The organism is Burkholderia sp. HAN2018 (assembly GCF_024704855.1).
Classification (GTDB): domain Bacteria; phylum Pseudomonadota; class Gammaproteobacteria; order Burkholderiales; family Burkholderiaceae; genus Burkholderia; species Burkholderia cepacia.
The window spans coordinates 1-42464 of record NZ_QOBB01000041.1 but is presented as its reverse complement, the minus strand read 5'-3'; the positions used below and the strand labels follow the sequence as shown (position 1 = coordinate 42464).

Genomic DNA, 42464 nt, shown 5'->3' with positions numbered 1-42464 from the left:
CGGCTGGCCGCGACGGCCGCCGAAGCCGCCCGGCGCGGCCTTCGCGCCGCGATGACCTACAGCCGGATGCCGAGCGGCGCCACGCTCGGCCGGATCGCGGCGCAACTCGAGCGGCGCGCACTGCGCGTGCCGCGCTTCGACCGATTTCCGCTCGAACAGGCGGCCCGTGCCCTCGATCTCGTTCAAACGGGCGAGGCGAAAACGAAGCTGGTGCTTCATGTTGCGGATATCGCCGGTTGAGCGGCCCGCACGTCCATCACAGGAGACAACGATGACCGATACCCGAACCGGCGTGCTGGCCGGCAAGTGCGCGCTCGTGACCGGCGCAAGCCGCGGCATTGGCCGTGCGATCGCACAGCGCCTGGCATCCGAAGGCGCGACCGTCGTCGTGACGGCGCGCAGCCTCGCGCGATCGGCCACGACCGCCGGCACGCTCGCCGAAACGGTCGCGCTGATCGAGCAGGCGGGCGGTCGCGCGATCGCGCTCGCGGCCGACCTGTCGAACGCGGCCGAGCGCGATGCGCTCGTCGGGCGCGCGGCGCAAGCGGCCGGCGGCCTCGACATCCTCGTCAACAACGCGGGCGTGGCCGACTATGCGTGCGTCGACGCGATGCCGATGACGATGTTCGACACGACGATCGAACACTATCTGCGGATTCCGTTCGCGCTGGCGCAGGCCGCGATTCCGCTGATGCGTGCGCGCGGCGCCGGCTGGATCGTGAACGTCGGCTCGGTGACGGCGCTGCCGCCGCTGCGCCCGTTCGACGATTTCTCGCGTGCGGGCGGCGCGACCGTCTACGCGGCGGCGAAGGCGGCGCTGTCGCGCTTCACGCAGGGGCTCGCGGCCGAACTCGAAGCCGACGGCATCGCGGTGAATCTCGTCGCGCCGAGCACGGCGATCCGCACGCCGGGCGCCGCGCGCTACATCCCCGAAGGCTATCCGACCGAGGATGTCGCGTATCTCGCGGAAACCGCGCTCGCGCTGTGCAGCCTGCCGGCGCGCGAACGCACCGGCCTCGTCACGCACAGCCTGCATTTCCCGCTCGCGCAGCAGCTCGCGGTGCATTCGCTCGACGGCCGCACGGTGCTGCCGCCGCCGGTGATTCCCGCGTATGCGCATCCCCACATCGACCCCACAGGACTCTGATTGACATGACGAACCCGATTCGCTTCGACGGCGGCACCGCCGTGATCACCGGCGCGGCCAGCGGCATCGGCAGCGGGCTTGCACGCCGTGCTGCCGGGCTCGGCATGCGCGTCGTGCTGGCCGATCTCGACCCGGCGAAGCTCGACGCATTCGCCGCGACGCTCGACACCGACGTGCTGTGCGTGCCGACCGACGTCAGCCGGCCGGAAGCCGTCGATGCGCTGGCGGAAGCCGCGTGGCAGCGCTTCGGCGGCGTCGACCTGCTGTTCAACAACGCGGGCGTGATGGCGACCGGCTTCAGCTGGGAAATCACGCCGGAGCGCTTCGAGCGCAGCTTCGCGATCAACGTGCACGGCGTGCTGAACGGAATCCGCAGCTTCGTGCCGCGGATGCTCGAACGCAACGTGTCGGCGCGCATCGTGAATACCGCGTCGGTGGGCGGGTTCCTGCCGAGCCCGCTGATGTCGCCTTATTCGGCGACGAAATTCGCAGTGGTCGCGCTGACCGAATCGCTGTACGGAGAACTGAAGATGCTCGGTGCGCCGGTCGGCGTGTCGTTGCTTGCGCCCGGCCCCGTGCAATCGGGCATCTTCAACGACCCGTTCGGCGCGGTGCACGACCGGCCCGAAGTACGCGGCTTCGTCGACACGATGCGCTCGATGCTGAACGCGCACGGGCTCACGCCCGACGCGTTCGCCGAGCGGGTGTTCGACGGCATCCGTGCCGGGCGCTACTGGCTGATTCCGCAACCGGAGACGATCGACGGCGCGCTGCAGCGGCGCACCGACGACATCCTGGCCGCGCGCGATCCGTCGTTGCCGTCGTTCTGAGGGCCGGGCGGCAGCGGCGCCCGGCGCGGGCCGTCACATGTGCGTGCCGGAATGCGTGCGGCCGCTCGGGTCGCCGCCGCGATCGGGGGGCGTATTGTTCTGGTCGATCTTCGCGAGCACGAAGCCGGCGTGCGGCAACGCGGCGGGCGAGCGGTGCGTCGCTTGCGCGATGGCGTCGTGCGGCGACGCGGCGGGAAAACCGGATGACGTGACGCCCGGTTGAGCGAACGCCGAAAGGGAAGCGGCCGTCAGGGCGGCGGCGACGATCGCGTGCGTTTTCATGGTGGCTCCTTCACGACTGACTGCGCGACGGATTGCGGGACAACGTAATCAGTCTAGGGCGCGAAACTTAACGCGGCGTGAAGGCGTGATGCGGCGCGGATGACGGAATGGTCATGCGCGCCGCGATGGTCAGGCCGACGCCGACACCAGCGTGCAGAAGTTCTCGAGATCGACGTTGCCGCCGCTGATCACCACGCCGACGCGCTTGCCCTGCAGCGCATCCTTCATCCGTCGCACGGCGGCGAACGACAGGCAGCCGGTCGGCTCGACCACAATCTTCATACGCGTGGCGAAGAAGCGCATGCAGTCGACCAGTTCTGCGTCCGTCGCGGTGAGGATGTCGTCGACGTCGCGGCGGATGATCGGGAACGTCAGGTTGCCGAGGTGCTGCGTTTGCGCGCCGTCGGCGATCGTGCGCGGCGTGTCGATATGCACGATCGCGCCGGAGCGGAACGATTGCTGGCCGTCGTTGCCGGCTTCCGGCTCGACGCCGTACAGCGTCGCGTGCGGCGACAGCGCGCGCGTGGCGAGCGCGGTGCCCGACAGCAACCCGCCGCCGCCGAGCGGCGTGAATACCGCGTCGAGCGGGCCGACTTCGTCGAACAGTTCCTTGGCCGCCGTGCCCTGGCCGGCGATCACGTCCGGGTGGTCGTAGGGCGGGATCAGCGTGAGCCCGTGCCGCGCGGCGAGATCGCGCCCGATCTGCTCGCGATCCTCGGTGTAGCGGTCGTAGGTCACGACCTTGCCGCCGTAGCCGCGCGTCGCGGCGATCTTCGCGGCCGGCGCGTCCTGCGGCATCACGATCGTCGCGGGAATGCCGAGGATGCGCGCCGACAGCGCGATCGCCTGCGCATGGTTGCCGGACGAGAACGCGACGACGCCGTTGCGGCGCTGCTCCGCGTCGAAGCGCGACAGCGCGTTGAACGCGCCGCGGAACTTGAACGCGCCCATGCGCTGCAGGTTCTCGCACTTGAAGAACACCTGCGCGCCGAGCGCTTCGTCGATCGTCCGCGACGTCATCACCGGCGTGCGGTGCGCATGGCCTTCGAGCCGGGCCGCGGCGCCGGCAACGTCGTCGTACGTGGGGAGAGTCGGAGCGTTCATGGTCGTTTGGGGTCGGAAAGGTCAGTCAACAGGGACGCCGCGCGCACGGCGCGCCGGAATCCGGAATCCGGAATCATTTCGCATCGTTGTAGACGGTCGCGCGCGAGACGCCGAGATGCTGCGACACGATTTCCATCGCGCGGCGCACTTCGAGGAAACCGTCGGCCTTCAGCGCCTGCATCAGCTCGCGGCGCTGGTCGGTCTTCAGTTCGCGCGGCGTCGTCGCGAGGCGCATCGCGAATGCGTCGATGCGTTGCCGGATCGCGTCGGCGCCGGCCGGGTCGAGCGTTTCGGCGACGGCTTCGCCGTCCGTGCTGCAGAACTGGTTCAGCATGCCCTGGAAGCCGCGGAACAGCGTGGTGTCGGCGTTCAGGCATAGCGCGGCCACGTAGCGGCCGGTCGAATCCTTGATGCCGATCGACGTGCTTTTCGCGGTGCGGCCGTCGGCGAAGCGGTTCGGGTAGTTCGCGAGCACTTGCGGGAAATCGTCGTCCGCGATGCGGGCGAGGCCGAGCTCGGTCGCGGGATCGCCGACTGCGCGTCCCGACAGGTTGTTGTGGATCGCGAGAATCGCGTGCTTCGGCGTGCGCAGGTCGTGAACCACGACCTCGGTGAACGGCGCGAACATCGCGCCGAGCCCTTCGGCAATGCGCTGCACCTGTTCGATCAGCGATGCCTGCTCAGACGGCGCCTTGTTCCGGGTGGTGGTCATGGTGGTTTCGCTTTCGGGGTTCTGATCGATGCGACGGCGTTGGGAAACGGGCGGCGGGCGGCGGGCTGCGGGCGGGTTACTCACCGTCCGCCGCTTGCGGCCGCGTGATGTCGGCGAGCAGCGGCTGCGCGATCCGCACGTAGTCGGCCGCGTCGAGTACGACGGAGCGGTCGAGGCGGCCCGCGTTGAATGCAATCTCGGTGTTGTGTTCGACCAGTGCGGGATCGACGACGAGCGTCACGCTGGCGTCGAACACGAACGGCGGCACGGCGCCCATCACGCAGCGCGTGACGGCGGCCGCGAGATCGGGCGGTGCGAGTGTCGCCTTGCGACGGCCGACCGCATCGGCGACCTTGCGGAAATCGATCTTCAGGTGGCCGGGAATCACCGCGAGCGCAGTGGAGTCGCCGCCGTCCTTGAACGTGCACAGCATCGCCTTCGCGCCCTGTTCGGGACGTGTGCCGCGCAGCGCGGCGATCGCGTCGGATTTTCCTTCGGCCGGATGTTCCAGCACGCGGAATCGTGCGCCGGACGTGTTCAGCAGATCGCAAAGCGTGTCGAAAACGGGGTAGTCGCTCATGTCGCTCCGGGCAGGCAGGGCCGGGGAATCGAGGCGCGCCAGGGGGCGAATGCTTTAGCGTGCCGGTCGATGGATTGTCCAATTATAGACGTTTTGTCATGGGCGTGGCAAAGATGCGTGTGGGCGAGGCGTGGAGGGCGCTACGGGTGGGAAGGGGATCGACAAACAGTGGCGTTGCGCAATGTTGATGAGCGTCGGGGAATGGTCGGCGCGCGGCCCGTCGAAGAATGAGGATTTCGGGCGACAGGAATCGCGACGGGGTTCCGGCGCCAGCGTCATGCCGCCGGCCAGGACGGGAACGCGCGATCCCCCGCCGTTACTTCGTCAATCCTCGCTCCTCCCATCGGTCCCAGGTCTTCAGCGCTTGACGCGCCGCCCTGCCGAACAGGAACGACAGCGTGTCGCTTTTCATCGACATCGATTTGCGGTTCACGATCCAGAAGTCCGTCAAGGCCGTTTGCTTCCCGCTCAGCATGTCCGCGATCGTCCGGCCGTTGAGGTGCGTCAGGGCGACGCCGTGACCGAAACATCCACCCGAGTAGATGATGCGTTCGTCGTCGATGAAACCGATTTTCCGCGACGATGGAGGCCTACGCTAATACGTACGACAGTGTCAGCGCGGACACGTCGCTGACAGCCGAGGGCCGCCTGGAGAAAGTGGTCAGGTTGTTGCTCGAGGACGGCAAGCAGCCCCGGACGCAAAGCCTGTTCGTGAACTTCTGGGCACTGGCGCAGACTCAGGAGTTCGCGCGGAAAATGCTCGAAGAGGGATACGGGTTTCAACGGCGCGTGATCGCTGGATTCATCGAGGCCGTGAACCCGGCGCTGTCGCAAGCCGCGCTCGCGAGGCGAGCCGCGCTGGTTACCGCGCAGATCGAGGGGCTCATCGTGTTGATACCGCAAAGAAACCGGTTCCCGTCGGATATCAAGGGAATCGAGGACGATGCGGTGATGGCCGTTCTGGCTTTGGCCAAGGCGCCATGAATTGAATCGCTGCGATGCGGTTCGACGTCTCCGGCATCGGCTCGAGCGGTCGAAGCCCGTCGAGTCACGCGCAGAGACGTTGACGCGACGAAACTTGCTTGCAACTGGCTGGAAACAGGATCTACGAGGAGAACACGGGCAATGTCGATCGGCATGCAGGAAGCGCGCGGAGATGATTCATCCTTTGGGCGGCGAGACTCACGCGCCCGAAGAAGCAGGAAACTCGACTTTTCCATCCAAACGGTGCTGACGCTCGTCCTGGCGCTGGTCGCGCACTGCGCGTTTGCGTCGAGCAACGTGACCGACGACGAGCAGCAACAAGCGGCGTTGCGCACCCTGATGGGCACGGACCCGGCCCCGGCAGACAGTGTCAAGGGTGTCGCGCTGTCACCATGGGCACATGGGCCGTCGGCTTCAGGGCCGCTTTGGGTCGTGGCCGCATTGGTACAGCGCCCGACCGAGACCGTCGACGCGGAGTTGTGGACAGGTGTGCTGACCCGCGACGGGCAAGGGTTCCGCCTGCTCGCGAGCGATCGGAGCGAGCGCGTCGATACGTCACCGATGTTATGGAGTGCATTCCTGGCCATGGACGTCATTCCCTACCGAATCAGCGCGCAGGAAACTGCCTTTGGCGTGCTCTTCGGCAATAACTACACGTCGACCGCGCATAGCGATTCGACCGGGATACTGAGCCTGTATCGTTATCGCGATGGTCGCGTGACGCCCGTCTTCTCCGCGCTAACCGACTGGTCGACCTATGACAAGGACGGGGCTGCGGAATGTGACGAGAAGAACGACGGAAAACGCGGGAAGCCGGGCGATGCCCGGCCGGATTCCTGTGATGCGGAAAATACGACGGAGACGCATTACGTGCTGTCGTTCAGTCCTCACATGACGAACGGGCACTACGACCTCCTTGTGCGTCCCAAGGGAAAGGCCGGGGCGGGCAAGTCCGCGCGTTTTACCTGGAACGGGAATACGTATCAGCCGCGCCGGTTCACGGGTGACTGACGGGCAAGAGCGGGGCGGCCTCGGTCAATTGCATCGGCCAGGTGTCGGCCAGGTACGACGGCTTGAACGAGCCGCTTCCGTCGCTGGCAATTGATCGCGGTGTTGCCAGGACGTCGTGGCCATCCCAGGAAGACGTCGAGGGTTTCAAGCGCGGCCAGGGCCGATGGCGACGGCGATGTTCGCGAGCATCACAATGGCTTTCGCCCTTCATTCGAGAGATCCTTTACAAACCATGCAGACGGAAATCGAAGCACCGGGCCCGGCCGGCCCGTTGAAAGGCACGCTGTTGTCCCCGGGTTCCGGCGACGCCCCGGTGGTGCTGATCGTGCCGGGCTCGGGCCCGGCCGACAGGAACGGTAACGCGCCGAACGGGGTTCAGGCGTCGACCTATCGATTGCTCGCGGAGGGATTGCGCGATGAAGGAATCGCGTCGGTTCGAATCGACAAGCGCGGCATGTACGGCAGCGCGTCGGCGATACCGGATGCCGATGACGTCACGATCGACGAGTACGCGGCCGACGTCCGTTCTTGGGTCACCGCCATTCGCGCGCGGATGGGCGCTTCCCGGGTGTGGCTGTTGGGCCATAGCGAGGGCGGATGGGTGGCGTTGTCGGCTGCCCGGCAAATGGACGACATCGGCGGCCTGATCCTGGTATCGACGGCAGGGCGCCCGCTAGGTCCCGTGTTGAGGCAACAACTGCAATCGAACCCGGCAAATGCTCCGATTCTTGCCAATGCAATGTCGATCCTCGAATCCCTGGAGGCAGGTGAACGGGTAGACGCAGCCAGGATCGACCCGGCACTCATGCCGTTGTTCAGGCCGCAAGTCCAGCGCTTCCTGATGAGCGAGTTGATCCTCGATCCGGCAGCGCTGCTGGCCGGTTACATGAAGCCCGTGCTCATCGTGCAGGGGGCGCGGGATATCCAGGTTGCCGTACAGGACGCGGAACTGCTGAAGCAGGCCAATCCGCGGGCCGAAATGGCGCTGATCGCCGACGCCAATCATGTGCTCAAGACGGTTCGCACGTCGGCGCTGCAGGAAAACCTCGCCGCTTATTCGAACCCGGATCTGCCGCTGGCGGACGGCGTGGTGGCGGCAATTTCGGCGTTCGTGCATGCGGCGACAGCGAATCGGCGCTAGTTCCAGTCGAATCCGGTCGATCCGTCAGGGCGGCCTTTATCGAAGCAGGCACCGGTCAAATGACGTCGAGTGTCTGCTGTCGGGATGCGGGCATGGTCACTTCAACCGCCTTCGGTCGAACGCATCGATCAGGCGTCGGCACAGTACGCGACATTCGAAGGACAAACGTCAATCGCCGGCAACCGTGCGCCGTCAACGATTCAGATAATCCGTCACGCGCGCCTGCAAATGCGTGATCGCATCAGTGAGCTGCAGATACGCGTCGACATCCATCAGCGTCCATTCCTGGCCTTCATTGCCGAAACGGATCGCGGCGATTTCCGCAGCGCTCAGCCAACCGGCGAAGAACCAGTGTGGCAGGCGGTCGGGCCGGCTCGACGGATAGACCCTGGACCAACCTATCCGGCTGCCCGGTATCGTCAGTCCGAATTCCTCATGGAGTTCACGCAACACGCACGCTTCGGGCGTCTCGTTACCTTCCCTGCCTCCGCCGGGCAGGTCCCACAGGCCGGGAAACGGGATGTCGGGCTTGTCGTCACGTCGATAGACGAGGATGTCCCGGTCCTTGAAGAGCGCAATCTTCGAACCACTGAAGGGGGCAGGCGATTCCATGCATGATCCATATCGTGGAAGCGGGGCTGTCAGTGTAGATTCTCGGGTATCGATGCGTACGCTCGATTTGAAATATGCATCCGCGTGGCACGACAGCGATGTCAGGGCGCGGTACAGCCGCTACCGCCGTTGAACGTTGAAAGCTGGAAATCGAACATGAAGACTTTTGCCATAAGGAACGGCCAATGGGGAATCCGGTATCACGATCTCCCCGGGCAAGGGATACCGACATTCTTCGTTCACGGATTGGGGTGCGCGTCCTCCTGCGATTATCCGGGCGTCATGGCACAGCCTGCTTTGTCGGGGCATCGGGCGGTGCTGGTCGATCTGCCTGGATTCGGGTTCAGCGATCGGCCCGTGGACTTTTCCTACACCATTCAAGAGCATGCCGGAACGATCGCGGCACTCGCCGATCATCTGGCGCTGTCGTCGCTCAACCTGTTCGGTCACAGCATGGGGGGCGCAGTGGCGATCGCCGCATCGATGCAGCTCGGTGAGCGGGTGCGGCATCTCGTGCTGGGCGAGCCCAATCTGGAGCCTGGAGGCGGCTTTTTCAGCAGAAAAATCGCGGCGATGACAGAGGTGGAATATGTGCAAGCCGGGCACGCCGCGCTGATCGCCGAATCCGCCGCCGGCGGCAGCGATATCTGGGCGGCTTCGATGTCGGCCAGTGCTCCGTACGCCGTTCATCGAAGTGCCGTGTCGCTCATCGAGGGCAGTCATCCAAGCTGGCGCGAGCAGCTCCATTCGATGAAGATGCCGAGAACCGTTTTGTTTGGTGCACGCTCGCTGCCCGATGTCGACACCGAACGTCTTCCCGCGGAAGGGGTGAACGTCGGCATCGTGGAAAACGCGGGCCATTCGATGGCCTGGGAGAATCCGGCCGGGCTCGCCTTGGCGATCCGGCAGGCGCTCGAGTAACCGGAAATCCGGCGTCGGCAAGTGTGCCGTCATCGACGCGACCAATGCCCGTTCGGCGTGTCCGCTTTCGTAACCGGCTGCGAGCCGTCGTTCGATACCGGGCCACGACAACAGAAAACGAGCCATGACAAACCTGATTCGATTCCGTGTTCGACCGGTATTTCACGGCAGTGATCTGCTGGTCGAGGTACTCGATGATCATCGTGCGGCGGATTTTCCGAGCATCGCCGCGATCCTGCAGGATGCGCTGCACGCTGTCGAGGTTCCGCATCCGCACGGCGTTGATGAACCCGTGGTCGCATTGTTTCACGACCGCTACTTCAGCTATTGGGCCTACGCCCGGGGCCACTATGAAATTGACGACGATATCTGGGGACTGTTCGTGACGGCGTCGATCGACAACTCATCCGTTATCGCGGACATCGAAAGCGCACTCCTGTCGACGGGGAAGTTCGTCAAGGAATACGTGGATTTCCGCAAGTTCGAGTGAGCTGAAGGGGCCGGGAAAGCCTGTGCGGCAATCTCGAACGACAACTCCCGGCGCCGGCAAGGATCGCCCCACGCGATCCCCCGAACTCACCCCCGCACGGCCTTCACCACATACTGGCTCGTCGGTAGCACATCGATCTTGTCGAAGTCGATGAAGCGTCCACAGCTGTCCATCATCTCGGCCACATTGCGCTGGAATTTTTCGTCATCGCCCACCGCATCGAAAAACGCATGCGGATCGGTCATCGCCGCGGCGGGAAAGCATTCCTCGACGATCGCGTCATAACCGGGCGCCGCATGCGTGAGCGCGCGCACGACGACGTTCTGCACGTACAGGAAATTGTCCTGCGTATCGATCGCGACGCGCGTGTGATGCCCGTGCCACACGTCGAGCCATGCTTCGTGCGTGAGGCGCGGCGGCCGCTTCAGGAACGCGAGCTGCGAGAAGCCCGTGGTGCGCTCGCCCGGCCGTGCCGGAAAGCGCGTATTCGGAATCGGCTGAGATTCGGTGACGAGATACGCAGCCATGTGCGGGACGATTGCACGCACCGCGTCGTCGAACGGCTGGCGGAACATCGCGTTTGCGCTATCGACCCACACCGCGACGATCCCGTCGATGCCCGGATGCGTGTTGGTCTGCTTCAGGCCGGCGGCCGGCGCGACGTCCGCATCCGCGACGTTCACCTGCACGCCGTGCGCACCGAGGGACAGCAGCTTGTCGGCGAGTGGCGCGCGCACCGTGCGGCTCCACTGATCGGGCGCAGCCTGCGCGTTGCGCCACAACACGTAAATGACTTTCTCCATTGCTCCGGCTCCAGAGGGGAATGACGGGATCGGCGGCGTTGCCGCCGGGGTTCAGGAAGCGGTTTCGGGCGATCCGGCCGACGGGTATGCGTCCGGCGCGAACCGGTTCGCGGTCAGCGTGAGCGACGGCGGAATCGGGGACGTGACGGTTTCGAACAGGCGCTCGTGGCGCGTCGCGTGAATGCACCACGCGCCGTCGCGTTTCACGTACTGGTCGTCGTAGAACGCAGTGCCGTGCAGCAGGTAGTTGTCCTCGATATTGATCGCGTGGTCCTCGAGAAACCACACGCCGCACGCATGATCGGCCGAGACCAGCGTGAGCTCGGGGTGATGGCCGTGATGCATCGTCAGGAAGGTCGGCTTGCCGATCAGCTCGCGCAGGCTCGACACGAACGCGTCGCGGCCGTCGTACACGTAGCGGCCGCCGTACAGGCGGGCCTCGCAGTCTTCGGTCAGGCAATCCGCGAGCAGCGCCCAGTCGTGCGTGTCGACCGCGCGGAAATACCGGTACTTCAACTGTCGGATCTGCTCGTACTCGTGGAGCGTGCGGGTCGTGTCGTCCATCGCCGGGTCTCGTGGTGGTGTCGTTCGATGGTAGGAACGAAGCCGCCTGCATCACATCGTCTGTTCGGACGAACGCGCCGTCCGCATGCGCCCGGCGCTGCGAGGACGAATCGCCGGTTTCATCCGAACGGGTGATGGCCGACGGATCGCGCGGCGGTAACGTGGCATCGACGCGGCCATCGAACCGCGCCGGCACCGAACAAGGAGACAGGATGACCCTCATCGAATCGCTGGAAGCGCGTGTGCGCCGGCTCGAGGATGCCGACGCGATCCGCCGGCTGAAGGCGCGCTACTTCACGTGCTGCGACCGCAAGGATCCGCAAGGGATGCGCGACTGCTTCGCGCCCGGCCACGTGTACATCGACTACGGCCGCATCGGCACGTTCGACACGCGCGACGCGCTCGTCGACGTATTCGTGCAACTCGGCTGCCATCCGCACATCGTCGAGATGCATCACGGCGTGAATCCCGAGATCGACGTGCTCGACGACGTGCATGCGCGCGGCACGTGGGGCCTGCACTACCAGATGATCGACACGAACGCGCGAACGCTCACGCAGCTCGGCGCGTACTACGACGACGAATACCGGAAGGTCGACGGCGAATGGAAGATCGCGGGCACGCGCTGCGTCGTCACGTCGACGCTGTCGGCCCGTTACGAAGGCGATGCGCCGGGCGTGCTGTTCGCCGGTGCGCAGCCGCCGGCCGCCTGACGCACGCCAGCGCCTTGCACATGACGCACATTCCACAGGAGACATCGAACATGACACAGAACCACGATGCGCCGGTCGCCGTCGTGACGGGCGCATCGCGCGGCGCGGGCAAGGGCATCGCGCGCGCGCTCGGTGCGGCCGGCATGACCGTCTACGTCACGGGCCGCTCGCAGAACGAAGGCGACGCGCCGCTGCCCGGCACGATCCACGAGACTGCGCGCGAGATCGATGCGCTCGGCGGCCGCGGGATCGCGGTGGCGTGCGACCACGCGGACGACGCGCAGGTGAAGGCGCTGTTCGAGCGTGTCGAACGTGAAAGCGGGCGGCTCGACATTCTCGTCAACAACGCGACCTACCTGCACGATCAACTGATCCTGCCGGGCCCGTTCTGGGAGAAGTCGCTCGACCTCGTCAACATCCTCGATGTCGGGCTGCGCTCCGCCTATGTCGCGAGCTGGCACGCGGCGGCGCTGATGGTGAAGCGTCGCAGCGGGCTGATCGCGTTCACGTCGTCGTTCGGCGCGAGCTGTTACATGCACGGGGCGGCCTACGGCGCGCAGAAATCCGGTGTCGACAAGTTCGCGAAGGACATGGCCGTCGACCTGAAGCCGTTCGACGTCGCGGCCGTGTCGATCTGGATGGGCCCGCTGCGCACCGAGCGCACGACGCGCGTGTGGGAAGAACACCCGGATCTGTACAAGGAATTCTCGCTCGTCGCGGAAAGCCCGGAATTCACGGGCCGCGTGATTCACGCGATCCATGGCGATCCGCAGCGCATGGCGTGGTCGGGGCAGGTGCTCGTCGGCGCGGAAGCCGCGTTGCGGTACGGCATCGCCGATCTCGACGGCAAGCAGCCGCCGTCGTACCGCGAACTGCTCGGCGGGCCCGTGCAGGCCCATCCCGCGATCGTCGCCTGAGGAGCGCACATGGGCATCCTGAAAGGCAAGGTCGCGCTCGTGACGGGCGCAGGGCAGGGCGTCGGCCAGGGCGTTGCGCAGGCGCTCGCGGCGGAAGGCGCGCACGTCGCGGTGGTCGGTCGTACCCGCGACAAGCTGCTCACGACCTGCGAGGCGATTCGCGCGCGTGGTGGCGTGGCCGAGCCGTTCGTGTGCGACGTGATGAACGCCGCGCAGATCGTGGTATGCGTCGACAGCGTCGTTGCGCGCTTCGGCGGCGTGCAGATCCTGATCAACAACGCGCAGGTCGTGCCGCTCGGCCGCCTGCTCGACATAACCGATGCGGATTTCCTCGCGGGGCTCGAGTCGGGGCCGATCGCGACGCTGCGCATGATGCGCGCGTGCCATCCGCATCTGAAGGGCGACGGCGTGATCGTCAATTTCGCTTCGTCGGCCGCGGTGCGCTGGGATGCGTCCGGCTACGGCGCGTACGCGGCGACCAAGGAGGCGATTCGTGCGCTGACGCGCGCGGCTGCCTGCGAGTGGGGCGTGGACGGGATCCGCGTGAACGCGGTCGCACCGCACGCGTTGTCGCCGGGCCTGAAAGGCTGGGTCGATGCGAACCCGCAGGAAGCCGCCGCGTTTTTCCGCACGATTCCGCTCGGCCGCGTAGGCGACTGCGAGCAGGACATCGGCCGCGCGATCGTGTTTCTGGCGAGCCGCGACGCTGCGTATCTGACGGGCGCGACGCTGCCGCTCGACGGCGGGCAGGCGTACTGGGGCTGACGACGGCGGCTGACGGCGGAGGCGCGCGGCACCGGCCGCGTGCCGATCATGATCCGGCAAGTGCGTGCACGCTTGCGCGCGGCGGCCGGCAAACCGGAATCGAAGAGAGGACGACATGGGTCGACTGGAAGGAAAGGTAGCGATCGTCACGGGCGGTGCGCGTGGCATGGGCGCGGCGACGTGCCGGCTGTTCGTCGCGGAGGGCGCGCGCGTCGTGATCGGCGACGTGCTCGATGCGGAAGGCGAAGCGCTCGCGCGCGAGCTCGGCGACGCGGCGCGCTTCATGCGGCTCGACGTCGCCGACGAAGCGAACTGGGTGCGCGTGACCGAAGCGACGGTCGAGCAGTTCGGCCGTATCGACGTGCTGGTCAACAATGCGGCCGTGCTGACGTTCGGCGGCATCACCGAGCTGTCGAAACGCGATTTCGAGCGTGCTGTGTCGATCAACCTCGTCGGCACGTTCGTCGGGATCCGGACGATCGCGCCGCGCATGATCGCGCAGAAGCGCGGGTCGATCGTCAACATCTCGTCGGTGGACGGGCTGCGCGGCGTGAACGCACTGGCCGCGTACGTGTCGAGCAAGTGGGGCGTACGCGGGCTGACGAAGGTCGCGGCGCTCGAACTCGGCCATCAGGGCGTGCGCGTGAATTCGATTCATCCGGGTGGCGTGAACACCGCGATGTCGAACCCGACCGGCGCGCCGCTCGAGGAAATCAACAAGCACTATGCGAACGTGCCGATGCAACGCGTCGGCCTGCCCGACGAAATCGCGCGCGCGACGCTGTTCCTCGCGAGCGACGAAGCGTCGTACTGCAACGGCGCCGAACTGGCCGTCGACGGCGGGATGGCGGCAGGCGCGTATTACCCCGGATTGCCGGGCGCGCCGTTTTGAGCGGGTGGGCCCGCCGCACGTTCTCGTCGGATGTTTGTGTACGCAACCTAATTCAGGGTTTGCCTGACTAGCGAAAACGTGAATTCGCACGGCCCGCGCGCTCGCTGGCTAAACGCGGGCGCGGCGGGCCGGATTTGCCGCTTCCGCGAAACCCTTGTTGGACGGCCGTCCCGGCGCGTTTCGCCCCCGAAACGCGCGCAATGGCGTTGTAAAAATAATTCACAGGCAACCGGCGTGCCGGATCGCCGACATGGTTGTTTCTTGTTGCAACGCAACGTTTGCCAAATAACGGCGATGGTATGCTGGTCGCCATGGAGTTGTACGGCAGGTTGCTTGCATGGCGAAACTCGCGTTCGCACCTTCTAACGAGACGTCACCTTCTCTCGCACGCATCGCGGCATCGACACGCGCTCCGCTCGCGTGTCCCGTCCTGCGCGCCGCCGCACTCTGCGCTCCAATCGCATCCCCCATCTCGCGGGCTCGCCCCGCATCCCCCATCCTCGCCCAATAATCTGGAGACACCCTCATGTCGCAAAACAATCTGGCCGAAGCGACACACGGCCCGCTGATCGCTCCGCCGGCTTTCGTCAAACATCGCAAGCTGATCGACTGGGTGTCGCGCATCGCGGCGCTCACGGAGCCCGAGCGTGTCGTGTGGTGTGACGGTTCGCAGGAAGAATACGACGCGCTGTGCCAGGAGATGGTCGACCAGGGCACGCTCAAGCGGCTGAACCCGGCGAAGCGCCCGAACTCGTATCTCGCGCAATCCGATCCGTCGGACGTCGCGCGCGTCGAGGATCGCACGTTCATCTGCGCGGCATCGCGCGACGACGTCGGCCCGACCAACAACTGGATCGCGCCCGCCGAAATGCGCGAGACGCTCAACGGCCTGTTCCGCGGCTCGATGCGCGGCCGCACGCTGTACGTCGTGCCGTTCTCGATGGGCCCGCTTGGCTCGCCGATCGCGCACGTCGGCGTCGAGCTGTCCGACAGCCCGTACGTCGCCGTGAACATGCGGATCATGACGCGCATGGGCCGCGAGGTGTACGACGTGCTGGGCGAGGACGGCGATTTCGTGCCGTGCGTGCACAGCGTCGGCCATCCGCTCGAAGCCGGCCAGCAGGACGTTCCGTGGCCGTGCAACCCGGTCAAGTACATCGTGCACTTTCCCGAGACGCGCGAGATCTGGAGTTTCGGTTCGGGCTACGGCGGCAACGCGCTGCTCGGCAAGAAGTGTTTCGCGCTGCGTATCGCATCGACGATGGGGCGCGACCAGGGCTGGCTTGCCGAACACATGCTGATCCTCGGCGTGACGTCGCCGGCCGGCAAGAAATATCACGTCGCGGCCGCATTCCCGTCCGCGTGCGGCAAGACGAACTTCGCGATGCTGATTCCGCCGCAGGGTTTCGATGGCTGGAAGGTCACGACGATCGGCGACGACATCGCGTGGCTGAAGCCGGGCCGCGACGGCCGGCTGTATGCGATCAACCCGGAAGCCGGCTTCTTCGGCGTCGCGCCGGGCACGGGCGTGAAGACCAACCCGAACGCAATCTCGACGCTCACGGAAAACGTGATCTTCACGAACGTCGCGCTGACGGAAGACGGCGACGTGTGGTGGGAAGGGCTGACCGACACGCCGCCCGCGAAGCTGACCGACTGGCAGGGCAACCCGTGGACGCCTGAGATCGGCAAGGAGACGGGCCGCAAGGCGGCGCATCCGAATTCGCGCTTCACGGCGCCGGCCGCGCAGTGCCCGTCGATCGACGACGACTGGGAGAACCCGGCCGGCGTGCCGATCGACGCGTTCATCTTCGGCGGCCGCCGTTCGACGACCGTGCCGCTCGTGACCGAGGCGCGCGACTGGGTCGAAGGCGTGTACATGGCCGCGACGATGGGCTCGGAGACGACCGCCGCGGCGGTCGGCCAGCAGGGCATCGTGCGCCGCGATCCGTTCGCGATGCTGCCGTTCTGTGGCTACAACGTCAGCGATTATTTCGCGCACTGGCTGAAGCTCGGCAAGCAGCTCGAAGGCACCGGCGCGAAACTGCCGAAGATCTACTGCGTGAACTGGTTCCGCAAGGATACGAACGGCAAGTTCGTGTGGCCGGGCTTCGGCGAGAACATGCGCGTGCTGAAGTGGATGCTCGACCGTCTCGAAGGCACGGGTGGCGGCGATGAGCATGCGTTCGGCGTGTCGCCTGCGTACGAGGACCTGCACTGGGACGGCCTCGATTTCACGCGCGAGCAGTTCGACGCGGTGACGTCGATGAACGCCGACGAATGGCGTGAGGAATTGAAGCTGCATGCGGCGCTGTTCGACATGCTGAAGCTGCGCCTGCCGGCCGAAATGACCGACACGATGAAGAAGATCGAGCAGCGTATCGGCGCCTGACGGCCCGCATCGACGTTGTCGTTCCGACGTCCCACCGCCGGCATTCGTTGCCGGCGGCGGGACGTTTTTGCATTCGCGCCGCACACGCGCCGTTTGCCTACTGCGCGCGGCAATGCGCAACGACTTCATCGACCGCACGCTGCACATCGCCGCGCCGGTAGCGCAGCAGCGCGCTGTCGGCGGGATCGGGCTCGTACGACACGACGTTGCCGCGCCCCGTGTAGATCGCGATGTCGGGCAACAGCGGATGCTCCTGGTCGAGCGACGGGACGTCCCGCGGATTGCCCGCCGCGCGGAAGAAGGCCGCGAAGTAGTCGGCGAAGCTGAGGTTCTCGTCGCCGACGAGGTAGGCCTTGCCTGCTTCGCCGCGCTGCAGCGCGCCCCAGATCGCTTCCGACAGCGATTGCGTCGAGATGAAGTTGCTGCCGCCGGCCGGCCCGAACACGGGCAGCCCCGCGAACCGGCCTTGCGCATAGCCCGTGTAGGCAGCGAACATCTCGTTGCGCAGCCCCGGCACCGACCCGACGACGAACGGCGCGTTGACGCTGCAGACGGCGAACGACTGCGTCGCGAGCGCACGGACGCGTTCGTCGGCGAGATGGCGCGAGCGCACGTACGGCACCGTGTCGACAAGCGCCGGCGCGACCTGCGGATAGAAGCTGCCGACCAGCACCGCGCGCTTCACGCCCGCGTCGCGCGCGAGCGCGAAGAAGCGCGGCACCGCATCGACGTTCGCGCGCTCCCAGTGCGCGGCTTCGTCGGTGCCGGGCGGCAGGTGGCGAATGTCGTTGCCGGCCGCGAACACCACCGCGTCGAACGGCGCGAGATCGTCGCGCGTGAAGTTGCCGGCCACGTAGTCGCGCAGCAATACGTCGAACTGCGCGAGTGCGCTGCCGGCGGCGGGTGGCTTGCGTGCGGCGAGCGTGACGGGGTTGCCCTGCGCATGCAGGTGCAGCGCGGCATGGCCGCCGATGAGGCCGGTGCCGCCGACGATCAGGATCTTCATGGTGTCTCCGGTAGCGGCGCATCCGCGCCGTGTGAAATGAACAGGCGGGCGGTGCCGCTCAGAAATTGAAGCCGTTGCCCGTGACGACGGGCATGTTGGTCCAGAAGCCGTTCGGGTCGCGATACCAGCCGGCCGCCGCGAGCGCGCCGCCGTCGACATGCAGCGTCGTGCCGGTGACCCACGCGGCGAGCGGGCTCGCCAGGAACAGCGCGGCCCCCGCGATATCGCCCGCCGCGCCGAAGCGCCCGAGCGGGATCCAGCGCGGGATGTGCCCGCGATGCTCGGCCGCGACCATCGCGCTGACGGGCACCTGCGGCGTCTCGGTGGTTTCGGGGGCGATCTGGTTCACGCGAATGCCGGCCGGCCCGAGTTCGAGCGCGAGGCTTTTCGTGAAGCCGGTCAGCGCGGCCTTGAACGACGCGTACACGGTGCAGTTCGGAATGGCGCGAAAGCCTTCGATCGACGACACGCCGACGATGCAGCCGCCCGCGCCGCGCTTGCGCAGCAACGGCAGCATCGCGCGCGTGACGACGAACACCTGGCGCAGGTTCGCGTCGAACAGCCGCGCGATGTCGTCGTCGGTGCAGTCGTCGAACGGTTTCGCGATCTGCAGGAAGTCGCCCACATTGTTGACGAGCACGTCGAGGCCGCCGAAGCGCGCGTCGACGGTTCGTGCGAATGCATCGACCTGGTCGCGGCGCGTGACGTCCACGGTGCCGACGAGCGCGTCGACGCCTGCCGCCTCGAGCGCCTGGCGCACGTCCTGCGCGCGGACCGGGTCGATCTCGGCGACCGCGACGCGTGCGCCGGCCGCGCCGAACGCTTCCGCACACGCACGGCCGATGCCCGCGCCGCCGCCGGTGACCAGCACGGTCTTGCCGTTGAATGAAATCATCGATGAACTCCTTTGAACGGGAGAGCAGCGCGTCGCGTCACAGCGACGACACCAGTTGTGCGTTGTCGATCCGCAGCTCCGCGCCGTTCACGAAACGCGATTCGTCGGACGCGAGGAACAGCACGAGATTCGCGACGTCCCGCGGGTCGCACATGCGTGCCATCGGATCGCTGCCGATGCCGAGCGCGGCCGGGTCGAGATCGGGCATCAGCGCCTGCGTCATCGGCGTCCAGATCCCGTCCGGATGGATCGAGTTGCAGCGGATGCGGTAACCGCTGCGCTTGCAGTGCACGGCGACGCTGCGCGCGAGCGCCGTCACCGCGCCTTTCGACCCGGTGTATGCGCACATCATCGGCAGCCCGCCGAGCGCGGCGACCGACGACATCATCACGATCGAGCCCGGCGTGTCGTTGCCCTTCATCGCGCCGATCGCATATTTGCAGCCGAGGAAATAGCCGTCGGCGTTGGTGCGCATCACGCGCCGCCACGTGTCGAGACTCGTGTCCTCGATCGAGCCGACCGGGCAGATCGCCGCGTTGTTGACGAGCACGTCGAGGCGGCCGAAGCGGTCGAGCGTCGATGCGATCGCCTGTCGCCAGCCGTCCTCGTCGGCGATGTCGTGGCGGACGAACAGTGCGGCGTCGCCGATCTCGCGTGCGAGCGCGCGGCCTGCGTCCTCGTCGATGTCGGTCAGCACGACACGCGCGCCTTCGGCGGCGAGCAGCAGCGCATCCGCGCGGCCGACGCCGCTTGCCGCACCGGTGACCAGCGCGACCTTGTTTGCGACTCGATTCATGGTCGGTCGTATTCCCTTGACGTTGAAAGAGGGCGGGCGCTCATGCGGCGCCCGGTGTGCGGCCGGCCTTGATCGCGTCGAGCGCGGCCGTGCCGTAGATCTGCGCGATCGTGTCGTCGACGTGCGGGTTGGTGCGCAGTTCGTGGCCGCCGTCGACCGCGAAACTCTGGCCGGTCACCCAGCCCGACTCGGGGCCCGCGAGATAGCGCACCGCATGCGCGATCGCTTCCGGTTCGCCGAGCGTGCCGAGCGGGATCTGCTCGAGAAAGCTATCGACGAGCGCGCGGTTGTCGAACATCGGCGCCGTTGCTTCGGAGCGCGTGAGGCCCGGGCGCACCGCATTCACGCGGATCTTCGCGCCGGCCAGTTCCTCGGCCGCGCCGCGCACGAGCGCTTCGAGCGCAGCCTTCGCGGTGCAGTATGCGGACAGCCAGCGGAAATTGATCTGCGCGGCAGTCGACGAGATGCAGACGATCGCGCCGCCGCCGCTGTCGGCGAGCCGCGGCGCGGCGTGACGGATCGCGGCGAACGCGCTGTGCAGGTTCAGGTCGATTTCGGCGCGGAAGGTGTCGGCGTCGTGCAGCAGCAGCGGCCGGAAACCCGCACCGCCAACCGTCGGCACGACGATGTCGAGGCGACGGTCGAGCGCCCACGCGCAGTCGAGTGCGGCCTGCAGGTCGCCTTCGTCGCAGGCGTCGCCCGCATGGATCGCGACGCGGCTGCCGGGCACCGCGTCGGTCAGTTGCCGTTGCGTGCGTTCGAGCGCGTCGCGGCGGCGACCCATCAGCACGACGGCCGCGCCGTCGGCGACGAGCGCGTGCGCGCAGGCCGCGCCGATGCCGCCGGCGCCGCCCGTGACGAGTGCGGTGCGGCCGTCGAGGGGAGCAGCGGTGCGCATCGTTCAGCCCTCCAGCGGCAGGTCTTGCGACCAGTCGACGTGCAGCGTGCGCGCGGCGAAACGCCACGTGCCGCCGTCGAACACGCAGCGGTCGCGATAGCGCAGCCCCCAGTCGAGCTTGCGCTTCACGCCGTCGCGCACGTAGACGTGGCAGGCGACGCCATAGGTCTCGACGTCGGCCGCGCCGCCGTCGAGCGTCACGAGCTGGTTGTGCACGTGATGCTGGGTCGCTTCGTAGCGCTCGATCACGCGCATGCCCGTCACGATCGCGTCGCGGTCGTCGAAGCGGAAGCCGGGGCCGGCGAGCTGCGCATCGGGCGTGAAGAGGGCGGTGAGTCGCGGCCAGTCGCGCCGGTCGACGGCTTGCGCGTAGCGGCACGCCAGTTCGTACAGCGCGTGGCGGGGATTCGAATCGGTCATGCAGTGCTCCCGTGGAAGAACGGAAAGAGTCGGCCGCGCCGCGAGTGCGGACGCGGCGGCATTGCGACGTCGAGGCGAAGGTTCGCATCGGACCGATGGCGACTCATCATCCATACGGAGCAGGGCGAGGGTCGGGGAAAACACCGGGGCCGGGCGCCGCGTGCCGCACGATCGCGCCCGGATGGTGCGGCGCAGCGGCCGGCGTGAGACAGGCGTCTGACGATTGGCGCGGCCGGCCGCGACGGGCGCGCAACGCGCCGCGTCTCCTCCGCGTGTGCGAAGCCATCGCGCACGATGCTGCGATGCGACACGCCGTGCGCCCGCCGCTCAGCGTTTGCCCCTAGTCGAAATGGACGATGGCCGGCGGCCGGGCGCTGGCTACCGTGCAGTCATCCGGTGCCGCATGCGATGCACGCCGGACACGAACCGCACCAGCGGACAACCGGAGGGGACGACGATCATGAGACTGACGACTCGCAAGCTGTGCGTACTGGCGATGGGCACGTTCGCTGCCATGGCGATGGCGCGATACGGCGCCGATCAGGTTCCGTCGCCGCCGTATGCGGCCGGCATCCTGCAATGCCGCTCGGTCGACGCGAACGGGCTGCCGGCCGGCTGCGTGCCGATCGATCCGTCGCACTTCGGTTTCGCCGCGCTGCGCGGCATGTGACGTCGGCGCGGCTGCGCGCCGCGCAGGCCGGAAGCCGTGGAGGCGCGATGGCGTACCAATGCCCTTCGCCACGACCACGTCGGAATCATCGCCCGGGCCGATCCGTTTGACGCGCATCGCGGCTTCAACCGGGCGCGGGACGCGTGCGTTGCGCACACGCACCGTCGCACGCCCGTCCCGGCATCGCGGCGACATCGGCAACGGGCCGCCTGTCACGCCCTCGCCGTATCTACCGCTTTCCATCGCTTCCCTCAGGTTTCCTACACGCTGACCCATTCCTCATGTCATCCGACTATTCTCTGACTCACCCCCTGAACATTCGCGACGTGCATCGCTGGGATGCCGAACACGATGTCGTGATCGTCGGCTTCGGCGCGGCCGGCGCCTGTGCGGCGATCGAAGCCGCGCGTGCCGGTGCCGACACGCTGATCGTCGAGCGCGCATCGAGCTACGGCGGCACGAGCGCGCTGTCGGGCGGCGAGATCTACCTCGGCGGCAGCGGCGGTACGCCCGCACAGCGGCAGGCCGGCTTTACCGACGACACCGAGGATCTGTACCGCTACCTGATGCTGGCCGGCGGGCGCGACGCCGACGAGGCGAAGGTGCGGCTCTACGCGAACGAAAGCCTGGCGCACCACGACTGGCTCGTCGCGCAGGGCCTCACGTACAAGAACACGTTCATTGCCGAGCGGATCGTCGAACCGGAGACCGACGATTGCCTGATCTGGTCGGGCAGCGAGGAAGCCTGGCCGTTCAGCGAGGCCGCGAAGCCGTGCCCCCGCGGGCACACGCCGCAATGGCCGGGCTGGGGCGGCGGGCAGATGCTGATGCGCGTGCTGGCCGAACGCGTGGCGGCGCTCGGCGTCGCGACGCGTTACGACACGCGCGCGCTCGCCTTGATCGTCGACGACGACGGCGCGGTGCGCGGCGTCGTGCTGCGCGCGTATGGCGAGACGGCATGCGTGCGTGCGCGTCGCGCGGTGATCCTGTGCGCGGGCGGTTTCGCGATGAATCGCGACATGGTGCGCCGCCATGCGCCGCAGTTCCTGCGCTCGGATGAACCGATCGGCAGCCCCGGCGACGACGGCTCGGGCATCCTGCTCGGCCAGAGCGCGGGCGGCGCGACGATCCACATGGACCAGGGCTTCGTCAGCCTGCCGTTCTACGCACCCGAATCGCTGATCCGGGGAATCTTCGTGAACGCGCGCGGCCAGCGCTTCATCAACGAGGACGGTTATCACGGCCGCACGGGCCATCACGCGTTCCACCAAGGCGGCGACCGCATCTACCTGCTCGTTGACCAGGCGACGTACCGCGAACCGCCCGCGATTGCGCGGATCGGTATCGCGGCGGCCGGCGAAACGTGGGAAGAAGTCGAACGCGACCTGGAGATGCCGGCCGGCACGCTGACGGCGACTGTCGACGTCTACAACCGCCATGCTGCCGAAGGCGCCGATCCGCTGTTCCACAAGGCCGAGAAATGGCTGCAGCCGCTGATTGAGCCGCCGTTCGTCGCGCTCGATTGCCGGATCGACTACGCGTTCTATCCGCACTTCACGCTCGGCGGCCTCGACACGCTGCCGACCGGGCAGGTGGTCGACGCGGCGCGCGCGCCGGTAGCGGGGCTCTATGCGGCCGGCCGCACGACTTGCGGGCTGCCGCGCTGGGGCGCCGGGTACAGCTCGGGGCTGTCGCTGGCCGACGCGACGTTTTTCGGCCGGCAGGCCGGCCGTCACGCCGCGCAGGCGGGGTGCGACGCGCTGCGCGACGCCGCGTAGCGTTGGCAGGGTGGAAATGAACGACGCCCCGGGTAATCGTATTGCCCGGGGCGTCGTCGTTTCGGGCACCGAAGTGCCCAAGTGCTTGAGTGGCCCAGCGGCTCAGCCGCTAAGCGGCCAACCAGGCCAACCAGACCAATCCGCCGTCAGCCGAGGTCGAGCGCGTTCGTGAGATCGCCCGGCGGCGTCGCGCCGCGCGCGGCGAACGCCTTGTTGCGCGCGACCACGCCGTCGAGCGGCGCGAGCCCGTGCACGCGGCTGATGAAGCGCAGGATCGAGTTCGTGTCGTACAGCGTGTGATCGACGAAACCCTTCTTCGCGAACGGCGAGATCACGAGCGCCGGAATCCGCGAACCGGGGCCCCAGCGGTCGCCCACCGGCGGCGCGACGTGATCCCACCAGCCGCCGTTCTCGTCGTGCGTCATCACGATCACGGTGTTGTCCCATTGCGGGCCGCGCCGGATATGGTCGATCACCGTCGCGATGTGACGGTCGCCGGATTCGATGTCCGCGTAGCCCGCATGCATGTTCAGGTTGCCCTGCGGCTTGTAGAACGTGACGGCCGGCAGGCGGCCCGCGTCGATGTCGGCGATGAAGTGGTTGGTCGACGGCTCGTCGCCGAGCCCGGCGTCGCGCAGGTGCTTGCTGCGCGCATCGGTGCCGGGCGCGTAGTTTGCGAAATAGTTGAACGGCTGGTGGTGGTACTGGAAATCGGGCACGGCGCCCGTGTCGCGATGCTCGAGCGCGTACTGCCACGCGCCGCTGTACCACGCCCAGTCGATGTTCTTTTCCGACAGGCGGTCGCCGATCGTCGCATAGCCCTGCGGCGGCATCACGCGATGGTCGGCCGGGTCCGCATACGCGGCGTTGCCCGGGTCCGGCGGCGGCACGTAGCTCGGCTGGTACGGCGGCGCCATCGTGTTCACGCCATAGCCGTCCGGCGTCAGCGGGCCGTCGCCCGCGAACTTCGGCGGGCCGTCGAGCGCGGACGCGGGCGAATCGTCGGCGAGCTTCAGGCGCGTGCCGGCCGGATCGTCGCCTTCGACCTTCGACAGCAGTTTCGCCGCATGCGGATGCTTGTGCGCGTCCGGGTACAGCGGCGGCTGCGCGGAGATCAGGAACATGTGGTTCATCCACGAACCGCCGAAGGCCGCCATGAAGAAGTTGTCGCACAGCGTGTACTGCCGCGCGAGGTTCCACAGCCGCAGCGTGTCGGCCGAATTGCGGTAATGGCCCATCACGAGGCCGCCCGAATCGGCCCACGCGGCGAACTGGTCGTTGCGGCCGCCCGCGATCTGCATCTGGTTCTGGTAGAAGCGGTGCCACAGGTCGCGCGTGATCACGCCGTTCGGCAGCGGCTTGCCCTGCGCGTCCGCGATCCGGAACGGCGCGTTCGGCAGCTTGTCGATGTCGCGCTCGGCGATCGCGTAGCGCTTGCCGTCCACTTCCTGCGCCTGCGGCACGAGCCCGCCCCATATCTTCGGCAGCACGGGCAACGGCGTCTTGCCGTCGCGATCGAGCTGCTGCGCGTGCTCGGGCCGCACCTCGCTCAGCGGATGGCTTACGCCCGGGAAATCGCCGTACAGGTTCGCGAAGCTGCGGTTTTCCGCATAGATCACCACGATGTGCCGCACGCGCTGGCGCAACGCCTCGTCGACGCGCAGGTCGGCGGCGGAACGCGGCGCGCCGGTGGTTTCGCAGCCGCTGAGCGCGACACCCGCACCGAGCGCGGCAAGGCCGCCGAGCACGCGGCGGCGGTCGGGATCGGCGGGAAGGTCGTCGGGGCGATCGGGGGTGTCGTTCACGTCGTGGGTTCCTCGAATGGGCGGGTGGACGGGGCGTGATGCACGGCGGTGCCGCACAGGCTGCCGTGCCGCAGGATGGAAGGCAACGGCCCGTGTGGGGTATCGGCGCGTGCGATGCGTTTGTCACAAAAGTGTCACGAACGCGACTATAACGCGGCAACGGGGGCGGATGAAAGGTGTTTGTCGGACGATTCCCGTCGCGCCGCGGGCAATGCGCGACGCACTCGCGCGAACTAGACTTGATTCAGGGGCGGCGCGTCGCGGCGTGCCGCCCGGGCGAGGATTGCCCGGCGATGCCGGCCGACGGCGTTGTCGCGGCATCGTTGATGCGCAGGAGCGAGGCGAGATGGCACGCATGTATACCGCTGCCGCATGGCCGCCGATGCCGCGCGCGGGCTGCGCGCGTAGCCACGCACGTCCACCGTGCCGCGGCAGCGCAGCGTAGCGCCGCGCGCACGTCCGGCCGGATGCCATGGACAGGAAATTCGACTACCCGGGATTGCTGATCGCTGCGGGCTTCTTCGTGCTGTTCGCTGCGCAGTTGCTGATGCTGCGTCCGTCGTCGGCGTCGATCGCGTACAGCGATTTCCACCGGCTCGTCGCCGCACGGCTCGTCGACGATCTCGAAGTCAGCCCCGCATCGATCTCGGGCACGCTGAAGATGCCGCAGGCCGGCGCGATGCTGCCGGCGTCCGACGCCTCGGCCGTGCAGCAGGCCGGTGCGCCGTGGCGGTTCACGACCAACCGCGTGAGCGACGAACACCTGACCGACACGCTGACCGCGGCCGGCATCCGCTATCACGGCGCGCCCGACACGAGCTGGATGGCATCGCTCGCCTCGTGGCTGCTGCCGCTCGTGCTGTTCGTGTTCATCTGGAACATGATGCTGCGCAAGCGCGGCGGGCTGCAGGATTTCACCGGGATGGGCAAGAGCCGCGCGCGCGTGTACGTGCAGCAGGAAACCGGCATCACGTTCGACGATATCGCGGGCATCGACGAAGCCAAGGCCGAGCTGCAGCAGCTCGTCGCGTTCCTGCGCAACCCCGACCGCTACCAGCGGCTCGGCGGCAAGATTCCGAAGGGCGTGCTCGTGGTCGGCGCGCCGGGCACCGGCAAGACGCTGCTCGCGCGCGCGGTGGCAGGCGAGGCGGCCGTGCCGTTCTTCTCGATCAGCGGCTCGGCGTTCGTCGAGATGTTCGTCGGCGTCGGCGCGGCGCGCGTGCGCGACCTGTTCGAGCAGGCGCAGCAGAAGGCGCCGTGCATCGTGTTCGTCGACGAGCTCGACGCGCTCGGCAAGGTGCGCGGCGTCGGCCCGATGTCGGGCAACGACGAACGCGAGCAGACGCTCAACCAGTTGCTCGTCGAGATGGACGGCTTCCAGGCCGGCTCCGGCGTGATCATCATGGCCGCGACGAACCGGCCGGAGATCCTCGATCCCGCGCTGCTGCGGCCGGGCCGCTTCGATCGCCACATCGCGATCGACCGGCCCGACGTGAACGGCCGCCGGCAGATTCTCGGCGTGCATGTGAAGCGCGTGAAGCTCGCGGCCGACGTCGATCTCGGCGAGCTGGCGTCGCGCACGCCGGGCTTCGTCGGCGCCGATCTCGCGAACGTCGTCAACGAGGCCGCGCTGCATGCGGCCGAACTCGGCAAGCCGGCGATCGGGATGGCCGACTTCGACGAGGCGATCGATCGCGCGCTGACGGGCCTCGAACGCAAGAGCCGTGTGATGAACGCGCAGGAGAAGCTGACCATCGCGTATCACGAGGCCGGCCATGCGCTCGTCGCGGAAAGCCGCGCGCATTGCGATCCGGTGAAGAAGGTGTCGATCATTCCGCGCGGCGTGGCGGCGCTCGGCTATACGCAGCAGGTGCCGACGGAGGATCGCTACGTGTTGCGCAGGAGCGAACTGCTCGACCGGATCGATGCCTTGCTCGGCGGGCGCGTTGCGGAGGAGCTCGTGTTCGGCGACGTATCGACGGGCGCGCAGAACGATCTCGAACGCGCGACCGCGATGGCGCGCCACATGGTCATGCAGTACGGGATGAGCGAGAAGATCGGGCTCGCGACGTTCGACGATGGCGATGTGCGGCAGGGCATGCCCGGCGCATGGCATGCGGGCGACGGGCGCTGCAGCGAGCACACCGCGCGGATGATCGACGACGAGGTGCGCACGCTGCTCGCCGACGCGCATGCGCGGGTCGCGATGACGCTCGGCGAACGCCGCGATGCGCTTGAACGCATCGCGCGACGGCTGCTGCAATCCGAGGTGCTCGAGCGCGAAGCGCTGCAGGCGCTGATCGACGGGCGCGTTGAGCCGGCCTCCGCGACGCCGGCTGCACCGGCACCGGACGACGAAGCCGGCGCACGCGGCGGCGCGATCGAAACGGAGCACGCGTCCGCGGTCGAGCGCGATTTCGTCGCATACGGGCCGCCACGCGAACCCGAGCGCTGAAGGTGCCGCGAACCTGCGGGCGGCGCGCATCGATGCGACTGCGTGCCGGCATTCCTTTCCCAGTTGATCTGCGCGGAGTCGCCATGAGCGAGGCGCACATATCGGTCGATGTCGCGCAGCAGGCGCGCTTCTGTTTCGAAGTGGTGTTTGCCGGCACGACGCTGTCGCCGGTCCTCACCGACGAACCGCCGCCGCTCGGCGAAGGACGCGGGCCGAACCCGATCCGGTTGCTGGCCGCGGCGGTCGCGACCTGTCTCGCGGCGAGCCTGCTGTTCGCGCTGGAAAAGCAGCATGTCGATCCGCAGCCGATTGCCGCACGCATCGATGTCGACATGGTGCAGAACGAAGCGGGCAGGGTGCGCGTGGGCGCGATGTCGGTACGGCTGTCGATCGGCAGGACGTGGGCCGATCTCGCGGCGGCGACGCGCGTGCTCGATCAGTTCGATGCGTATTGCGTGCTGACGGAGAGCCTGCGAGAAGGCATCCCGGTGTCGGTCGACCTGTGCGATGTGAGTGGCGCGGTGCTCGGATACGCGGCGACGGACGCGTGAGCGCGCGTCAGGGTTCGGTCGCGGCCGCGACTTCGGCCGCTTCGGTGAGCGCGTCGAGAAAGCGCGTGCGCCACCAGTGCACGTCGCTTTTGCGCAAGATCGCCATCAGCGCCGCATGACGCTGGCGGCGCTCCTCGAGCGGCATCGCGAGCGCACGCTGGATCGCCTGCGCGGTGCCTTGCGTGTCGTACGGATTGACGAGCAGCGCCGACTTCAGCTGCTCGGCCGCGCCGGCAAAACGCGACAGCACGAGCACGCCCGGATCGGCCGCGTCCTGCGCGGCGAGAAATTCTTTCGCGACGAGGTTCATCCCGTCGCGCAGCGGCGTGACGAGCGCGACGCGGCTCGCGCGATAAAGGCCCGGCAAGCGCTTGCGCGCGACGGTGCGGTGAATGTAGCGCATCGGCATCCATTCGAGTTCGCCGTAGTCGCCGTTGATCGCGCCGCACAGGCTGTCCATCTCGCGCCGCAGGTCGTCGTACGCGCCGAGATTCTCGCGGCTCGGCGCGGCGATCTGGATCAGCGTCGCGCGGTCGCGGTTCTCCGGATACTGTTCGAGCAACTCGCGGAACGCATGCACGCGCTGCGGCAGCCCTTTCGTGTAATCGAGCCGGTCGACGCCGACCAGCAACTGGCGCCGCGAATATTCGTCGCGCATCCGCTCGAACATGTCGAGGCCGTCGCGGTCGCGCGCGAGCGCCTCGAACTCGTCGACGTTGATGCCGATCGGGAACGCGCCCGCCGACAGCGTGCGGCCGAATGCACGCAGCCGGCCGTCCGGCAGCCGCGCCGCGCCGGCTTCCGCTTCGACGTAATGCTCGAAGTGGAGCAGATCCGACTCGGTCTGGAAGCCGACGAGATCGTATGCGAACAGCGAGCGCATCAGCCATTCGTGTTCCGGGATCGCGGCCATGATCGGCGGCGGCGGCATCGGGATGTGCAGGAAGAAGCCGATCGGATTCGTACAGCCCATCGCGCGCAGCTCGGCGGCGAGCGGAATCAGCTGGTAGTCGTGGACCCAGATGGTGTCGTCGGGACGCAGCAGCGTGCGCAGCTTGCGCGCGAACAGCTGGTTCACGCGCCGGTAGCCGTCGGCGAAGCGGCGGTCGAACTGCGCGAGATCGAGCCGGTAGTGAAACACCGGCCACAGCACGTTGTTCGAATAACCGAGGTAGTAGGCGTCGTAGTCCTGCGGGTCGAGATCGATCGTCGCGAGCTGGATGCCGCCGACGTTCTGGATCTGCACGTCGTCGCCATGCGCGGGCTGGTCGTCGCTGCCGCGCAGCCTTCCGCTCCAGCCGAACCAGACGCCGCCGGATTCCTGCAGGCTGTCTTTCACGGCAACGGCGAGCCCGCCGGCTGCGGCTTTACGGGGATCTGCGATGCGATTGGATACGACGACGAGTCGGCTCACCAGCTCTCCTGACGATTGTTGGGGGAAGGTTCGTGCGGCCGTGGCGCGAGAAGCGGACGCCGCCATCGGCACGCGGTGTGCGAAGCGATGGGGCCGCAATACGATCGGACGGGAGTCAGGGCACGCGATTCGCCGTCCGAACGCGGAGTGCTTTTTTAAGCATACTCGTCATTCGTTCGTTTTAAAAGTCTGCGTCGGCGAGCGATGCGCGAGCGAACGCTGCGTTATCTCCATGTCGCCGGTGTGGCAACACGCGATACATGGCCGGGATCGAAACTTGCGCAACGCTGCAAACGCGGCGTGCGCGATGGCATGCGGAGGACGGGCATCGCGCGCGATCGTCCGTGACGATGCGCATTGCCGGACACGCGCACGATGCCGCGCGGTCGGTAGAAACGACCGGCGACGACGCGGCTATGCCGACGGGCGAGCTACACGCACGCGTGCCGCGAATCGGAGAGGAGACGCGCGACGGCGCGCGTGCGAACGGTTCGAGCCGGACGGCGACGATGCACAGCGCATCGCGCGGTATGCGCAAGCGTGACGCAGGCAGACCAGCGAAACCGCGTGCGCATCGTCGTCTCCTTGCGGTATCCGTTACGCGGCGGCCGGTTGCCAGTGATGCGCGGCGGGTTCCTGCGCGTGCGCGCCCGACGACGTCACGTGCGTGCCGGACGGCATCCGGAATGCGGCGACCGTTTCGGACAGCTCGCGACCTTGCGCCTCGAGCGACTTCGATGCGGCCGCGGCCTGCTCGACGAGCGCCGCGTTCTGCTGGGTCGTCTCGTCCATCTGCGTGATCGTCAGGTTCACCTGGTCGATGCCGCGGCTCTGCTCGGCCGACGCGGCCGCGATCTCGCCCATGATGTCGGTCACGCGCGCGACGGCCTGCGTGACGTCCGACATCGTCTTGCCGGCTTCACCGGCGAGCGCCGAGCCGTCGCGAATCGTCTGCACCGACGCGTTGATCAGTTCCTTGATCTCCTTTGCCGCCGTCGACGAGCGTTGCGCGAGACTGCGCACCTCGCTCGCCACGACCGCGAAGCCGCGGCCCTGTTCGCCCGCACGCGCGGCTTCGACGGCCGCATTCAGCGCGAGGATGTTGGTCTGGAACGCGATGCCTTCGATGATGCCCGTGATGTCGGCGATCTTCGACGAGCTATGGCCGATTTCCGTCATCGTGTCGACCACGCGGCCGACCACCGAGCTGCCGCGATGCGCGACATCCGACGCATTCGCGGCGAGCGCGCTCGCCTGTTGCGCGTTCTCGGCATTCAGCCGCACCGTCGACGTGAATTCCTCCATCGTCGCGGCGGTTTCCTGCAGCGACGCGGCCTGTTCCTCGGTGCGCTGGCTCAGGTCGAGGTTGCCCGACGCGATCTCGCTCACGGCATGCGCGATGCTGTTCGATGAATCGCGCACGCGGCCGACGATGCCGATCAACCGCTCGTTCATCGTCCGCAGCGCTTCGAGCAGGTCGCGGGTCTCGTCGTTGCCGCTGACGTGGATGCGGCTGCCGAGATCGCCGTTCGCGACCGTGCGCGCGACGTCCACGGCCGAGCCGATCGGCACCGTGATCTTGCGTGTCAGCCACAGGCCGCCGCAGGCCGCGACCGCGACCGCGATCAGGCAGATGCCGGCCAGCAGGTTGCGCTCCATCGCATAACGATCCGCGAATTGCTGGGCGATCGCGAGTTCGCGTTCATGCGTATAGGTCGCGTAGGCATCGGTCGCGCGCACGAGCTGCGCGAGCAGCGGGCGGCAGTTGTCGTCGATGTCGGCGGTCGCCTCTTCTTTCTTGCCGGCTTGCGCGAGCCCGACGATACGCAGCGCGACGGGCCCGTAGCTGGATTCGATGCGGGCGATGTTGCCCACCAGTTCGCGCGCGCGATCGGAGGTGTCGGTCGCGTTCGCCATCATCTCCTTGAGCTTCGCGAGATGCTCCTGCACGTCCTTGTGCGCCTGGTTCACCTCGGCCAGTTCGAGCTCGAGATCGGACGGTTTGGTCACGAGCACGATGTTGCGTGCCGCGATCGCGCGCCGGTCGACCGCGGTTCGGATTTGCGCGGACTGGTTCGCCCGCGCGTTGATGCCGTTCATGTAGCGGGAAAACTCGGCGTTCGTATCGGATAGCGCCTTGAGTGCCACGCCCGACACGATCACGACGACCGCGGCGAGCAGGCCGAAGCCGCCAAGGAGTTTTGTCTTGATGCTCATTCTGGCGATATTCACGTTGTGCCCCTGCGCGTGTGGTTGGCAAATTGAATTTATTGTTCGACCAGATACGGGCTCGTGCCGGCATTAACGGGTATACCGAATGATTCTTTACCCTTCGAAAACCCTGATATTAGTTTTTTTAGCGCTGGAATCCTTTTCGGGTGGGTTTGCTCGAACCCGGGCAGAAAGAACCGAGGCGCCCGTGATTCAAAGGTTTATACGTGGAATTTGAAACCGGTTTTATCAGGCGAGGCAAAAGAGATCTTTTTGCTAATAATCGTCTGATGAATTTGTTTTTATTTATGGGTGAATGAAGTGGAATTCCCTTGCGCCCTGATTGGGGAGGGAACCGGTGCGCGTCGTCGGTATGTGTCGCGCGATGGGCGGCAATGTCCGGAAAGCGGAAATTCGTGGCGGAGCGAGGCGCCGCAAAGCGGCCCGCGGCAGGCGCCGCGGGCCATGAGAGGGTCAGAACGTGGTGCGCAACCCGGCCATCACGCTGCGGCCGCCTTCCGGCGCGAGGCCGCGCACGACCGAGGTCGAATAGCGGATTTCCTGGTTCGTCAGGTTGTCGCCGCGCAGGTACGCGAGCCAGTGCGTCGCACCGACGCGGAACTTGTAGGTCAGCATCACGCCGAGCGACGTGTAGCCGTCCGTCGAAAAGTCGTTGTCGGGCACGCGATGCTGCGACCACGCATGCGTGACCTGCGCGCGCGCACCGAACGGGCCGTAGCCGTAGTCGGCCGCGAGCGTCGCGCGCAGCGGCGCGATGCGCGGCAGCGGCTGGCCCGTATCGACGTTGCGTGCGTGCGTGTAGTCGGCCGTCAGCTCCAGGTCGACCGTATGGCCGCGCCGCGCGAAGGCGCGCCACTTGCCGTCCAGCTCGATGCCGTAGAACTCGGCGCGCACGCCACGGTAGATCGCCTCGTTGAGCGAGCCGTCGGTACCGGGCGCGACCGGTTCGCCGTCGTCGTCCACGACGCGGCCCGTGTTGTACTCGGTCAGGTAGTTCGAGAAGCGGTTGTAGAACACGCCGACGCTGCCGCGATTCGGCCCGCTCGCGTAGCGCAGCGACAGGTCGGTCGACACGGCCTTTTCCTTCGACGCGTTCGGGTTGCCGATCAGGAACTGGCCGGTCGCATCGTGCGGGCCGTTCGAATACAGCTCGTAGAAGGTCGGCGCACGTTCGGTGTATGCGACGTTGGCCGCCACCGACCACACGGGCGTCAGCGAGAACAGCGCGCCGGCCGAGACGCTGCCGGCATTGAAGTCGCGCGGCTGCGCTCCCGCGAATTTCTCGACGCCGGCCGGATCGGGATCGACCTTCACGTGCTCGAAGCGCCCGCCGAGGCTCAGCTTGAGCGCCGGGACGACCTGCCATTCCTCGAGGCCGAACAGTGCGACGCTGTTCGTGCGCGTGGACGGCACGAGCAATTCGTCACCGAGCGCGGAGAACGTGTTCTGGCCGAACTGCACGCCGATCGCGCCTTCGAACGGTCCGATCCTGCGATGCCGCGCCTCGATGCGCGCCTCGTAGCCGCGGTTGCGGAAGGTGGTGGCCGTTTCGCCGTTGTCGACTTCCTTGTGGCGATAGTCGGTGTACGCGAAGTCGAATTTCAGCTTCGTGAACGGCCCGCTCAGGTTGCGTATCTCGGAGGCGAGCGCGAGCCGTTCCTGGCGCATCCGCAGGCGCACGTCGTCCTCGGCGACGGAGCCGTAGTTCGACTCGTAGCCGCTGTACGACAGGCCCGCGAAACCGTCGGCCCACGTGTACGACGCGCCGACCGCGCCGCCATGCACGCGGCCGTCGCTGTTCGGCACGTTGCCGTACGGTTGCGGCGTGTCGGGGCCGTCGATCGCGCGTTGCTGGCTGCTGCGCGCATAGCCGGGAATCCGCAGCTTGCTCGTTTCGCGGTCGAACGCGTCGACATGGAACGCGAAGCGGCCGTTGCCGCCTTCGACCTGCGCGGCGCCCGCGCGTACCGAATTGGCGCCGCCGTAGCGCGCGTCGAGCGCGCCCGTCACGCCTTCGATCGCCTCGCGCGGAATCCGGTTGTCGATCGTGTTGACGACGCCGCCCACAGCATTGCCGCCGTACAGCAGCGCGGCCGGCCCGCGCACGATTTCGACGCGCTCGATCGACAGCGGATCCTGCGGCACCGCATGGTCGTACGACAGCGACGACGCGTCGTAGGCCGCGACGCCGTTCTGCAGCAGCCGGATCCGGTCGCCGTCCATCCCGCGGATGATCGGGCGGCCGACCATCGGCCCGTAGGTGGTGGTCGATACGCCGGGCAACCCGTTCAGCGTCTCGCCGAGCGAATCGGCCTGGCGGCGCGTCAGCGCGTCGCCGGACAGTTGCGCGGTCGGCGAGATCAGGTCGGTGTCGCCGAGCGGGTTCGCGGTCACGAAGATCGGCGCGAGCGCAGTGGTTTGCGTCGGTGCAGACGAGGCGGGCGCATCGGCCTGCGCGTGCGCGACGGCGGCGAACAGCATCAGCGAGACGGGCGAGAGCGGGCGAAGCGGTAGACGAGGGAGGTCGCGCATGGTCGGTGAATCAATTGGAATGGGTTGGAATCCGATCGGAAGGCGAGCCATGCGGGTCACGGCTGGATACGATATATTGTTGCGTCTGCGGCGCGCAGTGACCCGTCTGGATATGACTCGGCGTAACCCGGCCACCGGGATGAAACGGCTGCAGGTGGGCGAGAACGCAAAATGATATGTTATATCATTTCAAATTCCAAGCAAAACGGCGGCCGGCCACAGGGTTTCCGACAAACGGCTGAAATGGCTGCGAAAGCAGAGGCGGGCCGTCGACCCGGCGGCGCAGCGGCAGCTTGCGCGACACGTCCCGCCGTGAATTCGCCACCGGCGCGCACGATTCCTGCCCCGTTGACGCGTATCAATGCGTTCCGGGTTCGAGCCCGGATACTGGTGCGCTCATCGACCAGACAGGAGCGACGCATGACTCAAACCATGAAAGCGGCCGTGGTGCACGCGTTCGGCGAGCCGTTGCGCATCGAGGAAGTGCCGATCCCGACGCCGGGCCCCGGCCAGATCCTCGTCAACATCAAGGCGTCGGGCGTCTGCCATACCGACCTGCACGCAGCCGACGGCGACTGGCCCGTGAAGCCGACGCTGCCGTTCATTCCCGGACACGAAGGCGTGGGCGTCGTCGCGGCGGTCGGCGCGGGCGTCACGCACGTGCGCGAGGGCGACCGCGTCGGCGTGCCCTGGCTCTACACGGCATGCGGCCACTGCGAGTACTGTCACACCGGCTGGGAGACCCTCTGCCACGGGCAGCAGAACACCGGCTATTCGGTCAACGGCAGCTATGCGGAATACGTGCTGGCCGATCCCGATTATGTCGGCCATCTGCCGGCGCAGGTCGCGTTCGACGAGATCGCGCCGATCCTGTGCGCGGGCGTCACGGTCTACAAGGGCATTCGCGTCACCGATACGCGTCCGGGCCAGTGGCTCGCGATCTCCGGCATCGGCGGGCTCGGCCACGTGGCCGTGCAATACGCGCGCGCGATGGGCCTGCACGTCGCGGCCGTCGACATCTCGCCCGACAAGCTCGCACTCGCGCGCGAGCTGGGCGCGCAGCTGACGATCAATGCGTCGATCGACGATCCCGCGAAAGTGATCCAGAAGGAAATCGGCGGCGCGCACGGCGTGCTCGTCACGGCCGTGTCGCGCAGTGCGTTCGCGCAGGCGCTCGGAATGGTGCGGCGCGGCGGCACGGTGGCCCTCAACGGTTTGCCGCCGGGCGATTTCCCGCTGCCGATCTTCTCGAGCGTGCTGAACGGCATCACGGTGCGCGGGTCGATCGTCGGCACGCGGCGCGATCTGCAGGAGTCGCTCGATTTCGCGGCGGACGGGCTGGTGCGCGCGCATATCCATCGCGACCGGCTCGGCAACATCAACGACATATTCGCGCGGCTGCGCGAAGGGAAAGTCGACGGTCGCATCGTGCTCACCGACATGCACTAAAGCGCATTCGGGCCTGCTGCCGCGACGCGACGGACGTCGCGGCAGCGCTGCGCTCACGCGTGCATCACGGCGCGAAGAACACGTCGGTGCGGTTCGTCAGGTTGCCCGCGCTGGTCTGCACGAAGAACGGGTGGAACGACGATGACGGCATCACGTCGAGCCCCTGGTAGTCGCCGATGAAGAAGCCTTCCGCGTTCGGCGCGAGCTTCATGTCGAACGGGCCGCCGACGCGCCGCTCGTCGGCGAACGTCGTGCCGCCGTCATGCGAGATCTTGCGCCAGAAACCGGTCGGCAGCGTCGTCGTGTTGCCGGCCTGCAGGTCGCGGAAGTCGTAGTAGGTGACCATCACGGCGCCCGTGTTGTCGACGCGCACCGACGGATTGAACGCGGGGCGCCCGGTCGGCGTGTTCAACTGCTGCGGCGTGCTCCACGTCGCGCCGCCGTCCTTCGACGTCGATACGGCGATCTCGTCGTACGTGCCGCCGTTGAAGCGGCTGTCCTGCCACACCACGTAGAGCTGCCCCGATGCCGGATCGATCGCGGGTTCCGGAATGATGTCGCCGGTGCGCACGGGCTCGCCGGTGTTCGGATCGGTGACGCCGACCGTCTGCAGCCCCGCGATCACCTGCGGCTTCGTCCACGTCGCGCCGTCGTCGGTCGACTTGATGAACGCGACCTTGCCGGCTGCCTTGCTGAACGGCGGCTGGATCAGGTCGAAGAAGTCGTAGAGCGTGCCGCTCTTCGGATCGACGACGATCTGGTTGCCGATCGTCTGCTGACGCGACGGCACGTTGACGATCACCTTCGGGGCGCTCCACGTCTTGCCGCCGTCGGTCGTCTTCGAGAACAGCGTCGGCCCGCGGAACGCCTGCGTATGCAGGTTCGCGTACGGGTTGCCGTTCGGCAATTCGAGGCGGTCCCATACCGCGTAGGCCGTGCCGGCCTTCACGGGGCTCGCCGTCACCGATTCCTTGTCGTTGAAGAACTGCGTCGTCGGTTCGTCGTTCGCGATCAGCACGGCCGGGCTGCTCCAGGTCTGCCCGCCGTCGGTCGACACCGACGCGGCCACCGCGTTGGCATTGTTCGACTGGTTGAACGAGATCGATACCGAATACGCGGTGCCGTCCGGCCCGAACGATACCCACGGATCGGACGCGCGCTCGTACTTCAGCCCGCCCGGCGCGCATGCGCTGAACGGCTGCGGCGTGCGCGCCCAGGTCGCGCCCGCGTCGAACGTGTAGCCCGCGACGAGCCCGTGGGCGCCGCCGTTCGACCAGCGGTCCTGCTGCCACACGCCGATCATGTTCATCGGGTTCGCCGGGTTGACCGACAGCCACGGTTCGACCTCGGCGTTCACGTAGTTCGTGCCGGGGCCGCCGATGGTGCAGGCGGCAAACGGGCTCGGGCCGGACACGACCACGGGGTCGGCATGCGCGGCCGCGGCGGCGGCCATTGCCACGGCCGTCGCGGCGGACAGGCGGGTGAGGCGGGTCAGGCCGGTGATAAGCGAGTGGGATACGGTCGAACGTCGCATGGACTGCTCCTCGTTGACGTGCGGCGGCGATGGCGCGGAGCGGCACGTCGCGTACCGGTACGCGGCGGCAACGGATGCCGTGCCGCGCGTCGGATCGTGTCGTTCAGGAAGCCGTTTCGGTCATCGCAATCCGCGTGTGCTGGATGCCGCCAGCACGTCGGTCAAGACACCTCTTCGTTTTCATTGCTTGTCGGGTGCGTCCAAGGAGGCGGACGCGACGGGAAGGCCAGTCCGTGCATACGGCGAATGCGTCGAAGTGGATTGAATGTAGGCGATCGGTATGCGGCGCGGGAGGCAATTTTTTGTAACAGTACGTAGCCGGAAAGCGTTGCCGAAACAGCGCTTCCGGGACGCAAGATTTTCCGCCGGAAAGTTCGGAAACCGAATCGAAAGCACGAATCGGAATCGCTATCGATTACGCGGATTCGTGCCGATGCAGTGCGCCGTAGGCGCGGTTCAGCGTTCGGCCGGAAAGCGATCCTGCAACGCGTGCAGCCAGCGCGCGACGACGTCGAGTTCGGCGTCGGAAAACCCGTCGCACAGCTTGCCGTTCAGCTCGCGCAGCAACACGCGCGCGCGCTTGAGCGCCGCTTGGCCGTCGTCGGTCAGGTACAGCCGCGTTGCGCGGCCGTCGTCCGAATCGGCGTGACGCGTGATAAGGCCGGCCTTTGCCATGCGGTCGGCGAGGCCCGTCATCGCGGACGGCGCGAGCTGCAGCGCGGCGCCGACTTCGCCGATCAGCGCGCCGTCCTGCTTCGCGAGACAGAACAGTGCACCGGCCTGCGCGGCGCTCGCGCGCGTCTCGGTTTCGGCCTTGCGGTCGATCCAGCGCTGCACGCGCCGCTGGCCGATGTTCAACATGAAAAACAGTCGTCGGTCTTCGCTCAAGCTGGGTTCCCGGCTGCAATGGAAAGGGAGGGACGGCCCGCGGTGCGTGGTGCGTCGAGTGCCCGCGCGAGCCATTCGGCCACGTCGGGCCACAGCACGGTGCCGGGCCGACTGCGAAAGAAGCCCATGTGCCCGACCGGGCCGCTGCCCGCCGCGCGCGGATCGATCTGGCGGCGTTCGACCTGCGCGCGGGTCAGATAGCTTACCAGCAGGCCGATCGCGGCCGGGTTCGCCCACGGATCGTCGTCGAAGCCGAGCGCGAGAATCGGCAACCGTTGCTTCGCGAAGCGCTCGGCCGCGCCGAGCGTCGGATCGTCGAAGAAATAGTGCGGCAGCGTCGTCCAGCGGCTCCATTCGCGGAACACGCCGGCCGGCATGTCTTCGCCGAGCCCGAGCCGCCTGCCGGGCACGTAGCCGAGCAGCGCCGACATCAGCGGGCCGAGCACACGCAGGATCAGCCGCACCTTCACGCGTTCGGCCGCCTGCGTGATCAGTCGCGTGCTGCCCGCATGCGCGGCGACGAGCACGGCCGCGCGCAGGTGCGGCGTGGCGGCGGACAGCCCGATCGCATGCCCGCCGACGCTGTGCCCGACCGCCAGCAGCGGCACCCCTTCATACGCCTGCCGTGCCCACGCGGTCGCGGCACCCACGTCGAGCTCCATCCAGTCGCGCATGCGGGCCCGCAGCGCACCCAGGCGCGCGGGCCGCGATGCACCGATGCCGCGATAGTTGTAGGTGAGCGCCGCGAAACCGCGCTCGGTCAGGAAGCGTGCGAAGCCCGCATACAGCCGCTCCGGCACGGCCGTCGCCGGATGGATCAGCACCAGCGCGCGCGGCGCCGCGTCCGGCGTCCACAGCGTGCCGTGCAACGCGTAGCCGTCGGCGGCGGAAAACTCGATGGGTTGGGAGGTCATGGCCGTCCTCGTTCCGGGTAGTTATTTCGTATGCGAAATATAGTCCGGGATTTATTTCGCGCACGAAATATCTATCGAGGATTCATTCGAACCGGGTTCCCGGACGGGCGGCGGGCGGCATCTGGCGATACCGGCCACGTCATAAAACATTTGCATCTTTGCATAGAAGAATATTGCGTTTGTTTCATGGTGCGGATCGACGTATCTTCACCGGTTCCATCCGTTCCGCCGGCCGCCGGGCACGGCGGATCACGTGGCGCCGCCATCGCGCGGGCGCCCGCCAACCTTCAGGGAGATCACGTTGCTGAGCCGAATCGTCACGGCACTCTTGCTGGCGCTTGCCGCGCAGCCAGGCATGGCCAAAGACACCGTCACGCTGCGCGTCGGTGAACAGAACTACTTCAACATCCAGGCGTCGATGGAGGCGTCCGGCGTGCTGAAGGACCTGCCTTACACGATCGAGTGGAAGCACTTCCAGGCCGCCGCGCCCGTCGCCGAGAGCCTGAACGGCAATGCGATCGACGTCGGCTTCCTCGGCGATTCCGCGCTGCTCACGCTGGCCGCGCGCGGCGCGCCGGTGAAAGTCGTCGCGGTGTCGCGGCAGAGCCTCGACGGCGTTGCGATCCTCGTGCCGAAGAACTCGCCGGTGCGCACCGTCGCCGACCTGCAGGGCAAGACCATTGCCGTCTGGCGCGGCGCGTGGAGCCAGCAGCTCGTGCTGCGCGCGCTCGAACACGCCGGCCTGCGCGCGGATTCCGTCAAGTACGCGTACCTGATGCCGATCGATGCGACTAACGCGCTCGCGAACGGCTCGGTCGACGCCGTATCGCTGTGGGAGCCGTTCGTCAGCACGCTCGCGCTGCGGCAGGGCGCACGGCCCGTGACGACCGCGCAGGGGCTGATGCCGGCGCTGAGCTTCGTCGCCGCGAACGAGCAGGCCGCAACGGGCAAGCGCGCCGAGATCACCGATTTCCTGAAGCGCGTGGTGGCCGCGCGCCAATGGGTCGACAGCCATCCGCGCGAGTATGCCGACCTGTGGGCGAAGCGCGCGAAGCTCGAGCCGGACGTCGCGTACCGCTGGCTCAACAATGCGCACCAGCGCGTGGGCCCCGTCGACGACACGGCCGCGAAGGATGCGCAGAACACCGCCGACTTCCTGCACAAGGCCGGCGTGATTCCGACCGCGTACGACACGGCGAAGCTGCTCGACCGCTCGTATGCGGGCGCGTTCGCCGCGCCCGCGCAGAAGACGGCCGCCGCGCAGTGAGCATGCCGCAACGCGTAGCCATTTCCGATCGACAACGAGAAGGACCATCGACATGCCCGTCGACATCATCGGCATGATCACCGCGACGCCCGGCGCGGAGGTCGACGTACCGGGCGGCGCCGCCGTCCAGCCCGACTACGTGCGCCGCTTCGCGCAGGCGCACGAGGCCGCCGGCTTCGACCAGATCCTGGTCGGCCATTTCAGCAACGCGGCGGACGGCTTCATCGTCGCGTCGTTCGCGGCCGCCGCGACCGAACGCATCCGCATCCTGCTCGCGCACCGGCCCGGCGTGATCGTGCCGTCGGCCGCCGCGCGCCAGATCGCGACGCTCGACGTGTTCAGCGGCGGCCGGCTCGCGCTGAACGTCGTGTCGGGCGGCGACGATGCCGATCTTCAGCGCGACGGCGATTTCGTGCCGCACGACGCGCGCTATCGCCGCACCGGCGAGTATCTCGACGTGCTGAAACGGATCTGGCAGGCCGACGCGCCGGTCGACCACGATGGCGCGTTCTACCGGCTGCGGGGCGCGTCGCCGCTCGTGAAGGGCGCGCAACGGCCGCATGTGCCGATCTATTTCGGCGGCTCGTCGCCGGCCGCGCTGGCGGTGGCGGGCGAGCATGCCGATGTCTACATGACGTGGGGCGAGCCGCTCGCGTCGGTGCGCGAGCAGATCGCGCGCGTGCATGCGGCCGCCGCGCCGTTCGGGCGTGCGCCGCGCATCAGCGTGTCGTTCCGGCCGATCGTCGCCGATACCGAGGCGGCCGCGTGGGAGAAGGCCGAGGCGATCCGCGAGCGCGTGCGCGCGGCGCGGCTCGCGAATGGCCAGCCGATCGACGGCCATGCGCCGCAAAACGCGGGCTCGCAACGGCTGATGGCCGCCGCCGCGCAGGGCGACGTGCTCGACGAGCGGTTGTGGATGGGCGTTGCGAACCTGACCGGCGCGCGCTGGAATTCGACCGCGCTGGTCGGCACGCCCGAGCAGGTCGCGCGTGCGCTCGGGGCGTATTACCGGCTCGGCGTATCGACGTTCCTGATTCGCGGGTTCGATCCGCTCGACGATGCGCTCGATTACGGGCGCCACCTGATTCCGGCGATTCATGCGCAGGTCGCGGAGCTCGACCGGCATTACGCGGCGGTGTCCGCGTAGGCGCATCGCGTCGTTGCGACGCAGGAGGCTGCTTCGATTCGCCCCGGCATTCCCGTTGAGGGATGCCGGGGCGATGTCATTCGGGTGGTCGACGTATCGATGGCCTTCAGAACGACGGCAATCCCGGCGGATTGGTTTCCGCCCGCGCGATCGCCTCGCTCTGCAAACCCCAGCGCGCGAGCGCCTGTCCGTAGCGGCCGCTGCCGATCAGCGCGTTCGTCGCCAGCGTCAGCGCGGGCGCGAGCCCGCTGCCGCGCCGCGTCGCGATCGCCACGTCGGCGTTGGCCGGCCAGCCCGCATTGACGACGCCGACACGGCGGATCTTGCCGGTGCGCGCGGCCTCGTACGCGAGCGACGCGTTCGGGTTCAGCTCGGCATCGGCGCGGCCCGACAGCAGCGCGACGCGCGCCGCCGCATCGTCGTCGAAATATTGCAGCTCGGCCGGCTTCAGCCCCTGCGCCACGTTGCGCTTGTTCCACTCGAGCAGGATGCGCTCCTGGCTCGTCCCCGCGCCCGTGATGATGCGCAGGCCGGCGATGTCCTTCGGCTCGGCGATCTTTGCGATCGGGCTGCCGGTGCGCACGTAGAAGCCGTGCAGCCCGAGCCGGTAGGTCGTGAAATCGTATTTCTCCTTGCGCTTCTCGGTCACGCCGACGTTCGAGATCACCGCGTCGTACTTGCCGGACGTCAGCCCGAGCGGCCAGTCGGCCCATGCGATCGGCACCAGCACGAGCGTGCGGCCGAGCGCGTCGGCGACGAGCTGCGCATAGTCCGGATCGGCGCCGACCACGGTGCGCGCGTCGGTCGCGTAGGTCGACACGGGCGGCGCGTGCGGTGAAATCGCGACCGTGAATGCGCCGTCGTGCACCCAGCGGTAGCCGGCTGCCGCGCGGATCGCCGCGTCGTCGCGTTCGGCGCGCACGCGGCCCGCCTGGCGCGGGTCGAGGTCGGCC

The 42464-nt window shown here is 67.6% G+C and carries 41 protein-coding genes; 20 read left to right on the top strand and 21 right to left on the bottom strand.

Annotation, left to right across the window (positions count from 1 at the left end; genetic code table 11):
* The 3 genes from DPV74_RS13710 to DPV74_RS13700 all read left to right on the top strand — a co-directional run.
* A partial coding sequence (locus tag DPV74_RS13710; protein WP_162923031.1) for a zinc-binding dehydrogenase occupies positions 1-240 on the top strand: 240 nt, incomplete at its 5' end.
* 31 nt (positions 241-271) lie between these two features.
* On the top strand, positions 272-1147 hold the full coding sequence (locus DPV74_RS13705; RefSeq protein ID WP_060371939.1) for an SDR family NAD(P)-dependent oxidoreductase: 876 nt from the start codon (positions 272-274) through the stop codon (positions 1145-1147).
* 5 nt (positions 1148-1152) lie between these two features.
* Positions 1153-1977, top strand: a complete 825-nt coding sequence (locus DPV74_RS13700; protein WP_119337388.1) for an SDR family NAD(P)-dependent oxidoreductase — start codon at positions 1153-1155, stop codon at positions 1975-1977.
* 33 nt (positions 1978-2010) lie between these two features.
* On the opposite strand, the gene DPV74_RS13695 is transcribed toward DPV74_RS13700, so the two are convergent.
* The 5 genes from DPV74_RS13695 to DPV74_RS13675 all read right to left on the bottom strand — a co-directional run bounded on the left by DPV74_RS13695 (position 2011) and on the right by DPV74_RS13675 (position 5130).
* On the bottom strand, positions 2011-2259 hold the full coding sequence (locus DPV74_RS13695; protein WP_027791682.1) for a hypothetical protein: 249 nt from the start codon (positions 2257-2259) through the stop codon (positions 2011-2013).
* 129 nt (positions 2260-2388) lie between these two features.
* The gene (locus DPV74_RS13690; RefSeq protein ID WP_119337387.1) at positions 2389-3363 is read right to left on the bottom strand and encodes a threo-3-hydroxy-L-aspartate ammonia-lyase; all 975 of its coding nucleotides are present in this window, start codon (positions 3361-3363) and stop codon (positions 2389-2391) included.
* A 73-nt stretch (positions 3364-3436) separates the two neighbouring features.
* Complete coding sequence (locus tag DPV74_RS13685) at positions 3437-4075, bottom strand: transcriptional regulator (RefSeq protein ID WP_021162168.1); 639 nt, start codon at positions 4073-4075, stop codon at positions 3437-3439.
* Between the two features lie 76 nt (positions 4076-4151).
* Positions 4152-4655 carry a YbaK/prolyl-tRNA synthetase associated domain-containing protein gene (locus DPV74_RS13680; RefSeq protein WP_119337386.1) on the bottom strand — a complete coding sequence of 168 codons (504 nt, stop codon included), beginning with the start codon at positions 4653-4655 and terminating at the stop codon, positions 4152-4154.
* Between the two features lie 316 nt (positions 4656-4971).
* Complete coding sequence (locus DPV74_RS13675) at positions 4972-5130, bottom strand: hypothetical protein (protein ID WP_196494411.1); 159 nt, start codon at positions 5128-5130, stop codon at positions 4972-4974.
* Between the two features lie 107 nt (positions 5131-5237).
* Between DPV74_RS13675 and DPV74_RS13670 the strand changes: the two genes are divergently transcribed.
* From DPV74_RS13670 to DPV74_RS13660, 3 genes are all read left to right on the top strand, one after another.
* A complete protein-coding gene (locus DPV74_RS13670) occupies positions 5238-5639 on the top strand; it encodes a TetR family transcriptional regulator C-terminal domain-containing protein (RefSeq protein ID WP_059683644.1) in 402 nt (133 codons plus the stop codon).
* A 141-nt stretch (positions 5640-5780) separates the two neighbouring features.
* A complete protein-coding gene (locus DPV74_RS13665; RefSeq protein WP_162923030.1) occupies positions 5781-6650 on the top strand; it encodes a hypothetical protein in 870 nt (289 codons plus the stop codon).
* Positions 6651-6825: 175 nt separating this feature from the next.
* Positions 6826-7791: an alpha/beta hydrolase gene (locus DPV74_RS13660; RefSeq protein ID WP_240439974.1), complete on the top strand. Its 966-nt coding sequence runs from the start codon at positions 6826-6828 to the stop codon at positions 7789-7791.
* A gap of 192 nt (positions 7792-7983) precedes the next feature.
* On the opposite strand, the gene DPV74_RS13655 is transcribed toward DPV74_RS13660, so the two are convergent.
* Positions 7984-8403, bottom strand: a complete 420-nt coding sequence (locus DPV74_RS13655; protein WP_059697296.1) for an NUDIX hydrolase — start codon at positions 8401-8403, stop codon at positions 7984-7986.
* 156 nt (positions 8404-8559) lie between these two features.
* On the opposite strand from DPV74_RS13655, the gene DPV74_RS13650 reads away from it, so the two are divergent.
* Positions 8560-9324, top strand: coding sequence for an alpha/beta fold hydrolase (locus DPV74_RS13650; protein WP_119337383.1), 765 nt, complete (start codon positions 8560-8562; stop codon positions 9322-9324).
* Between the two features lie 124 nt (positions 9325-9448).
* Positions 9449-9814: a hypothetical protein gene (locus DPV74_RS13645; RefSeq protein ID WP_059697294.1), complete on the top strand. Its 366-nt coding sequence runs from the start codon at positions 9449-9451 to the stop codon at positions 9812-9814.
* An 86-nt stretch (positions 9815-9900) separates the two neighbouring features.
* On the opposite strand, the gene DPV74_RS13640 is transcribed toward DPV74_RS13645, so the two are convergent.
* Both DPV74_RS13640 and DPV74_RS13635 read right to left on the bottom strand, forming a co-directional pair.
* Entirely contained in the window at positions 9901-10617 is a 717-nt protein-coding gene (locus DPV74_RS13640; RefSeq protein WP_060195668.1) for an EthD domain-containing protein, read from the bottom strand.
* A 51-nt stretch (positions 10618-10668) separates the two neighbouring features.
* Positions 10669-11181 carry a nuclear transport factor 2 family protein gene (locus DPV74_RS13635; RefSeq protein WP_119337382.1) on the bottom strand — a complete coding sequence of 171 codons (513 nt, stop codon included), beginning with the start codon at positions 11179-11181 and terminating at the stop codon, positions 10669-10671.
* A gap of 212 nt (positions 11182-11393) precedes the next feature.
* Between DPV74_RS13635 and DPV74_RS13630 the strand changes: the two genes are divergently transcribed.
* From DPV74_RS13630 to DPV74_RS13610, 5 genes are all read left to right on the top strand, one after another.
* On the top strand, positions 11394-11894 hold the full coding sequence (locus DPV74_RS13630; RefSeq protein WP_119337381.1) for a nuclear transport factor 2 family protein: 501 nt from the start codon (positions 11394-11396) through the stop codon (positions 11892-11894).
* 50 nt (positions 11895-11944) lie between these two features.
* A complete protein-coding gene (locus DPV74_RS13625) occupies positions 11945-12811 on the top strand; it encodes an SDR family NAD(P)-dependent oxidoreductase (RefSeq protein ID WP_119337380.1) in 867 nt (288 codons plus the stop codon).
* 9 nt (positions 12812-12820) lie between these two features.
* Complete coding sequence (locus DPV74_RS13620; protein WP_119337379.1) at positions 12821-13576, top strand: SDR family NAD(P)-dependent oxidoreductase; 756 nt, start codon at positions 12821-12823, stop codon at positions 13574-13576.
* Positions 13577-13691: 115 nt separating this feature from the next.
* Positions 13692-14468 (top strand): glucose 1-dehydrogenase, encoded by a 777-nt coding sequence (locus tag DPV74_RS13615; RefSeq protein WP_119337378.1) that lies wholly within the window; start codon positions 13692-13694, stop codon positions 14466-14468.
* A gap of 526 nt (positions 14469-14994) precedes the next feature.
* Positions 14995-16860, top strand: a complete 1866-nt coding sequence (locus tag DPV74_RS13610) for a phosphoenolpyruvate carboxykinase (GTP) (protein WP_119337377.1) — start codon at positions 14995-14997, stop codon at positions 16858-16860.
* Between the two features lie 97 nt (positions 16861-16957).
* Here DPV74_RS13610 and DPV74_RS13605 read toward each other — a convergent pair whose 3' ends face one another.
* Genes DPV74_RS13605 through DPV74_RS13585 form a run of 5 tightly spaced genes read right to left on the bottom strand, consistent with a single transcriptional unit; the run spans position 16958 to position 20875 of the window.
* Complete coding sequence (locus DPV74_RS13605; protein ID WP_119337376.1) at positions 16958-17866, bottom strand: NAD(P)-dependent oxidoreductase; 909 nt, start codon at positions 17864-17866, stop codon at positions 16958-16960.
* Positions 17867-17924: 58 nt separating this feature from the next.
* Positions 17925-18761, bottom strand: a complete 837-nt coding sequence (locus DPV74_RS13600; protein ID WP_119337375.1) for an SDR family NAD(P)-dependent oxidoreductase — start codon at positions 18759-18761, stop codon at positions 17925-17927.
* 37 nt (positions 18762-18798) lie between these two features.
* Positions 18799-19557 carry an SDR family oxidoreductase gene (locus tag DPV74_RS13595; protein ID WP_027791663.1) on the bottom strand — a complete coding sequence of 253 codons (759 nt, stop codon included), beginning with the start codon at positions 19555-19557 and terminating at the stop codon, positions 18799-18801.
* A 40-nt stretch (positions 19558-19597) separates the two neighbouring features.
* On the bottom strand, positions 19598-20455 hold the full coding sequence (locus DPV74_RS13590; protein WP_119337374.1) for an SDR family NAD(P)-dependent oxidoreductase: 858 nt from the start codon (positions 20453-20455) through the stop codon (positions 19598-19600).
* A 3-nt stretch (positions 20456-20458) separates the two neighbouring features.
* Complete coding sequence (locus DPV74_RS13585) at positions 20459-20875, bottom strand: nuclear transport factor 2 family protein (RefSeq protein ID WP_059552194.1); 417 nt, start codon at positions 20873-20875, stop codon at positions 20459-20461.
* A gap of 460 nt (positions 20876-21335) precedes the next feature.
* Between DPV74_RS13585 and DPV74_RS13580 the strand changes: the two genes are divergently transcribed.
* Positions 21336-21545 (top strand): hypothetical protein, encoded by a 210-nt coding sequence (locus DPV74_RS13580; protein ID WP_027791660.1) that lies wholly within the window; start codon positions 21336-21338, stop codon positions 21543-21545.
* A 281-nt stretch (positions 21546-21826) separates the two neighbouring features.
* Entirely contained in the window at positions 21827-23323 is a 1497-nt protein-coding gene (locus DPV74_RS13575) for an FAD-dependent oxidoreductase (protein WP_119337373.1), read from the top strand.
* 146 nt (positions 23324-23469) lie between these two features.
* Here the strand turns inward: DPV74_RS13575 and DPV74_RS13570 are convergent, their stop codons facing one another.
* Entirely contained in the window at positions 23470-25128 is a 1659-nt protein-coding gene (locus DPV74_RS13570; protein WP_027791658.1) for an acid phosphatase, read from the bottom strand.
* A gap of 472 nt (positions 25129-25600) precedes the next feature.
* Here DPV74_RS13570 and ftsH point away from each other — a divergent pair, with 472 nt between their 5' ends.
* Both ftsH and DPV74_RS13560 read left to right on the top strand, forming a co-directional pair.
* Positions 25601-27583, top strand: coding sequence for an ATP-dependent zinc metalloprotease FtsH (gene ftsH, locus DPV74_RS13565; protein WP_060359096.1), 1983 nt, complete (start codon positions 25601-25603; stop codon positions 27581-27583).
* 83 nt (positions 27584-27666) lie between these two features.
* Entirely contained in the window at positions 27667-28134 is a 468-nt protein-coding gene (locus tag DPV74_RS13560; protein WP_060319416.1) for an OsmC family protein, read from the top strand.
* A 7-nt stretch (positions 28135-28141) separates the two neighbouring features.
* On the opposite strand, the gene otsA is transcribed toward DPV74_RS13560, so the two are convergent.
* The 3 genes from otsA to DPV74_RS13545 form a co-directional block, all read right to left on the bottom strand.
* A complete protein-coding gene (gene otsA / locus DPV74_RS13555) occupies positions 28142-29548 on the bottom strand; it encodes an alpha,alpha-trehalose-phosphate synthase (UDP-forming) (RefSeq protein WP_119337372.1) in 1407 nt (468 codons plus the stop codon).
* 597 nt (positions 29549-30145) lie between these two features.
* Positions 30146-31765, bottom strand: a complete 1620-nt coding sequence (locus DPV74_RS13550; RefSeq protein ID WP_081066214.1) for a methyl-accepting chemotaxis protein — start codon at positions 31763-31765, stop codon at positions 30146-30148.
* A 468-nt stretch (positions 31766-32233) separates the two neighbouring features.
* Entirely contained in the window at positions 32234-34312 is a 2079-nt protein-coding gene (locus DPV74_RS13545) for a TonB-dependent receptor (protein ID WP_226112702.1), read from the bottom strand.
* Between the two features lie 420 nt (positions 34313-34732).
* Between DPV74_RS13545 and adhP the strand changes: the two genes are divergently transcribed.
* The gene (adhP, locus tag DPV74_RS13540; protein ID WP_119337371.1) at positions 34733-35761 is read left to right on the top strand and encodes an alcohol dehydrogenase AdhP; all 1029 of its coding nucleotides are present in this window, start codon (positions 34733-34735) and stop codon (positions 35759-35761) included.
* 64 nt (positions 35762-35825) lie between these two features.
* Here the strand turns inward: adhP and DPV74_RS13535 are convergent, their stop codons facing one another.
* The 3 genes from DPV74_RS13535 to DPV74_RS13525 all read right to left on the bottom strand — a co-directional run bounded on the left by DPV74_RS13535 (position 35826) and on the right by DPV74_RS13525 (position 39097).
* The gene (locus tag DPV74_RS13535; protein ID WP_119337370.1) at positions 35826-37295 is read right to left on the bottom strand and encodes a sialidase family protein; all 1470 of its coding nucleotides are present in this window, start codon (positions 37293-37295) and stop codon (positions 35826-35828) included.
* 456 nt (positions 37296-37751) lie between these two features.
* Positions 37752-38183 (bottom strand): MarR family winged helix-turn-helix transcriptional regulator, encoded by a 432-nt coding sequence (locus tag DPV74_RS13530; protein WP_027791650.1) that lies wholly within the window; start codon positions 38181-38183, stop codon positions 37752-37754.
* Complete coding sequence (locus tag DPV74_RS13525; protein ID WP_119337369.1) at positions 38180-39097, bottom strand: serine aminopeptidase domain-containing protein; 918 nt, start codon at positions 39095-39097, stop codon at positions 38180-38182. The genes DPV74_RS13530 and DPV74_RS13525 overlap by 4 nt, the downstream gene beginning before the upstream one ends.
* Positions 39098-39452: 355 nt before the next feature.
* Here DPV74_RS13525 and DPV74_RS13520 point away from each other — a divergent pair, with 355 nt between their 5' ends.
* A complete protein-coding gene (locus DPV74_RS13520) occupies positions 39453-40364 on the top strand; it encodes an ABC transporter substrate-binding protein (protein WP_049117255.1) in 912 nt (303 codons plus the stop codon).
* 52 nt (positions 40365-40416) lie between these two features.
* Positions 40417-41511, top strand: coding sequence for an LLM class flavin-dependent oxidoreductase (locus tag DPV74_RS13515; RefSeq protein ID WP_060170800.1), 1095 nt, complete (start codon positions 40417-40419; stop codon positions 41509-41511).
* 106 nt (positions 41512-41617) lie between these two features.
* Here DPV74_RS13515 and DPV74_RS13510 read toward each other — a convergent pair.
* On the bottom strand, positions 41618-42464 hold an 847-nt coding region (locus DPV74_RS13510), incomplete at its 5' end, for an ABC transporter substrate-binding protein (protein WP_240439973.1).

What these genes read in the sequence shown, in the direction of transcription:
- DPV74_RS13520 (WP_049117255.1), top strand. Translation starts at nt 39,453, where the DNA reads ATGGCCAAAGACACCGTCACGCTGCGCGTCGGTGAACAGAACTACTTC.
- DPV74_RS13535 (WP_119337370.1), bottom strand. Translation starts at nt 37,295, where the DNA reads ATGCGACGTTCGACCGTATCCCACTCGCTTATCACCGGCCTGACCCGC.
- DPV74_RS13685 (WP_021162168.1), bottom strand. Translation starts at nt 4,075, where the DNA reads ATGACCACCACCCGGAACAAGGCGCCGTCTGAGCAGGCATCGCTGATC.
- DPV74_RS13690 (WP_119337387.1), bottom strand. Translation starts at nt 3,363, where the DNA reads ATGAACGCTCCGACTCTCCCCACGTACGACGACGTTGCCGGCGCCGCG.
- DPV74_RS13575 (WP_119337373.1), top strand. Translation starts at nt 21,827, where the DNA reads ATGTCATCCGACTATTCTCTGACTCACCCCCTGAACATTCGCGACGTG.
- DPV74_RS13580 (WP_027791660.1), top strand. Translation starts at nt 21,336, where the DNA reads ATGAGACTGACGACTCGCAAGCTGTGCGTACTGGCGATGGGCACGTTC.
- DPV74_RS13665 (WP_162923030.1), top strand. Translation starts at nt 5,781, where the DNA reads ATGTCGATCGGCATGCAGGAAGCGCGCGGAGATGATTCATCCTTTGGG.
- DPV74_RS13695 (WP_027791682.1), bottom strand. Translation starts at nt 2,259, where the DNA reads ATGAAAACGCACGCGATCGTCGCCGCCGCCCTGACGGCCGCTTCCCTT.
- DPV74_RS13660 (WP_240439974.1), top strand. Translation starts at nt 6,826, where the DNA reads ATGTTCGCGAGCATCACAATGGCTTTCGCCCTTCATTCGAGAGATCCT.
- DPV74_RS13525 (WP_119337369.1), bottom strand. Translation starts at nt 39,097, where the DNA reads ATGACCTCCCAACCCATCGAGTTTTCCGCCGCCGACGGCTACGCGTTG.
- DPV74_RS13560 (WP_060319416.1), top strand. Translation starts at nt 27,667, where the DNA reads ATGAGCGAGGCGCACATATCGGTCGATGTCGCGCAGCAGGCGCGCTTC.
- DPV74_RS13700 (WP_119337388.1), top strand. Translation starts at nt 1,153, where the DNA reads ATGACGAACCCGATTCGCTTCGACGGCGGCACCGCCGTGATCACCGGC.
- DPV74_RS13610 (WP_119337377.1), top strand. Translation starts at nt 14,995, where the DNA reads ATGTCGCAAAACAATCTGGCCGAAGCGACACACGGCCCGCTGATCGCT.
- DPV74_RS13620 (WP_119337379.1), top strand. Translation starts at nt 12,821, where the DNA reads ATGGGCATCCTGAAAGGCAAGGTCGCGCTCGTGACGGGCGCAGGGCAG.
- DPV74_RS13595 (WP_027791663.1), bottom strand. Translation starts at nt 19,557, where the DNA reads ATGAATCGAGTCGCAAACAAGGTCGCGCTGGTCACCGGTGCGGCAAGC.
- DPV74_RS13655 (WP_059697296.1), bottom strand. Translation starts at nt 8,403, where the DNA reads ATGGAATCGCCTGCCCCCTTCAGTGGTTCGAAGATTGCGCTCTTCAAG.
- DPV74_RS13645 (WP_059697294.1), top strand. Translation starts at nt 9,449, where the DNA reads ATGACAAACCTGATTCGATTCCGTGTTCGACCGGTATTTCACGGCAGT.
- DPV74_RS13630 (WP_119337381.1), top strand. Translation starts at nt 11,394, where the DNA reads ATGACCCTCATCGAATCGCTGGAAGCGCGTGTGCGCCGGCTCGAGGAT.
- ftsH (WP_060359096.1), top strand. Translation starts at nt 25,601, where the DNA reads ATGGACAGGAAATTCGACTACCCGGGATTGCTGATCGCTGCGGGCTTC.
- DPV74_RS13550 (WP_081066214.1), bottom strand. Translation starts at nt 31,765, where the DNA reads ATGAGCATCAAGACAAAACTCCTTGGCGGCTTCGGCCTGCTCGCCGCG.
- DPV74_RS13590 (WP_119337374.1), bottom strand. Translation starts at nt 20,455, where the DNA reads ATGCGCACCGCTGCTCCCCTCGACGGCCGCACCGCACTCGTCACGGGC.
- DPV74_RS13680 (WP_119337386.1), bottom strand. Translation starts at nt 4,655, where the DNA reads ATGAGCGACTACCCCGTTTTCGACACGCTTTGCGATCTGCTGAACACG.
- DPV74_RS13705 (WP_060371939.1), top strand. Translation starts at nt 272, where the DNA reads ATGACCGATACCCGAACCGGCGTGCTGGCCGGCAAGTGCGCGCTCGTG.
- DPV74_RS13640 (WP_060195668.1), bottom strand. Translation starts at nt 10,617, where the DNA reads ATGGAGAAAGTCATTTACGTGTTGTGGCGCAACGCGCAGGCTGCGCCC.
- DPV74_RS13515 (WP_060170800.1), top strand. Translation starts at nt 40,417, where the DNA reads ATGCCCGTCGACATCATCGGCATGATCACCGCGACGCCCGGCGCGGAG.
- DPV74_RS13605 (WP_119337376.1), bottom strand. Translation starts at nt 17,866, where the DNA reads ATGAAGATCCTGATCGTCGGCGGCACCGGCCTCATCGGCGGCCATGCC.
- DPV74_RS13670 (WP_059683644.1), top strand. Translation starts at nt 5,238, where the DNA reads ATGGAGGCCTACGCTAATACGTACGACAGTGTCAGCGCGGACACGTCG.
- adhP (WP_119337371.1), top strand. Translation starts at nt 34,733, where the DNA reads ATGACTCAAACCATGAAAGCGGCCGTGGTGCACGCGTTCGGCGAGCCG.
- DPV74_RS13600 (WP_119337375.1), bottom strand. Translation starts at nt 18,761, where the DNA reads ATGATTTCATTCAACGGCAAGACCGTGCTGGTCACCGGCGGCGGCGCG.
- DPV74_RS13615 (WP_119337378.1), top strand. Translation starts at nt 13,692, where the DNA reads ATGGGTCGACTGGAAGGAAAGGTAGCGATCGTCACGGGCGGTGCGCGT.
- DPV74_RS13650 (WP_119337383.1), top strand. Translation starts at nt 8,560, where the DNA reads ATGAAGACTTTTGCCATAAGGAACGGCCAATGGGGAATCCGGTATCAC.
- DPV74_RS13585 (WP_059552194.1), bottom strand. Translation starts at nt 20,875, where the DNA reads ATGACCGATTCGAATCCCCGCCACGCGCTGTACGAACTGGCGTGCCGC.
- DPV74_RS13625 (WP_119337380.1), top strand. Translation starts at nt 11,945, where the DNA reads ATGACACAGAACCACGATGCGCCGGTCGCCGTCGTGACGGGCGCATCG.
- DPV74_RS13545 (WP_226112702.1), bottom strand. Translation starts at nt 34,312, where the DNA reads ATGCGCGACCTCCCTCGTCTACCGCTTCGCCCGCTCTCGCCCGTCTCG.
- DPV74_RS13635 (WP_119337382.1), bottom strand. Translation starts at nt 11,181, where the DNA reads ATGGACGACACGACCCGCACGCTCCACGAGTACGAGCAGATCCGACAG.
- DPV74_RS13675 (WP_196494411.1), bottom strand. Translation starts at nt 5,130, where the DNA reads ATGCTGAGCGGGAAGCAAACGGCCTTGACGGACTTCTGGATCGTGAAC.